The following is a 57,671-nucleotide window of genomic DNA, read 5'->3' on the forward strand; positions in this document are numbered from 1 at the left end:
ATCCCAAGAGCGCAATGATTCGCAGATTGGTCATACACCCGTTCAAGAAAACATGTCGAAGAGTCAGTTACGCCAAGCAGCCAAACAGGAGAAGTACAGCATCTCCCAACTAAATACATTGGACAATTCAGAGCTTGTTGAATTGTTGAAGGAAATCAGTTGGACGCAAATCCCTGAGCTGTTTACTTACAACGACGACACCCAGGAATTTTATGCGGATCGAGATCGGGTTCAAGCCATCATCGATGCATTGGAAGAGAGTGGCAAGAACTTCACTAAGGATGACGAGCAAGGCATACATACATTTGTAGAGGTATTGCGTTCGGGGTATTACTTGGGGTACTACAACGACGGCTTAAAGTATTTGATGGAGCCAAAGTATAAGCAAAAGATTATTCCAGCACTTCAAGCAATTACTTCCAATCAAAATTTTTCCTTAGGTACAAAGACCCAGAACGAAATCATCAGTTCTACGGGAAAATTAATTAGCAACACGACTGTTGATTCTGAGACAATCGGCCTTCTGTCAAAAGTAATGGCGGACTTTAACGACAATCGGGATAAATGGTCAGATGATCGCGAAGCAAGCAAAGCTTTTTACAGCGTCCTTCAAGGTGTTGGCTATGTTCTGATTTGGGGAGTAGATGATTCAGAAAGAGATGCACTGAAAGGCAGCATCGACGCATTTCTCGACCCCATTTTCGACATGGCGGAAAATGGTGACACTTCCACTGATCACGTATGGCTGACAAACAATGCCTTGTATTACACAGGGAAATTAGGTAGCTACTACAGTGATTCAGACAAAGCCAATGACATATTGACGAAAGCGATGAAAACTTATAAAAAGTGGAGCGAGCCTTACTTCACGGCCGCGCAACAAATCGAGGAAGCATATGGCGAGGATGCCAATGGGAAGACAATCGACCTCGAGGAAATGAAAAAAGAAGGGAAAAAGCATTATCTTCCGCAGCAATTTACTTTTGATGACGGAGCGATTGTGTTCAAAACAGGAGATAAACTAACAGAAGAACAGGTTGAGCGCTTGTATTGGGCATCCAAGGAAGTGAAGGCACAATTTCATCGTGTCATCGGCAATGACAAGGAGCTCGAGAGCGGTAATCCGGATGATGTACTGACCATTGTCATCTACAATACGCCTGATGAATATAAAATGAATCGCTTCTTATACGGATACGACACAGATAATCGTGGTATCTACATTGAGGGTACCGGTACTTTCTTCACCTACGATCGGACAAAAGAACAAAGCATCTACAGTCTGGAAGAGCTGTTCCGTCATGAATTCGTCCACTATTTGCAAGGTAGATATGAAGTGCCGGGCATGTGGGGAAAGGGAGAAATTTATGAAAACAGCCGCTTGCCTTGGTATGAAGAAGGCGGAGCTGAGTTTTTCGCAGGTGCTACCCGAACGGAAGGAATCAAGCCTCGCCAATCCGTTGTAGGCAATATCCGAAATTCAGCGCCTTATCTCGATTACACTGCGGCAGATATGATGCGTGCCAAATACGGAACCATGGCATTCTACGACTACTCATTCGCGCTTCAGTACCATATGTTCAAGAATGATTTTGCTCGTCTGGATAAAATCAATGATACGATCCGTTCCAATGATGTATCTGCTTATGATGACTTAATCGAAGAATTCAGCCGTGATCGCGCTCTTGAACGTGGCTATCAAGAAACGTTAGAAGAATTGATCGACCAGTATGAAGAGTTGGATGTTCCTCTCGTTTCAGATGATTACTTACAAAAAGTGGACGTGACGAACAAAGACGAGGTTTATCGTCAAATCGCAAAGGTTGCCTCTCTGACCGATGTAAAAACAGATGAAAAAGACTCTGGAGAATTCCGTAGCTTCACGTTGCGTGGGGTTTATACGGGTGGAGCTTCCCAAGGAGAATTTCAGGATTGGCAAGAAATGAACCGCCTCTCAGATGGATTCCTCAAGGAGTTATCGGGTCTTTCCTGGAATGGCTATGACACGGTTACGAGCTACTTCACCAATTATCGTACGACAAAAGATGGACGCTTTGCCTATGATGTCGTGTTCCACGGGAAGCTGGCTCATGAAGATGGCACCGAGCCAGAGAATCCAACGCCTAACCCTGACGAAACGTCTATTTCATTGGGTAAGCAGATTACAAGTATCGTCAATCTTCAAAAACCGAGCAAGGAGTTCCGTCTCGATGTGAAATCAGCCCAACAGCTTCAAGTAGAGATGGAAACAAAGCATGGGGATGGAGTCGCGTGGCTAGTATTCCACGAGTCTGATAAGCAGAACTACATCGCCTATCCCAATAAGCGCGAAGGCAACAAGCTGATCGGATCATTCGATGCGAAACCAGGGACTTACTATGTGACTGCTTATACGTATGGTACAGGGCAAAAGGACCAACCGTTTACCTTAGTGGTTACGGATGAAGATAGCCCACAAGAGCAACTCTATCAAGAAAGCGAGAGCAATGATTCTATCGAGCAAGCAAATGGTCCATTGCCGATAGGTACGACTGTTTCAGGCGACATGAAAGGAAACGACTGGCAAGATATTTTTGCCTTCCAAGTAGATAAACCAGAAGAAATACGTATTTCTCTGAACCCCGAGCAAGGACAAGGTGTGACTTGGATGCTATTCCACGAAGGAAATCCAGATCAGCCTGTATCGTACCCGCAAGAGGTGGAAGGAAATCTGCAAAGTGCCCATTATCAAGTAAAGCCAGGCCGCTACTACTTGTATGTGTACAAATATCAAAATGAAGATGTTGTGTATACGGTAGAGACCAAGCAGCGCTAATCCGAAGAACAAAAACACCCCCAAACGAGCTACAAGAATCGTTTGGGGGTGTTCGTTTCTGTCCTATTTTTTACAGTTATCGACGCTTTGTAATTCGCCCCGAGCCCCCTACCTTCGTTCGTGGGGGCGATTTACTTTTCGGCGGAGAAAAGCTCGAGCGCTTGGATGAGACAGAATCACTCGACTTCGACGAACTGCTGGAAGAACGAATAATTTTACCTGAACTACCGCTAGACGACGACTCCCCCTGCTTCTTGAAAAGGCTGCCGTCAGAACCTACCGTACCATCCGTGTTCTTCGCATTACCCCGTTTGAAAATACTTCCCGTACCCTCTTTGGTAATCGGCGGCGCTACTTTTTTGTCCTCGGTTGTAGGCACGCGATACGTTCCGGAAGGCTTGTATATATCCTTACTATTGTAGCCACGATAACTGCCCTTTGTACTTTTCTTAAGCCCATCGAACAAATCATCCAGTACGCTGGCTACAATGTATCCCTGCAAAAATGAAGAATCGTAGTTTTGCCGGACGTACTCTTTGCTGTCGACCTCGATCAACGTATCCGTCGGCTTGGCAGCGTCTTGCTGCAAATGGTATACCTCATCCGGATAAATGAGGAACATATGCTGCGGATCTTCTTTGGAGATTTCATCTGGCGTATTCTGCTCCGCCAGCTCCAAGGCCACTTCCGGTACAGTCTTGTCTTCCGCACGATAGATGCGTGACGACTGTCCATTGTCTTTGGTAGAGACAGATTCAAGCGGATATGTCTCGCCAACCGCAGGACTGCCACAACCCGCTAGCGTAAGGAGGAACAAGGCCGGAATCAGCAGGAGCTTGATTGATTTCATCCATGGATTTGGCATGTACTTGTCCCTCCTCTCTATGCTCCGCGCAGTACCTGCACGTCCGCTGGCAGAACACTTTCTCCCTCATAGAGCATGAAACGGCCATCCTGCCACTCGATTCGCAGCAACTGGCGTTGATCCGATTGGAATTGCCAGATGTACTGCTCCCCTGACGTATGAAAAGGAGCTTTCCCCGCAACCTGAACGGAGCCATTATATTGCTCCTCCAAATGGTAGGTGACATCGTCCATCTCGATTGTGGTCGGCACTTCGTCTATTGAATCCAGTCGTCCATCAATCACGCTATACAGCTGATAGACAATCTTTTCCCGTTCCTCGATGTACAGGTAGCGAATGGTCGTTCCATCCTGTAACGTAAGCATCGTAGCTTTGCGACTCGCATTGCTCGCCTTCCCTATTACTTGATAGGTAACGAGCGATACATCGACTACATCCCCCGGTCCCACCGTCAGGATGCTCTTCTCCGGTGCAGGAGGCTCATGCTTGGCAAAAATATTTTGGATTCGCTTCATCAAACTCATGCTGTACTCCCTTCCCTTTCACGTCTTACAAACATGCAGCTATAATCAGTGCACCCACGAGATGGAATGAACCAGCCATCATGGCATATGCCACTTTTCCTTCCTGCGTCCCTTTTTCCAGGTCCAGTCCGGCCACTTGCTTTAACAGCCATTCCACGATTCTCTCCAAAAGGAACAGAATGATAAATGAGAGCACAGAAACGAGTAGTGCTGTCCACAATAAATTGGAGGTAATAATGGATTGCGATAAGATATATCCTTGCGCAAACAGCTTCATGACAAAACGCGTCGTGACCGCGATGTTCCCATTTTTGATTTCCGTGATGTCCTTGTATTTCGTAAACAACGAATCGATCCACATCAAAACAAAAAGTAAAATGCCACCGGCTCCTGTCCAAACCAGCATCCCTAGTATTTCTGTCCACGTCAAAGCGAATCACTCCACTTTCGTCAAGGTGTTTAAGGTCTGAAAAAAAGGGAAACCGCCTGAAGCGGTTTACCCCTCATATTTTTTCATCAGAGCAGCCAGTTCGTCCTCAACGGCCTGATCCTTATTCAGCTTCGCAATTTCATCATCTAAAGAGCTCTGTTTTTTGTAAATCTCGCCGCTGGCTTCTGCTTCTGCTTCCATTTGCAGTGCTTTTTCTTCCATGCGTTTCAAGCCAGACATAGCCGAGTTCGTGTCGAAGCCACCCATCGCCTGGTTGATCGTCTTTTGCGCTTTGGCTGCATTGACACGGGCAACTAATGTTTCGCGCCTGTTTTTCAGCTCGGTAATCTGTTTCTTCATTTCAGTCAGCTTCTCGCGCAATCCGTCAGCTGCCAGCTTATTTTTCTCGTAGCTATCCTTGTATTCGTTCATTTTTTGCTCGGCAGCATTCTTTTCCTCCAGAGCTCGTCGAGCCAGATCAATGTTCTGCGCTTGTGCTGCGATGTGAGCTTGTTCTTCACGCTTTTTCACCAAGGCTTCCTGTTCTTCATACAGCACCTTGAATTTCTTTTCCAAAGCAATTTGGGCGGCAACCGCTTTCTCTGCTTCGTTCAAGTCTTCTTGCATATCACGCAAATACTGGTCTGTCATTTTAATTGGATCTTCTGCTTTCTCAATCAAAGCGTACAAATTGGACATGGTCAAATCACGGAGTCTTTTAAAAATGGACATGGATTTATTCCTCCTTGAGTACGTACCAGGTTGTTCGGCCTATGTTGCCGTCCCCGTTATACATGTATTTACGATAATTACGCAAGTAAGTTTCAACAATTTATTTTTTAATTGTTTTTCGTAGTGCGCGGCGATTTCGTCGTTACTCGAAAGTAAGTTCGCCCGATTCTACACTTTTCAAAATAAGTTTTGCTTGAAATTGTGTCCCATCCTGACGTTCCAGCTTCATTTTACCCGTTTTGCCTTTTTCAATGAGCGCTTTAATCTGTGTATCCGTCAGCATACGTCCATAGTTCTCTTTCCATATGACGAATTTACAGCCCACGTTGTAATTCGAACAACCGTAACCTTTGCGTCCCATGAAAATAGAGCCTCCGCAACTCGGTCGTGGACATTTTGTGATGATACTCGACGCTGTACTAGTGGTCTTTGCTACCGTTCGAGATGAGGATCTGCCTGTACTTCGCCCACTAGCTCGTCCTCTTGTTTTCGATGATCCTTTCTGAGTGGTACTCTCACTCTCAAACAAGGTCTTCTCAGCACGAGATTGTACGCGAACCTTTTCTACGATCATCGTAGCGAATTTCTTCACATTCTCCATGAACTGCTTGTCGGAGGCGGTCCCTCGGGAAATCTCATTCAAACGGCGCTCCCAATGCCCCGTCATTTCAGGAGAGGTTAATAGTTCGATCCCTGCTCCCCTAATCAATTCGATAACGGTACGGCCTTTTAGCGTAAGTTGAACCCTTTTCCCCTGCATTTCAACATATCCGACCTTTTTCAGTCGTTCAATGGTAGCGGCACGAGTTGCCGGGGTTCCCAGACCAGATTCTTTCATCGCATCACGCAGTTCCTCGTCCTCGATTTGCTTGCCTGCGCTTTCCATGGCCTTTAGAAGCGTTCCTTCCGTAAAATGCTTGGGCGGCTGTGTTTCTTTCTCTTTTACCATAGCATCGGAGCATACTACGCTGGCATCAGGTTGAATGACAAAAGGCTCATTAACTTCAATCTCTTCTTTATCCTCTTCTTCTTTGGCCGCACCTTTCCCATTCTTGGGCTTTTCCTTCTGTTGATCGGCATAAATAATCTTCCAACCGAGACTTTTCCGTTCTTTCACCGATGTTTTGAACAATTCTTTTTCCACTTCGGTTATGACCGTATGCATCTTATATTCAGCTGGTGGATAAAACTGTGACAGAAAGCGGCGAACGATCAAATCGTATAACTTTTGCTCATCTGGCGTAAGCCCTGTAGCCTTACGATTTGTCGGCAGGATCGCATGGTGGTCGTCTACTTTTGCTGGATTACATATAAATTTGTTGCCTTTATGAACCAAACTACGGTTTGCACCCTTTACCAAATTGTCATATGCAGTGCCTTGCAAGGACGACAAGGTGTTGTGCATTTCAGGAATATTTTGCTCTGTCACATAGTTGGAATTCGTCCGCGGATATGAGATCACCTTGTGTTTTTCATAGAGTGCCTGCGCTAAATCCAAGGTTTTCTTGGCGGAAAAACCGTACTTGCCATTGGCCTCACGTTGCAGCAATGTCAGGTCATACAACTTGAATGGATACTCCTTGGTATCCTTTACTTCGTAGGATGTGATCCGCCCTTGTTTTCCTTTCACTTTACGAGCCAACATTTCTGCTTTTGATGGATCGGTTAAGCGATCACCTTGCCAAATACCCTTATACGCCCTTTCACCCTGCGAAAAATGCCCTTCCACTTGAAAAAACGTAACCGATGAGAAAGCCTCAATCTGTTTCTGTCGATCATAAATGAGAGCAAGGACAGGTGTCTGTACTCGTCCGACAGAAAGGAGCGCGTTATGTTTGGTCGTAAATGCACGTGAGCCATTCATGCCGATGAGCCAATCTGCTTCACTACGGGCTTTTGCTGCCCTCGTTAAGTTTTCATAGGCTGCGGCATCTTTCATCTCCGCAAATCCTTTCCTGATCGTTTCAGGGGTCAAGTCCGAGATCCAAAGCCTTTTAACGGGTTGACTCAATTTTAGATGTCGCTGAATAAGTGAAAATATGTGTTGACCTTCCCGCCCGGCATCGCATGCATTAATCAGCAGATTGCTTCGTTTGGCCAACTGCCCGATCATTTTTAGCTGATCGAATGTTTTCCGATTGGGCACTAGCTTAAATGGATCGGGAATAATAGGAAGATCATTGATGTTCCACTTTTTATATTTTTGGTCGTACGCCTCCGGTTCCGCTAGTTCAATTAAGTGCCCGATTGCCCACGTAATGATGTATTTTTCACCTTCTAAATAGGTGCGGTTATTTTTCGCTTTAGGATCTATTGCGGCGGCAATATTTCGTCCCATGTCAGGTTTCTCCGCAATAATTAGTGTCTTCAAATGATAATCGCTCCTTCTAAAACGCTCTAAGCAACCTGTCGAGGTGCAGTCTTACGTTCTGGATTCCTCTCTATTTTACTACAAGTTAGCCAAGTATTCTCGTTCTGGCTGCGACAGCCCACTCGATTTTTGCTAACGCCTGGCAATACGCCTCACTCAACTCTCCTGCATTTGTTGTCTCCTGCGTTCGAGTCAGCAAACGCCATACGTCGCTCTTGTTTTGGTACCAATCTAACTCTTTTGGTGGCTCATGGTGGATAGGTCTCCAAACTTGACGCAGCGTTGGGGAAAACAGCCGCTTTGCCCCTGATCGCAGCTGACAGTTCATTAGTTTTACCTGATAAGGCTTGCCAGGAGCTATATCATTCACATCGTGAAAAAGATGGGGCCAATAATCTTTTCGCGAACCTGTGTGTGGCTGTTCCAATGCCCAAGCGTACGCTGCCTCTTGCCTATTCGTATTACCGAACAGCAGACTATACAGCCTTTTCCCCAAGCTGATTCTCTCTGGTAAGGAGGCAAAATGAAACACTCGCTCACCAGCGAGCTGCAAGGAGCTGCCCTGCTCATCAGCCATTTTCCGATGGGGAAGCAAGATCATATTCAGTTGCAAAAGCTCCTGCAGGGCAAACGGAATTGTGCGGACAACTGAATTTTGATAACCCGACTCTTTCATGACCTGTTCTTCCAAGTAGTTTTGTTCATTGATAATCAAGCCAATGGTGAGCAGCTCTTTGTCAGTTGTCTTCCAATAATGATTCCAGATCGCCTGCATGAAAGTAGAGACACCTAGATGAGGTAGTATATAAAAAAGGTTGGTCTGTCGCCTGACACTCTCTTCATACAGTAACAATTGAGGGTACGCATCGTGAAAAATCAGCCAGTTTCCCCGCTCCAAAAACAAAAAATAATCCTGCTGCTCTTTTATTCGAAGCAAGCGAGGCAATAATTCTCCCCGCAAATCGGTCATACTCCATCCCGCATTGCGCGATACGAGATGTGCCAATAGCGCCCAATGAATTTGTGGATGCTTTTGATAAAACGACAAATAGGCGCGCGTTCTGTCTATGTTGTCACGGTTGTGGGCGAGCGTCTCCTGTCTAATCCTCTCTACCGTCTTTTGATCTTGCGCTGGCAATGGTGCTGTCGCCGTACGGACTCTCCCCAAATTCATGGAAAGCGGCAGACGCGATGCATATTGGTACCACGACAAACCCATCGATGCTCTTCCCCCTCTCTTCCTTAGGCGATGTATTTTATCGGGAGGTGAATGAGTTGCGCGAAGTCCAGCAAGAAATTAATCGCATTCAAGCCTTTTTATTACAGCGCCAACAAGCGGATGGCACTTGGCGCTTTTGTTTGGAAAGCTCACCGATGACAGATTCTCACATGATCATCCTATTGCGCACGCTAGGTATTCATGATGAGCGTTTGATGGAGAAGCTCACTGCTCACATTACGTCTCTCCAACACGATAATGGGGCATGGAAGCTGTACCCTGACGAGCATGAAGGCCATCTGTCTACCACCATTGATTCGTATTACGCCCTTCTGCTATCTGGCAAATACACGAAGGACGAACCGAGAATGGCTCTGGCTCGCACGTTTATTTTGGAAAAGGGTGGGCTGACACACGCGAACATGCTGACCAAATTCTCTACAGCCCTGACAGGCCAATACCAGTGGCCCTCGCACTTTCTCGTTCCCGTCGAGATTGCTCTATTTCCCCCGAGCTTCCCTGTCAGCTTTTACGATTTTGTCGGGTACGCACGTGTCCATCTTGCCCCCATGATGATTGTGGCTGATCGCAAATATGTAAAAAAGCCTGACAATGCGCCAGACTTGTCCGATCTATACGCAGATGCACCTATCTCTCGCGGTCTATATCCGCATCGATTCCTAGAAAATTTCCTCAAAGAGGGGCAATCGTTCCTCGCCACTATCCATGATTCCTTGCAGCGTCTCCCCTTTTTACCCGGACAACTACACAAGCTCGCCCTACGGCGCCTAGAACAATACATCCTAGCGCGAATCGAGCCGGACGGTACTCTGTACAATTATTCGACCTCTACCTTTTTCATGATTTTTGCGCTGCTCGCTCGAGGGTTTTCTCCGAAAGACCCACTCATCCAAAAAGCGATGCAGGGGCTTACAGATAGTGTCTACGTTTATGAAAACGGCGCACACTTGCAGCTGGCTACCTCAGCCGTCTGGGACACCGCGCTCTTGACTTCTTCTCTGCAAAAAAGCGGACTTTCTACCACACACCCCGCCATTCAAAAAGCAAACCGTTACCTTCTCCAAAAGCAGCAGCATACGTACGGTGACTGGAAAATTCGCAATCCAAAAGGAAAGCCTGGCGGTTGGGGCTTTTCTGACTACAACACCATGAACCCCGATATTGATGATACGACGGCAGCTCTGCGCTCTCTGCGCCTGCTCTCCCCTACGGATATAACAACAGCAGCCGCTTGGAAGCGCGGTCTCGAATGGCTCTTGTCCATGCAAAACGACGATGGGGGCTGGCCTGCTTTTGAACGAAATACAGACGCTGATTTCATTCGCCACCTGCCGATCGAAGGAGCCGATACCGTCAGTACAGATCCGTCCTCTGCCGATTTGACAGGGAGAACCTTAGAATTCCTCGGAAACGATGCCGGGCGTACACTGACTGACCCCCATGTAGAAAAAGGAGTCCGCTGGCTTCTCAACCATCAAGAAGCAAACGGCTCCTGGTATGGACGTTGGGGAATTGCTTACCTATACGGTACATGGGCTGCAATTACCGGGTTGATGGCGGTTGGCTTTTCCCCTACTGATCCCGCCATCCAAAAAGCGGTTGCGTGGCTGGTTGCCAACCAGAATCCCGACGGCGGCTGGGGTGAATCTTGCCAAAGCGACCAGAAAAAAACGTACGTCCCCCTCGGAGCAAGTACTCCCTCGCAGACGGCATGGGCAACCGATGCACTGATAGCCGTGTCGTCAAAGCCGACAGCAGAGCTACAACGCGGGATTCGCCATTTGCTCACTCACAATCAAGCAAATGACTGGACGACTCGCTACCCGACTGGCGGGGGACGTCCTGGCGGTACTTACTTTGCTTATCACAGCTATCGTTGGATTTGGCCGTTGCTGGCTCTCAGCCACTACCAGACGAAATACGCGAACACGTAAAAAACACTACTACCCTCTTCGCAAACCAAGGTCTAACGGCTGGAGAGGAACCTGGGGTGATAAAATTACGGCGTGTGGAGGCGTATCAAAAATGGAGTAGCAGGAAAGGACATCGGTGTCCCCAATCAGCACAATCGACGACTTAGTTACTCCACCAAAACTGAAATCACCGACGTCTATTTTTTTATTCGTCACCTTCATATTCATGGAACTTTTTCTCCTTTTCCTAAACTCGCGCCTATCCAAATAACGTATGCTGCTCGCACTGGTTCGGTCGCAAAAACAGGTATGAACACCCACTGGCCTACGACATACAATACAGAGAGGATCTCTCCCAAAAGGATGTGCCGAACATGCCAGCATTCGTTGGAGTCATTAATGTAAACAACGTGGGCGGCGTTTTCAATGTCGGAGACGTCCGTAAAATCGCACCTACCACTTACGCCAAAACCTTCGCGGGTGGAGGATCATTCAATTCTGGTACCAATCTGTCCTTTAAAATTCCACGTAGCGTCGTCTACGTCAATGAACAATCCGATAATGATATCCCGCTTTTTGTAGAAGAAACGAACGATTTCAGGGCAAAGGGACGCGATTTCGCATGAATTTTTTTGTGACGCAACATATCGTAATCAATTCGCTCAAAATCGAAGGCATTAGCAACTCTTCGGTGTGCCAAATAGGAAGCGCCGGGATTATTAAGCCCGTATCCAAGCTGTACAACACAGGCGGATTCACAGAGCCAGCTCCACAGGTGGGGCCGCTGCCCACAACCGGTTCGGAAGAATTCGTGCCCCTCATTCCATTGGTTCAGCCTTCGCTCATACGCCCTGGTATTCTTTCACGGCTTGGCTAACTCGTTGTATGCTAGATGAAGAAGGATGGTCGTCATGTACATGGATCCCGAAATGATGAAGTATTTGCAACAGTTACATGACTATATACAATTGCAAAGCAATAAGATCGAGAAATTGAAGCAAATGATTGAACAGCTGCAGCAAGATGTAAATGATCTCAAGGAAAAACAGATTCCTTCCGTCATCAAAAACGAGTACAAATTCGATCTGCTTAAGGTTGAGCGACTGGAAGGGACTCTCAATATCGGCTTAAACCCGAAAGGAAATGATGCAGGAATCGGTGATTTTTCCATCAATCAATCGATGGATGTCCCTAATCCGCACCAAAGCAATGCCCCACTTTTTGACCGTGTCCAGAAAGAAATTTATCAATATTTGGAGACAGATGCCTACCTCGTTCTTGAAAGAATCGAAACAGAGTGCAACTATCCACTGGATAACAATTATCGAGCCTTTATCTTGGATGACATTAAAAAGCAGATCGATCAACGGATTAAGTATTACCTGAGCGAGCTCCCTACCGATGAACTAGAACCAGAACAGCTCGATGTTTTCGTGCAAAATACCGTCCAAAAAGTGAAACGGGATATCGACAAGACCTGCGAAACATTCCTGAAAAATTTGCCTCGTGAGGTGAACGAACCATGATGAGGTATCAAGTGATAAACGAAGCCATTTGTGTAAAGAGGGTCTCCGTCAGTGCCCTCACTTCTGCCGCTTCCTTGTTTATTGGGGACACACAGACAGTAGACCTCAGAGCGATTTATGAAACGCCACCCGAAAAAATGATTGTCGGAGCCACGATCCCGATTGATACTGCTATACCTGCTTCATAAGGAGGTTTGTCACCATGTACCGAAGGACCAGTCATGTCCGTAAGCTGGATGTTCTCTCGGTCGATACCTCATCTGTTCTGCAAATAGGTGATTCCCGGCAGATTGATGCTGTCGCGAACATATTAGCCGTCCAACGTGAACAGGCCATCTTCTATGAAAATGAATTTATGTTCGAGAATTACTCGGCCTTTTCCGTTCCGTTAACTCCCCCTAGTCTCTCTGATCCCATTTGCATTGATACGTTCCACGACTGTCCGTACATTTTCATTCGAAAAGTGGAAGTCCCTTTCTTAGCAGGATCGTCCGTCGTCCATGTTGGTTCGAACGAATCCATTACACTCGAAACGCGAGTCGTAAATATTCGTCACATTTTCCAAGACGAGCAAAAAACTAGAGGGAGGGGGTAGGCTGTGCCTTCTGTCATTGGAGCTGTCAATATCAATAGTAATTCGGGTACCGTTAACTTCGGAGATACGCTCAACATATCACCCAAAACAGCCGCCAAGACATTCTCCGGTTCAGGGGGCGGCAACACAGGTAACGTCGTCAATACACTCAATGGTGTCAACGCAACGAATACACTGGACCCCAATGTCGTCGATCAACCGATGTTTGGGAACATCTAATCCCCGCAGTGTTAATGTCTTCTCATTGACACTGTTTTTATTTTGGCTGAAAAACGAAACAAAAAAAGGAGGCACGAGGCCCCCTTACTACAATATTTCAATATACCCTTCTGTTCCATGCACGCGAATACGTTGCCCGTCTTTTATCAGCGTGGTAGCATTTTCCACGCCGACAACTGCTGGTAAGCCATATTCACGCGCGATAACTGCCCCATGGGTCATCAGTCCACCCACTTCGGTGACAAGACCTTTTATGGATACAAACAACGGTGTCCAGCCAGGATCAGTAAAGGAGGTGACTAATATATCTCCATCTTCTAGATCAGCATCTTCCATGTTTAAGATGACACGCGCTCTCCCCTCTATAACCCCGGAAGAAACAGGAAGACCTACAATCGCATTGGCGGGCAGATTTTCTCGTTTGTACTCACCTGCAATGATTTCACCATCAGACGTGATGACACGTGGAGGAGTCAGTTTTTCAAAAAACTTGTAATCGTCTTTTCGTTTGCTGATGATCTCATCATTCAATTTGTTTGTGCGTACGACCTCGTGAAGCTCTTCAAAAGTGAGATAGTAGATATCTTCTTTTTCATGAATAACGCGAGCTTGTATAAGTTGTTCGGCTTCTTTTAGTAAAGCCTGCTTATAAACGAAGTAGCGATTAATCATGCCGTATTTTGGATATTCCCTAAACCCACTGAAATTCCGGATGAGGTCGATCATTTGTTTGGTTTCTTTTGCTTTTTGTTCACCATCCGGTAATTGCTTCAATCGCGCTAATAGCTCTTGCTCTTTTTCCAAAGCTTCCTGTCGCCCTTGTTCGAATTTCCGCTTGCCAGCATTTGGCTCAAAGTTTTTGATGTTACCTAGAATCATGGGGACAAGCGTCATTGGTTTTTCACTCCAACGCGTTTTCGTTATATCGATTTCTCCGGCACATCTCATTCCGTATTTCGTGAGATAAGCATTGATGGCGTCTTGCGTTTCCTGTCCACCTTCAAACGGAACCAGTTCATCCAAAAAGTTATCCTTTTTTACATGTTGTAAAAAGTCAATGACTTCTGGATAAGGACGAACCACATCTGCAACACCCATTAGCGCTAATCCCATTTCCGAAGTAATATTATTTGGCACAGACTGCGAAAGTGTGTCTGCTACGTTTTTTTCCCCCAACCACTCGTTCATTTTTTCATTGATCCATTTTGAAGCATTCATAGCAGCCGTAATCACACCGATGGTTTGTGGATCAAATAACATCTTCTTTAATTGCTGGATGTCTTCTCGAATAAATTCAAACAAATCTGGTCCTGATTTCTTTTGAATGCTATGCTTTAACTCTTCGATTGATGTTTGACTACGCTTTATCAAATCAGAAACAACGCTCGGATCGTTTTCGAATTGTTCTTGAAAACCCAAAGACGACATACCTTTATTGCTTTTACCCGGACTCTGCTCTTTTTTACTTACTGGTAACGATTGTATAAAATCTCCTCGCTCGATTACGGTCATAAGCGCATCTTTTATAAGCGGATCGGATTGTCCCAGGGTATCTACTATGATTTGTCTGCTGTCAGGTGAAGCTAGCATATTTGTCACATCAACAAACAACCTTCCACCCGCTTTGCGCATAGGTGCAGGAGTCGTTAACAGGAAAAAAGACAGTCCCAATGGTTTCATGGGGTCGGTCATCATTTGTTGATGACCAACAGATACATAGACATGATTTTCTTGATCATTCGCTTCAGGAATGGGATATAAAGTCGTGATTGGACGACTCTGGACGATAGAAAAAGTATGATCAACCAAACACCATTCGATATCTTGTGGGCAACCAAAATAAGCTTCGATCTGTCTTCCGATACGCGCCAGTTGTAAAATTTGTTGTTCCGTAAGTGTTTGGGTCTTTTGCTGATCAGGATCAATCTCCTGTGTCTTCGTTCCGCCTTCTTTTCGTCCATAGATAGCCAATTTTTTGGTCGCTATCCTCTTATCGACGATTTCCCCTTCCTGCACTTTATAACAATCAGCAGATACCAAACCAGAGACCAGTGCTTCTCCAAGCCCATAGCTGGCATCGATGGATAGCAACTTCCGGTTGGATGTAATTGGATCAGCGGTAAATAAAATCCCGGAAGCCTGTGGGAAAACCATTCTTTGAACGATAACGGATAAATAAACGTGACTGTGGTCAAATCCATTTTGCATACGGTAAATTACCGCGCGATCCGTAAATAGGGAAGCCCAACATTTGCTGATATGCTGCAAGATTGCTTCTTTGCCGATGATATTTAAATAGGTGTCCTGTTGACCTGCAAATGAGGCATGTGGTAAATCTTCAGCAGTCGCACTAGAACGCACTGCATAAGCATGTTCCTCTCCGAATTGGGAGAGATAGTGAGTAACGGCTTTCACAACATCGGAAGGAATTTCTACTTCCATAATGATTTGGCGAATCTTCCTGCTGATTTCACCAATTTGATCTCGATCTTGTACTTTTAACATGGTTAGTCGAGCCAACAAAGTATGATACGTTTCGTTTTGTTCGATGGCCTTTTGATACCCTACTGTTGTAATACAAAATCCTTCTGGTACTTGTATTCCTTGAATTTTTGATAATTCCCCTAAATGTAACCCTTTTCCGCCAACGAGCAAAAGCTGTGTTTTTTCCATTTCCTGAAAACCGAGAACCAAAGAACTCATTCAATATCTCTCCTAACCATTAAATTGAGAAAAAGCATTTGACAAGAGTTCACCAGCATGGTACGATTAAAGTGTAAGATGCAATGATTATGTCTACATAGATACAAACAGTCGTGAACTGATTATATCATCGCGTCTGTTTATGTGCAATAAAAAAGAACCCGGAAGAAATGTCCAGGTTCTTTTTTGATTTTCCACGAATGAAACTGTCCTGCACATCCACTTTTTACAAGCTCGCTTTAAATGTTGTTTTTCGTTCGTTCGCAGCTCCATCACGCATCAAATAGATTTCTAACACCCCATCCTGATACTGGGCCCTCATCCCTTTTGAACTAACGAAAACCGGTAGAGCCAGCTTGCGATAAAAGGGGCCGTAGCTTCTTTCCCCTTGTGTACGAAGCCCCTGATGCTCACTTTCTTTGATGATCCCCTTGACCTCCAGCAACCGTTGGTCGGAGAGGGTAATCTCCAGACTATCGCGATCGAAGCCCGGGAGTTCACAGGAAATAATGACCATTTGCTCTGATTGGAAGATATCCGAGACGGGGGAAAAATGCGAATCGTCTACCTGCCCGAAACGCATCGATTTTTCCTTTGTCTTTTTTTTCCCCTTTTTCACGGGTGGTACATTTGGCGCGGCGGCGGTGGCCGTCTTTTGTGCTGCTTGCTTATTGAGCGTCGCGATATTCTCCCAAAAGTTCGTGTCCAGCATCTGTCCCATCTGGCTCAATGCTTTCCATGGATGATCTGGGTCAAAGCCGAGCTTGGACAAACTTTCGGATGCTTTTTGCAACTGCTTCATGGTCTCTTGCAGGTTTTTCATAACTTCCGCACTCCCTTCCCAGCACAGGCAAGACTGTCTATGTACGTTAGAATATGTGCTTTTGCCTGGGGGGTGTGCTCAAGATCAACCAGTTTGCCCGATGTCAGCACTATCTGTCGCCGGTGCAGGCGGGGCCAAAATATCGGGTGGTGGCATATTACTATCCGTCGGCTCAGGATTGCGTTCGCCGCCATTTCCATCTGGTGTTACAGGCTCCTGTGTTGGTTCTGGAGCCGTATTTGGTGGTGTAACTGGTTTTTGTGTTTTGGGCTGCTCTTTTGTACCTGTCGTGGGCTTGGGGTTCGGAGCTGGTGTTCTCTTCTCCGCTTTCATTTCGACCTTGGCTACTTCTGCTACAGCTGCATCACTGAGCTGTTCGCCAGATCCAGCTGCTCCCACTTCTGTTTGCAGGGCAGTTCGAACAGCTTGCATGTTCTCCCTCGGCCATAAGGAATACGGAGAGCTCCAGATCGCCCCATTATCCAAAGTAACCATGTTGCTTGACGAAAAACTGGCAAAATCGAGTGCCAATCCTTTTATTTGGTCTTTCGACAGATCGGTTTTGATATGCTGACCAACGGTATCCAGTACGGCTGTCAAACTCGATAATCCATCCATGGACATGCTCTTTTCTGCTACAGCACGAATCACCTGCTGCTGTCTGCGATTGCGATCGAAGTCGCTCGAGTTGTAAGCGTCTCCACGTCTGTCGATGCGATGACGGACGAAGCCAAGTGCCTGTTCTCCGTTCAATACTTGTTTCCCTTTTTTCAAACTTCGGTATACACCTTGCTTCGGCAATTCGTATACGAGATCGCGATCTACGTCAACCGTAATCCCGCCCAGCTTGTCAATGACCGCTGTAAAGCCCTCAAAGTCAAGCTGCACGTAATGCTCAACCGAGATCCCCAGCATGTGATTCAATGTCTTTTTGAGCATCGTCATGCCATTTTCTGTAACAGGCTTCCCTTTGATTTCCGCATCTTTCCTGATATTTTCCCCTAATGCAAATACTTCATTAACCTTGTGATAGCCTGGATATCCTGGGATTTGAACGCGGGTATCACGTGGCAACGATACCATGCTCAGCTTTTGCGTAACCGGATTGGCGACTGCGACGACCAGAACATCCGTGTTTAACATACCGATGTTTTTGCGCGTGTCCACCCCGACGATGGCGAAGGCGATTGATTTCTTTTGTTCGTACGGCTTTTCCACCACGGGTTGATCCGGTAGCTTGTACGGGTCTACCGTTACAACGTCCAGTGTCTTGTCTAACTGGTTGAGGGCGAAGCCTGCTCCTACAGCCAACAAACAGAGGAATAAGCAACCCACCAAGAGCAGATACATCCGCTTGCTTCGCTGACCACGCTTGATCCGTTTACGCGGCTGTTTTGCAGGAGCTTGAGGCTTGTCATTCTTGGCTTGCACGTTCGGTTCACTCCTTTTTAAAATCACGGGGTCCATAGTGCTTTGGGCTTTTCATTTTTCAATATATTCTGGAAAACTTTCGTCCCATTTTACCACAATTTGCTGTCAAAATGTAGAATTCTGCCGATTCAACTCGATCGGTTTTCCCTGAGAGTTCTTGCACTTGCGAATCGAAACAGGTAGTCTAAAACTGAGGAAAATCGGATAGATGAATAAGGGAATCGGAGGGACTTGAGAGTGGAACACATACAGGTGCTGATCGCAGGTGGCGGCATCGCAGGGTTGTCCGCAGCAATATGGTGCCACCGATTAGGTCTTTCTTGTCTTCTTATCGAAAAAACGGATAGACTCGGCGGCCAATTGCATCACATTTACAACGAGATTACCGACTTTCCGCCCCTTGTATATGACCAGGGAGCTGCCCTTGTAAAGGTACTGATCGCACATCCTTTCATCCAGCAGCCAAACATAAGATTGAACGAAGCCATTCTTTCCATTGATCGGGAAACGAAACAGGTAATTACTTCGAAATCCGTTTATCGTGTCGACTATCTACTCATCGCCACAGGAGTTGGCTGGAACGAAATACCAGTTCTAGCTGATTGTCCGAGAGTCCTGTCGCCTTGGTTTTCTACAACTGCCCAAGCGCACACCATCGCCGGGCAAGATATCGCCGTTATTGGCGGAGGAGATCGTGCATTAGAGAGTGCAGCAAATTTGAGCTTCCATGCCCGACAGGTCTATCTGTTGGTTCGGAGCAATAAGTGGCGTGCTCGGCCGGAGTGGCAAAAGAAAATCACAGGCCTCCCCAACATTCAAGTCCTGTGGGAAACACAAGTTAGCGACTATCAGGACGAAGAGGCACGGACTGTTTTGTCACTCACCTCTAGTCGAGAAGGTAATCCGGAGACGATCGTAGTCGATTGGATTTTGCCACGAATTGGCGTTCATGGAAACACAGCTGGTCTCAAAGGCTTGGACACGTTTGGCGATGAGTATTTGCAAACCGATTCGTATCACCGAGTCAATTCTCCATGGATATACGCTATCGGAGACGTGAGCAACGGAGCCGCTTATGCGAGTTTGTCTCTAGCAGTTGGTCAAGCGATGAAGGCGGTCAAACATCTTTCCTTGCAAATCCAAAACACCAAATCAATGAGCCTGTAGAAGGAGAGCATTGCATGTACGCTTTTAACGACGATTTCGGCTTACCTGTCAAGCTAACCTTTTCCCCAGAAGAATATCGTAACCACCAAGCCGGTCACGTGCTGATCTTTGCTTTTTATCAAGGTAAGCTGTTATTTACGCGCCATCGTAAACGCGGTGTGGAGCTACCAGGGGGAAAAGTAGAAGTGGGTGAAAGCAGCCTGGCAGCGGCAGTTCGTGAGGTCTATGAAGAAACTGGCGCCATTCTGGAAGGGATTGAGCGCATCGGACAGTACACCATCGACGACTCGATGCGAAAAGACATTTATATCGCCAAGGTAGCGCATTATACAAACCAGCCAAGCGGCCGAGACGTGCTTGCCACCATTGTGTTTGCGGATATTCCGCGAGATGTAAAAGGCAATCAGGAGTTTAGTCGCATTCTGCAAGATGATGTGTATCCACTCACACTCGATCGAGCCCTACGTCATCCCTTCGCGGAGTCCTAGCCATCATAAACAGGCTCGTCCCTGTCGCTCCTCGGCATTGTATCCGGTGAGAATGACCGACAGAGACAGCCTGTTTATTGTTTTTCCTTTTCCTTCTTTCCCGACAACACACGCTTGACGAGCTCATTTGGATCAAAGCCATACTTTTCGATAGCTCTCTCTCGTTGTACCTCGTGTACCGTTTCAGGTTCTATTCCCAATACCTCTGATATTTGCCGCCACCCTTTCGTCTCGCTGTCTTTTGTCCCTTGTCCTTGCTGCTCGACCTGCTTGGGCTTCAAGAAAAAGATCGCAAGCACAGCGAAAACGAGCGATAAACCTGCGATTGATAGAAACATGACCGTACGAGAAATCCCGAGCAACCAAGTAAAAATAGGTGGGCCGATCGCAACACCGATAAAACGGACTCCGCTATACAAAGAAGTAATCATGCCCCGCTCTGTTTTTTGCACGGCCCCAACGATCATGGAGTTCAAGCAAGGTAAAATCATCCCCGTCCCCATGCTGCCGATGACCAAAATACCAATTAGGACATAAGCCCCTTTGACAAAGCTAGCCAGAATGTAAGACGTAGCCAGCAAAAACATGCCGATAATCACAAACAGACGCATCAGCTTCAGCTTCTTTTTGATGATGATTCCTGTTACATACGCCGCTATACTCATCACGAGCAAGGGAATCGCCAAAAAGAAGCCTTTGATGACACCATCGATCTTGTATTTTTCTTCCAATAAATCAGACAGGTAAAACAGTACCCCAAACAACGTGAACAAGCAGATGCTACCAATAAAAAATGCAGGGACAAGCCATTTTCCATGCTGTTTAAACACTTGCGCGATCGAATGCATGTACTGCTTGATGGGGAGCGGCTCCCTATCCTGTTTCTTTTCCTTGGTCAGAAATAAAAACATCAGGAGAACGACACCGCAAATAATCGGAAAAGCTAAAAAGACCATGTACCAAGAAATGAGAGCAAGCAAGGAGCCAAAAATCGGACTTAATACTTTTCCCATCCCGTTTGATGTCTCCAAAAGCCCCAATGCCCTACTCTCCGAAGCGCCATCGAACAGATCCCCTACCAATGCCATCGCGATGGGAGCTGTCCCGGCTGCCCCGATCCCCTGCAAGACACGCCCTCCCATGATAGCCATATAGGGTTGATCCAGCCACAGAGCAGCAAGCCCTGCGACCAAACCACCCAGACCGTACAGGGCAAGGGAGAAGATAATGACAATTTTTCTCCCAAATCGATCTGACAAATAGCCGGCAAAAGGGATAACCATACCTGCTGCAATCGAAAAAGCAGTGATTAACAAGCTCGTCTGTAAGGCCGTGAGCTTCATTTCCGTCTTCATTGTAGGTAGTACAGGAATCAGCATCGAGTTGCCCAGCACCATCACTAATGGAACCCCGACAAGCCCAATCAGGTTTTTCGCATTTTGTGCCATACGAAACTCCTTGTCTTACGCATAAGCGCTACCGTCCCAGCGCAACGCGTTAATAATCTCCCAATCAGGCTCGACGCCAATTCCAACGCCAGCTGGTAATGTCACTTCGCCATTTATGGGTCGTAGCGGAAACAATTGTGTAAACGGGTTCTCCATGACATCCCATTCGACAGGCTCAATCGGATGGCTATCCATCTTGGTCCATGCCAGCAAGCAAGCTTGTGCAAATAACGTATACACTCGTGCCAGCGAACCGTCAAAGGAATGTGGAGACACGCGATAGCCAAACTGACGGGCCATTTGTAGATGCGTTCGATAATCGTCAATGCCCTCTGTATGCATCAGGTCAGGCTGAGCAATATCGATGGCGCCACCCTCATACAAGGGCAAAAACTGTGCGCAACGAATCAAGTTTTCTCCACCAGCAAGTGGAATGGATATGGACGAACGAAGCTTAACATACTCGTTTGTACGATCCATGGGCATCGGCTCCTCCAGCCAAAGCCAATTGCCATAACGGGAAAAAAGCCCTTCCCACTTCCTTGCAGTCGCACAATCGTAGCTCTGATTGGCATCTACCGCTACTTGAACTTGTTCAGGAAGCAAATTCATCAGTTTTTCGATGTGCGTCTGATCCTCTTGAACAGAGCGCCCGCCAATCTTTACTTTCACCATCTTGAAGCCATCGTCGACTTGCTGGGCGACTTGCTTCCATGACTGTTGCATCCAGTCTTCTGTTTCACGGTAGGATTGGAGGGAGGCATATACCGGGATGCCTGAATGTATCTGGCCTCCCCATAGTTGACACACAGATAGCCCCGCCGCTTTCGCCAAAATTTCCGTAAGTGCCATACTGACACCTGAAGCCGAACGCTGATGCCACTTTCCTACGACATCGACAATGGCTACTCTGTTATCCACCTGCTTACCCAGCAAGTACGGAATGATGCGCTCACAAAAGCCCTTATGAAGCGTCGGCAGCCAATCGATAATTTCTCCCCAGCCATCTATACCAGCCCGTGTGATAATCCGAATGAGATAACTGCTTCGATAACGCTTATACCCATTCGCATCACCGTAAGCTTGCGATAGACGATGAAGTAGTGGATACGTTTCCACGCGCTCAATTTGTAGGTCCAAGACCGCTACCTGCTCATGAGTAGTCATCCATGCCCTCTCGTTCTGCTTGCTCTCCCTCGTAATCATCATAGGAGAGGAAGTTTCCTTTCCCTTCTCCTTTTCTCATGTACTCCTCATACGTCCCGCTTCTCATAAAATGCACACTGTCCGGTCCGTGATAGCCTTCAATATCGGTATAACCGATTTCCTCTACGGCTTCTACAAAGCCATCCGGCTCATTGCTCTCGATATACATTTCATCATAATCCGTTTTGTCGGGTTCCTGGTACGAGAAAGGCGTGCTGGATGTCCCCCAAGACTCGACAATTTGCCAAGCATCCTCACCGTCAAATCCGTTCTGTCCTTCTTTTTCATCCAAAGATGTACGTCCGAACGGCGGCTGCAAAAACTGTTCCTCAATCGGACGTGAATCGTTGACTGAGGGCGCTGGTGCATGCTCCTTGCACGTTTGTGCCTGAGGCAGTGCGTCGAGTCGCTCCACAGGTATTTGCTCTCCACAGACCGTACACAGTCCGTAGGTGCCTTCCTCCATACGCAGTAGCGCCTGATCAATCTCTTTCAATGTCTCACGATCGAGACTATCTAGGGCCAAATCTTTTTCCCGTTCAAACATCTCACTGCCGATATCTGCCGGATGATTATCGTACATGGCAAACTCCTGCAAAGAGGTTGTCATCGGTTCTCTCATGCCATAATGGTCCTGTACGCGGTCTTCCAGTTCCTTTTTCTGTTCCAGCAGCTTTTCCCGGAAGCTGGTCACCATCTTTTGGTCCACGCTGTACACCACCTTTGTTTGGTTTCCTCAACAGGTAGTATGTCTTGGTCGCGAAGGAAATATGACCAATAAAACGGCCATGACCGTTTTGTTGGTCCGCATGAGTTCATATCCACCTTTATGAAAATATCGAGATGTTTTTCACAGCAAAAAACCTGCCATCCCCAAAGGGAATGACAGGTTGATCAACCGATTTTTATTCTGCTACATGTGCGTAGTGTTGTTCTACGATATCCGCGCAACGTACGCAGAGTGACGCGTGCGACTCGCGAGTACCAACATCAGGTTTCACTACGCGGCAACGCTCGCATTTTCCACCGTCTGCGGCTGAGACCACAGCAGCAATGCCTTCGAGTTGTACTGCTTCTGCTGGAGCAGACCCGCTGTGTACATCCACGTGAGCCACGATGAACAGGTCAGCCAGATCGTCCATTGCTGCCAATGTTTTCGCAACTTCTTCCGTTTGTGGGTACAGAGCTACCTTCGCATCAACGGAATTACCGAACACCTTGTTGCGGCGCGCTTCTTCCATGGCTTTGAGTACCTCGTCTCGGATCGCCAGGAACGCATCCCACTTGCTCTCTGCTTCTGCTGCAAAGCTGAGATGTTGTTCGTCGCCTTCTGGCATATCCGTCAACTGCACACTCTTCTCTTCCACGCCTGGAATGAACGCCCACACCTCATCAGCTGTATGCGGCAACAGTGGAGCAACCAGCTTCACCAGACTGAGCAAGCAATCGTACATCACTGTCTGTGCAGCGCGTCGTTTCAAACTATCTGGCGCTTCTACATACAAGCGATCCTTGCAAATGTCCAGATAGAACGCGGACAAGTCAATGACGCAGAAGTTGTGCACCGCATGGAAAACGGTGTGGAACTGATATTCATCATACGCTTTGCGCGTACGCTTCGCGACTTTTGCTGCTTTCGCCAGAACATAACGATCCAGCTCGCCCAGCTCTTCATATGCTACGCGGTCTGTTGCAGGATTGAATCCATCCAGGTTGCCCAACAGGAAGCGGAACGTATTGCGGATTTTGCGATATACCTCAGCGATCTGATTCAGAATCGCATCGGAAATGCGCACATCTGCCTGATAGTCAACAGAAGCTACCCACAGACGCAAGATATCTGCGCCCATCTTGTCAATAACTTGTTGAGGCACGATGACGTTACCGAGGGATTTGGACATTTTGCGTCCTTCTCCATCCAATGCAAAGCCGTGGCTTAGGACGGATTTGTAAGGAGCTGTGCCATATACGGCAACACCCGTCGAGAGAGAAGAGTTGAACCAGCCACGATACTGGTCAGAGCCTTCCAGATACATGTCAGCTGGCCAAGCAATGCCTCTTTCGCGCAAAACAGCCTGGTGGCTGGAACCGGAGTCGAACCAAACGTCCATAATATCCGTTTCTTTGCGGAATTCCTTGCAATCGCATTTGGTGCAAGAAAGCCCTTCTGGAACCAGCTCATTTGCTTCACGGGAGAACCATACTTTCGATCCTTCTTTGCGGAACAGATCAGCAACATGGGTGATCGTCGTGTCGTTAATGATCGGTTCGTTACACGATTTGCAATAGAAGATTGGAATCGGTACACCCCATACACGCTGACGGGAAATGCACCAATCGCCACGATCGGCGATCATGTTTGCCAAACGAGTTTCTCCCCAATGAGGAATCCATTTTACATTTTTAATCGCTTCGAGCATTTGCTCACGGAATCCGTCGATAGACGCGAACCATTGCTCTGTCGCCCGATAGATAACCGGTTTTTTCGTACGCCAGTCATGTGGGTAGGAGTGCGTGAAGAAATTGAGCTTCAAGAGTGCTCCGGTTTCTTTCAGCTTTTCTGTAATCACTTTGTTGGCATCTTCGTAGAACAGACCTTCAAAGCCTGGAGCCTCATTGGTCATTTTACCTTCGTGATCCACTGGGCAAAGGACGCCCAAATTGTATTTTTGACCAATGTTAAAGTCATCTTCCCCGTGTCCTGGAGCAGTATGAACGCAACCAGTACCTGCATCCAAGGTTACATGCTCACCCAGGATGAGTGGAGACTTGCGATCGTAGAATGGATGCTGAGTTTCTACGCCTTCCAGTTCTTGACCTTTAAAGGTCGCGAGAATCTCTACGCCTTCCCAGCCAATTTCTTTGCTCGCGGCTTCAATCAGACCGTTGGCTACCAGGAATTTGCGGCCATCTACCTTCACTACGTTGTACTCAAGTTCAGGATGCAGGCTGATTGCAAGGTTTGCTGGCAATGTCCACGGAGTCGTTGTCCAGATAACAACGCCTGTTTCTGTGTCCAGCTTGCCTTTTCCATCTGCTACCTGGAAGCTGACGTAAATAGAAGGAGAGCGCTTATCTTTGTATTCGATTTCTGCGTCAGCCAGAGCCGTCTCAGAAGACGGAGACCAGTACACGCAGCGCAGTCCTTTGTAAATATAACCCTTTTTCGCCATTTCACCGAATACGCGAATTTGGTTGGCTTCATACTCAGGCAGGAGTGTCACATAAGGGTTTTCCCAATCTCCGCGAACACCCAGACGCTTGAATTGGTCGCGTTGCTTGTCGATGTAGGACCACGCATACTCTTCACAGCGCTGACGGAAATCGTTCACTTCGATGCTACGACGATCCAACCCTTGTGCATTGATGATCGCTTGTTCAATCGGCAAACCATGTGTATCCCAACCTGGGATGTACGGCGCATAAAATCCTGCCATGGATTTGTAGCGAACGATGAAGTCCTTGAGGATTTTGTTCAGTGCGTGACCGATATGGATATCTCCATTCGCATACGGAGGGCCATCATGCAAGACAAAAGACGGGCGGTCTTTTGTACGATCTAGCACTTGTTGATAAATATTTTGCTCTTCCCATACCGCTTGCATCTGTGGCTCGCGGCTTGGCAAATTTCCGCGCATAGGGAAATCTGTTTTTGGTAGCGCTAAGGTTTTGCTGTAATCCATGGCCTGATTCACTCCTTAAATAAATAAAAGCTTTCACTCATCCCCAAAAAGGGACGAGAGAAAGCTCCCGTGGTACCACCCTGATTGAACAAACCCGTACGACAAAAAAGCCTGCATCGGATTCGTTCCACTTCACTCATTCGTAACGGGAATGACGCGCTCACTTACTCACCTGTTTAACCTTCAAGGTTATCTGGGCTTTCGGATATTGAACTCCCGGGTGATTTTCTGTGAAAGCAACTGGCCGGGTTTTCACCTTTTCCCGACTCTCTAGGCAGTGCTGGCTCACGTACTCTTCCCGTTCATCGTCTATGATTTGTATAAGCCTGTTCAACTACTATAAGTGCTTTATTTCGAAAAAGTTGTCTTTCATTATAATACCATCATTGCTCGAACGTCAATGATTTATTCAACTGTTACAGGCGAATCAACTTGTGGCTGTTCAATGTTATCCCAATCGCCATTCTCCAGCATTTCCAACTGTGCTTCCAAAAGCGTCCGAAAGCGCATACGGTAAACCGAAGCACGTTTTTTTAATTCTTCGATTTCGATTGCGATTTTGCGTGACTTCGCCAATGCTTCATTGACGATTCGGTCTGCATTTTTCTCGGATTCCTTTAAGATGAGCTGCGCTTCCTTGCGGGCATTCGACTTCACGTCTTCCGCTGTCTCCTGCGCGACCAGAATCGACTTGCTCAAATTTTCTTCCAAGCTCTTATAGTAATCTACGCGCTCATTCAGAATGGCTACGCGCTCTTCCTGTTCTTTTTTCTCTTTTATCAAGAGCTCAAAATCTTTGATCACCTGATCGAGAAACTCGTTCACTTCGTCAATGTTATACCCACGAAAGCCTGTGCTGAATTCCTTATTGTGTATATCCAACGGCGTTAATGGCACATGAACCCCCCACTTTTCCCGATAATTCGTCTTCAATCATTTCGACAGGATTAGCTGTGTTTCCTGCCGTATTTTACAATTTTTTGCGCTTTGGTCCATCTTATGTAACCAGTCCGACAATCATGCGAAGTCTTCCGCTGCGTGTTGGACCTGCTACCTCAAGAACTTTGAACCGACCATAACCTGCAAGAGATACCATATCACCCATCTCGAGTTGATAAGATGGGTCTTCGATTACTTTCCAGTTGATTTTTACTTTTCCTGCTCGAATTGGCACCAGTGCTTTTGCGCGAGACATATTGTGTACTTCTCCGATGATCGCGTCAATTCGCGGTGATGGCACGGTGATCGTTTTCTCTACAAACTTGGGTGCTGGTGGTGTAAACGCCTCCCATGCTACCCGCTCAAATTGAACAGATGTCCGATGAATTTGCGTCACCTGCCCACAGACAAAATCAGCGACTTCCTCTGCTACAATCGCGTAGCTGCCAGCTGAATCTGTCAGCATATCTCCGAATTTCTCCCGCTTCATCCCGACGCCCAGCATCGCCCCCATCACATCTCGATGCTCCAGCACATGAAAGCGCTGATCACCTTTGATTGCCAATAAGGTAAGCCGATAATCCTCATGCTCGACTGGGAGGTACTCCGGATGGATGATGATACGTACACGCTCGGCACCCTCGTAGCCTCCATAAGGAGAAACCTTTACATCGCTTACTTGTGAAGATAGACTCTGAAAAATTATCAACTGCCTAGGGTCTACAAAATCAGTAAGGCGCATGGCCTGCTTCCGCTCTACTTGCGTCAGCATTTCCAGCGCCCGTTCAACAAAGGGACGTTCTTCTTTTGAAAAATGGTCAAATATGCTCATCGTTTCACTCGCCTACAGAATTTGTCGCAAAATGGCGTATAGGCCAGATTGGGCAAAGTGCAGTGCCATCAATGCGACAATCGGGGAGATATCGATGAACCCGAGCGGTGGAATAAACCGGCGAAATGGTGCCAAATAAGGCTCAACCAGTCTTTCCAGTAACTGACCGATGCCTGTACCTCTCATTTGAGGAACCCAAGACATCAAAATGTAAGCAATAATCATGTATTGATATACCGTAAAGGCAAAATCTAAAATATCCACGACAACTTTCATTAGCTCACCCTTTTATATTCGTCTTAATTGGCTACTCTTCCAACACACTGGAAATCGTACCCTGAATATCTACATGGTCAGGCGTGCACACGAAGATCGTGTCTCCGACCTTTTGGATATCGCCGTTTAATGCGTAGACCGTCCCGCTCAAAAAGTCGATAATTCTCTTGGCTTGGTCTTTTTCCACGCGATGGAGGTTGACCACAACGGGTCTACGATGACGCAGGTTGTCTGCGATATCCTGTGCGTCACTGTAATGACGGGGTTCACAGAGAATCAAACGGATTCCCTCCTTTTCCCGTGCTTGAAACGGTACCACGTTATTAGCTCGACCCGTCGGCTGGCGCTTGTGCGAGGATTCTTGCTCTTCTCTTTCCTCTTCCACCGTTGTTGTCTCTTCGATGTATTCCTCGTTTTCTAACCCCAGAAACCCCATCAATTTATTCATAACACCCATACTCTTCCTCCTCTCTTACTCCGTGGTTTGGTCTGTTTTCCTTTACTCCGGCTTGACCAATACCGACCCCAACCGAATATATGTAGCTCCTTCTTCAATGGCCACTTCAAAATCACTAGACATGCCCATAGACAGCTCTTCCACCTGTGCGTGCGGGAATGCCATTTCGTTAATCCGTTGCTTCCACTCATAGAGGCCACGGAACACCTGTCTGGCTTCCTCTTGGGTTTCGACAACAGGCGCCATCGTCATTAATCCGACGATACTTATATGTTTCATATTACTGGTTTCGCGCAAAAAAGCCAATACGTCATTGGGACTAAGCCCAAATTTTGTCTCTTCGCCGGATATATTGATCTGCAAAAAGCATTTTACGACATGATCCAACGCTTCACCGCGTCGATTCAGCTCTTGTGCCAAAGAAAGCCGGTCCAGAGAATGGATGTACGGGAATCGTCCTACGACTTCTTTTGCCTTGTTTGTCTGGAGGTGTCCGATAAAATGCCAGATCCCTTTATCGCCGTGTAGCTGGTGCTTGGGCAAGGCATCCTGCACACGATTTTCCCCGATATTCTCTACGCCTACAGCGAGCAAGTCCCCAATGGCATCTGCGTCGACATACTTGGTCACAGCAATAATTTTTACTTCCTCACGTTTGCGGTTCGCCCGATCGCAAGCAGCCTGAATTCTTGCTTCAATGGATTGCAGTCGTTCTTTTAACAGTTCTTGTTCCTTGGTCATAACGAACCCTTCCCTTTCTTCTACAGGTTTTCCTTCCAGCCGATATAGGAAGCCATGCGTCCGGTAGTCCCTTGTATCCCAGCTTCCTTGCGATGAGAGAAAAACAAGTCTGTTCTGCAGCTTGTACACCAATCCGTGGATAAAATATTCCCTGAAGAAATTCCTGCTTCGAGCAATATCTCTGTGTTCAGCTGACGAAGGTCCAGCATATACCGCTCTCCTGTCGAGGAGATTACTGCTTTTTCCCAATCGGCTGCACAAGTGCGTACTTGCGTCATGATTCGCTCATCGACTTCATAGCAACAGCCGCCAATGGATGGGCCAATTGCGACGCGGATACCCTCTGGCTTTGCTTGATAGTGCTTCGTCATTGCCTTCACCATTTCCTCGGCAATACGGCCCACTGTCCCCTTCCAGCCTGCGTGCGCAAGTCCGATTGCTCCCGATTGGGGATCTAGAAAATAGAGAGGAACGCAATCTGCATAAAACGAGGTCAGCATGACTCCTTTTTCAAGGGTAAACAATCCATCCGTTGCAGATATGACGTCCTCCAGACTTTCTTTTCCCGCACCGCCTGCTGTGACCTGGCATACCCGATTCCCGTGCACTTGGTCGGCGCATGTCCACGCTGTAAAAGACATCCCGACTTGTTCTGCTAGCTTGCGTCTATTGGCTACTACGTTCGCAGATTCATCACCCACATGCAACCCCATATTAAAAGACCCGTACGGTTGTTCACTTTCCCCGCCTGAGCGAATAGTAAACCCCGCCACTAAGCCAGGAAATTGTTGCTCCCACTCTGTTACCGATAAGATTGACTTATCCTCTACCCTGACAAATGGTTCTCTCATGTTGTCACCTTCCTCATATGGCTAATCATACCATAGCCGAAAAGAAAAGAAAGGCTATCCGTGCCTTTCTCCCTTTACGCATTAGTATTCTTCTCCACCTGAAGTTTTCACTTCAACTTTAAGTGCTTCTTCCATCCGAACAAGCACCACATCTTTCCCGATCTTCACAATATTGCGCCAGGGTATGACATAATCGTTCCCGGCAGAAAAGAAGCCGAGAAACTTGCCTGGTCCCGGTACGACGATAGCCTCTACACGACCGTGACGCAGATCGATCTCCAAATCTGAAATTTGCCCAAGCCGTTTCCCATCGAGAATATTTACCACTTCTTTGGTCTGGAAGTCAGAGATTTTTACCATTCTTCCTCACCTTCTTTTCTCCGTTACTTTCAGTATATGAGTCCACCGAGGAATATGTCCGCTTCTTTGCCAAAAAGTAAGGCGATTGAAAACTAACTTTTCCGCTCGTACAAAAAACCCGAACGGTACAAGACCGCCGGGTCGCCTATTTGGTTTCTCCTTACGATTGAACGTGCTTTTGCATATGGGCAATTGCCGCTTTTTCTAATCGAGAGACCTGTGCCTGTGAGATACCGATTTCCTCTGCTACTTCCATTTGCGTTTTTCCTTCGTAAAAGCGCATGGATAATATCATTTTTTCTCGGTCACCTAGCCGCTGCATTCCCTCACGAAGCGCAATTTCTTCTACCCACGTGACATCTTTGTTCTTCTCGTCACTAATCTGATCCATGACGTAAATCGGATCGCCGCCATCCTGATAAATCGGTTCAAACAAAGAAACCGGATCTTGGATCGCATCGAGTGCAAACACGACGTCTTCTTTGGCTACGTTCAATTCCTGAGAAATCTCGATAATGGTAGGCTCTCGCGAATGTTTGTTGGTCAGATTATCACGCACCTGCAAGGCCTTGTACGCGATGTCTCGCAAAGAACGGGAAACGCGAATCGGATTGTTGTCCCGTAAATAGCGTCGAATTTCTCCAATGATCATCGGTACGGCATACGTGGAAAACTTCACATTTTGTCCGAGATCAAAGTTGTCGATCGCTTTCATCAATCCGATGCAGCCCACTTGAAACAAGTCATCCACGAATTCTCCGCGATTGTTGAACCGTTGAATTACGCTAAGCACCAGTCGCAAGTTGCCGTTGACCAGCTTCTCGCGGGCAGCCAGCTCCCCACTTTGCAGGCGCTCAAACAATTCCCGCATCTCTTTGTTTGTCAACACCGGAAGCTTGGAGGTATCTACCCCGCATATCTCTACCTTATTGCGCGTCACGTCTTTCCCTCCTCGAAGCAAGAAAAAAGTCCCTAACCCGGTTGTCTTGAAAGGCCGCGTAACTGACGCGTAGCCGACCAAGAAGGTGGCAAAAACCACCATCTGTTTCGGTTTAGGAACAGTATCCCCCCAAGCTGGGAAAATATGCGTTAGACCATCTTGTTGAATTCTTTTCGCAACCGTTTTATAATTCGCTTTTCCAAACGCGAAATATACGACTGTGAGATTCCTAACAAATCCGCTACATCCTTTTGTGTCTTTTCCTCTTCTCCCGCTAAGCCGAAGCGCAGCTCCATGATAATTCTCTCTCGGTCAGACAGCTTATCCAGTGCTTTTTTCAGAAGCTTTCGATCCACTTGGTCCTCGATGTTTTTATAAATCGTGTCATTCTCCGTACCCAAAACATCTGAGAGCAAGAGCTCATTGCCATCCCAATCAATGTTAAGCGGTTCATCAAAAGATACCTCTGAACGAATTTTATTATTGCGGCGAAGATACATGAGGATTTCATTTTCGATACAACGAGAAGCATACGTTGCCAGCTTGATGTTCTTGTCTGGATCAAAGGTGTTCACAGCCTTGATCAAGCCGATAGTGCCAATGCTGACCAAGTCCTCAATATTAATTCCCGTATTCTCAAACTTGCGGGCGATGTATACGACCAGACGAAGATTGCGTTCAATGAGCATACCGCGAACAGCCGGATCACCAGACGGCAGTCGTCCGAGCAGCAGCTCCTCTTCTTCTCTGGTCAACGGTGGAGGCAATGCTTCACTCCCGCCAATATAATAGACTTCTTCGGCGCGTACACCAAGCCAGAGCAAGATTCGGTACCAGGTCAATTGGAGTTGTAGGCGAAGTTTTACATACATGATTAGCCCTCCTGTTTGAGAATAAAGGTTGTTTCTTCGTAATCAATAGACGACTTTTTGAACATCCGCTTCATAGGTTTCCATCATGGCTGGGTGCACGATGGCCTGATACTTGCCGTCAGCAGCCAATGGGATCGGGTTAAGCCCGATTAACACCCGTTCTGTTTCAAAACGAATCCCGTCTTGCACGACCATGACATGGTCTGGTTTGATTGCGAGTAAAAAATCCATACCTCTTGACACGCTGCGATACGGGATCAAGCGTACCCGAGACTGCCATTCCAGCGGCAGATGGTCCCAAGATCCGTCCAGCTTCTCCCACACTCCACCGTTTTCATCGGCTTGTCGGAGAAGCGACGGCGGAAGCAAATGTGCGAACATGCGATTCTCCATAATCATGACGGGTATGCGTGTAATTGGCTCGTGGAGCTGGTTTCCAGTATCCACAAGTCCACGGCAAATGACTTTTTCCCCTGCCACCGTAGCGACGACATCGACAAGAAAGGTTTCGATTCTTCGCGGCTCCTGAATCGCGCGGTAGCTCTTTTTCCCGAGAAAAAAGATCAGGATAAAACCGATCAGAACAATCCCCAAGGTTGGCTTGAAACCTACACCAAACCCATCATTATGCGTGACAACCAGTCCATTTACAATTTCACTCTGCGGTGCCAAAAAATACTGTAGCCCAAACACTCCCCCTCCGAACACAAATGCGACAAAGTAAAAAATGATTAAGTTTTGCGCAAAGGACAACAACCTCCTGTTCCCAAAAGCAATCCACAGCATGATGACAGAAAAGAGCAGTTTGACCCACCATTGATACATCGGAGAAAATACAGGAAAAAAGAAAAAGATCAGATACGCGGAGCCAAACAGGGACGCAAGTATCATTCTCCACCACACCATGCGCTCTTTGCGAAAATAAGCAGTAAACCAGAGTAACAAGGTATCAATAGCCACATTCAGGAGTAGAATGATATCAAGATACACAACCACTTGCTTTCCTCCTCATCTTTTGACCGACTTGGCAGCAAGCATGTGTCCTAGCAAAAATGGTAAATAGTAGGACGACTTCTATCAGTAAAAGCAGTATATATCAATGTGTATGTAAAGTCTGTCAATTCTTGACGGTGTTTTTTTGGTTTTTTTGTCTAACATTTTTTCATCCAATCAACGAAAAAAAGCCTTGTCCCCACTGACGGGAACAAGGCTTTTGACAGTCGTTTATCGCTTTAGTTTTTGTTGCGGCGGCGATTGCGCAGGAATGCTGGAATATCCAGATTATCCAGGTTGCCCATGGAGAAGAAGGACTTGTCTTCCTCTTCTTCCTTCGCACGGCTGTTATTCGTATTGGAAACTGGTGTCGGACGATTGCCAGGCGTGTTGATCGGCTGTTGTTGACGACGAGGAGCTTCCGCCGCGCGTTGACTATGCTCGAAGCCTGTGGCAATTACGGTCACTACCAATTCATTTTTCAAATCCTCGTTAATTACCGCACCGAAAATCATGTTAACATCTGGGTCCGATGCAGAAGATACGATATCAGCTGCTTCGTTTACTTCGTACAAGCTCAGGTTCGTACCACCTGTGATGTTCATGAGAACACCGCGTGCACCATCAATCGCAGTTTCGAGCAGTGGGCTGGAAATAGCGCGACGAGCTGCTTCAGCCGCACGATTTTCGCCGCTACTTACACCGATACCCATGAGAGCAGAACCGCGCTCAGTCATGATCGTCTTCACGTCAGCGAAGTCCAAGTTGATCAGTCCAGGTACCGCAATCAGGTCGGAAATACCTTGAACCCCTTGTCGCAGTACGTTGTCAACTTCGCGGAACGCTTCGAGCATTGGCGTATTTTTGTCAACGATTTCCAAAAGTCGGTCATTAGGAATCACGATCAGTGTGTCTACTTTTTCTTTCAGAGCAGCAATACCGATCTCACCGTGCTGGGAACGTCTGCGACCCTCGAAGGAGAACGGACGGGTTACTACACCAACGGTAAGAGCACCCATTTCCTTAGCGATCTCTGCAACAACAGGTGCTGCACCTGTACCCGTACCACCACCCATACCGGCAGTTACGAATACCATGTCAGCTCCACGCAGAGCGTTTTCAATCAAATCACGGCTTTCTTCCGCTGCTTTTTTACCGATCTCAGGATTTGCACCTGCTCCAAGTCCACGTGTCAGCTTTTCCCCGATTTGCAGCTTGATATCTGCACTAGAGAGCTGAAGTGCTTGCGCGTCGGTGTTCAAGGTGATGAATTCTACACCCTTCACTCCACCTGCGATCATGCGGTTTACTGCGTTGCTACCTCCGCCCCCGCAACCAATGACTTTAATTCGTGCAAAAGATTCCAAGTCCATATCAAATTCCAGCATATTGCTAGTCCTCCCCAATTCAACATAAGAAAAACTCGTGGCTACAGAAGCCTGTCAACTAAACACAATGGAACGAAACGATGCCCGCCTTCGTCATTGTAGTTAACCTCGGTAAAGCGAACTCCCTTAAATAAATTCGCTAAACCAGTTTTTTACTTTTTCCATCAAACCGCCGCCTTCTTTTGGCTTAGACGAGACGGTTTGCTTCTGAGTGCCCTTGAATGAGGGGGTGACGCGAATGCTGCGGCGCTCCATCAACTGCAAGGCATATTGAATCAAACCTACCCCGGTGGTGTAGGCAGGATCTCGCACTCCGATGTAATCAGGAATCGCAATTCGAACAGGTGCGTCCAATTCTTCTTTTGCCAATTCCAACATGCCCGGCATGGCTACGGTACCACCCGTAAGAACATAGCCCCCTGCAATTTCGTCGCGGTAGCCCAATTTGTATACAGCATCCTCGACTAATTGGAATATTTCCGCAGCGCGCGGCTCGATAATATTGGCCAAATCCACTTGCGTAAATTGTTTCTCGACTTCGCTACCAATCCGGTTCACCTTGAACTTCACATCTTCGGATGCTTCGTCAATAAGGGCACAGCCGTTTTTGGTTTTCACACGATCTGCCACATCTGTATGCGTGCGTAGTCCCAGTGAAATATCGCTCGTAATGTGGTCGCCACCGATGCCGATCACGGTGGTCGCTGCCAGTTTCCCTTGCTCGAATACACCGATCGTGGTAGAACCCGCACCGATGTCGACAAGAACGACACCCATATTTTTGTCATCTTTGGATAGAGCAACAGTGCTAGCCGCAAGCGGTTGCAAGAATATTCCAGCTACACGCAGATTGGTTCGTTGAGCACAGCGAACGATGTTATGTACGACCGTTTTCAACCCGGTCACAATAGTCCCTTCCATTTCCAGTCGGACACCAATCATCCCACGAGGATCCTTAATGCTCCCTTGTCCATCAACGATGTACTCCTTTGGGACTACCTCGATGATTTCACGGTCTGGAGGAATAGCCACAACCTTCGCTGCCTGAATTACGCGTTGAATATCTTCTTCTCGTATCTCACGGTCTTCGCTGGATACAGCGACAACCCCTTGGGTTTCATGCAGATCGATATGGTTTCCAGTGATCCCCACATACACTTCTTCGATTGAAACGCCAACCATGCGCTCCGCATGATCAACCGCTTCTCGGATGGCATGCACGGTTTGGTCGATGTCTACAATCACGCCCTTCTTGATGCCTTCTGAGTGTGATTGTCCGACGCCGATGATGTTGATGGAACCATTGTTGATCTCGCCGATCATGACGCGTACTTTGGATGTTCCAATGTCTAGGCTGACTATGAGTTCATTGCTTACCAAACCTGTGACACCTCCCCTGCTACGTCTTTTTTCTTGCTAAAATGAGAACACCTGCATAAATTATTCCACACAGGACAACCATTCCCTTTTTTTCTTATTGATTTTTTGTAAAAAAATGACCATCTTCCCATTTTCCTTCGCGTTAATCTTGCTGATTGATCCATTTGGATAGAACAATTCTCCTAATGACAGCGAGATTGTTGAACAAGCGGACGCCGAAAGCCACGATCGCAGCCAAATATAGATCAATCCCCAAGAACCCTCCGATGAAGGCCAAGCCTGCTGCAAAAAGTGTGTTGAAAAAGAATCCAGACATGAAAATACGAACGTTAAAAGTACGTTCTAAAAACGAACGAATCCCCCCAAAGATCGTATCCAATCCCGCCAGGAGGGCTATTGATAGATAGCTGCTATACTCCTGGGGCACACGCCAATCCAGCAGGAAGCCGACAACAAGACCGACAATCAGTCCGATAAGCGGGAGCCACATGGTTACGAATCTCCTTTTTCTTTCACAGGTTTCATAAATTGAATGACACGTGTTTCGTTATTCGCTGAAATCATCAGCTTGTCCCGTTTTTCTGCCAGCACCTTTTTATTCGCCAGTTGAAAGTTCTCTTCTACGCCCTCCAGCTTCAATGCGGACAACAATACTTCAGGTTCCCCCAATGCTTTTATCTCATACGGAGCCCTAATCGTCCTGGTATCGATTTGGATGACGTCTCCCACATTGCGGATTGCAGTGGTAGCAATCAGTCGATGGCCATTAATGGAGACAGCTTGTGCTCCGTTTGCAAACAGGATATTTACCAACCAGCGCAAATCTTCATCGTCAATCGTATAGTCTCCTACAACAGGCACAGGCATATGTTCATCCATAGCTGGTTGTTCAGACGTATGGGCATCGACAACATCAATAACGATGCCTTCTCCCTCCATCCCTACCATACCAGCCATTCGGCGAGTCCGTGCCAACTCCTCTTTCATAACGGAGATACTTTCATCTTCACTGAGTGAGGTTTCGTATTGGTAGTACAGCTGATTATACTTTGAAATGTCTGCGAGCAGGTTTTTGTGTTTCTCCAGTTCTTTTTGCAACGTGGTCCGAAGTTCCGCGATGCTGCGAGACTCTTTATGAACAGGATGAAGACTGCTTCGTAATTGCACAGTCAACATCACACCTATGATAGCACTAATAATGGCAAGAATAAATGTGATTTTACGGCTTTTTTGTAACATAGGTAAACGCATCCTTTTATTTAGGAGTGTTTCGTTTTCGCGTCACCAACAAAGGCAGGCAGCTCGACCCGCTCTTTTTTGGCTACGCTTATTTGGACAAAATCTTGCAAGGAGTGCAAAACACCACCCGGCAAGTTCAAAGCACTGTCTAGTGTATCGGGATTTCCAATCGCTGTTACGACAAACGGAGCGGCCGACTTGATGCCGTTTACGATAATCGTTGGTCCAATGCAACGGATCTCGGAATTGCTCACCACTCGCTGTCCGTTAATGCTGATGGCCTCTGCTCCTGCTGCACGCAGTTCATTGACGACCAGGCGCACATCCTGCTCATGCACGATGTAGTTCGCGATGTCTGCGCTGTTCGCTGCATTCTGGCTATCCTGCATCGTTATGACAATACCCGGCCCTGCAACAGCGACTACCCCTGCCAGCATCCGCGCTGCATCCAGTTGACTGAGTGTCTCTGCAGCCTCCGATTTACGCTCTGCCATCGCTTCTTCCACTTTTCCCACCTGACGCTGCAAATCGAGCAGTTGATTTTCCAGATGCCGATTTTGCTCCTTCTCAGCCAAAATTCGGTCATTTAATTGCGTTTCCTGTTGGAACAGCTGATCATTCATCCGCTCTTTGCGCGTAAGCTTGTTCGTTTCGAAGGAAGTGGCCACTAGAAAGCCGGTAGATAACGTCACGATGGTTAAATACAAATGAAATTTGCGACGACGACTCATTGTCTACTTTCCCCTTTTTCATTTACTGCTGTGGTTGCTCTTGCCCTTCCTGTATAGGAATAGCCCCTTGAGCACCGTACGGAATAAACCACGGCTGCTCAAACAAAGAGAGCACCCCTTTTGTATTTGACGGCAATTCTTTCACGATCGTCGGGTACCAGTTCATCATCTTGTCGAGCTTGTAGATGACGCTTCTTACTTCATTCCCGTCTCGCATGTACAGCGTGACGCGTTGCTTGTCGTAAACCGTTGGTGTCAGCGTAATATCCGAAATTTCCGCGAGTACATCTGGCGATAATTTCGATAGCGACTTCGCAAGATGGGGAAGGAGCTCAGGTGAAGCCCACGAGCTAATCAATGGCCTGTCCACTACGCGCTTGGCGAAATTAACCTGTTTGAGGACATAGCCATTGTCCAGTAAGGCATAACGGCTTCCGTCCTGCCCACTCCAAAAAGCGACGCGCTTTTGTTCGGTTATATGTAGCGTGATCAACCCAGGGAAAGAGCGGCTCACCGTCACATCTTTAATGGCCTCTAATGGTTTCATGTTAGTTCGTACACTGTTCTCCCATACGTTTAGAAACTGCATGTCTTTTTTTAAGCCAGATTGTGTAATGATTTGCTCCGTCGTATAAATATCATTACCAATCACTCGAATCTCTTGCACCTTACTGTAAGGGGAACGGATAAAAACGATGATGAGAATGGTAAGAAAAAATAGTACCAGTAGAATGACCAGCTTGCGGTTGCCCCTTCTTCTGGGGCGTTGTTGCTTAACTTGCGGAATGCGTTCCTCATATACCGCCATGGCCGTACCCTTCCTCATGTTTTTTAGGCTCATTGCCCAGAGCAAAGTAAATTACTGGATGTCTTTCGAATAAATGTCATTAAACAAAACAGGGAAAGCGGCATAACATTATGCCGCCCACTCTCCCTCGGTTAAATCGATACGCGTGATATATCGGCTCCTAATTGAAGCAACTGCTCTTCCAGCCGATCGTATCCGCGATCGATATGATGGATCTGGTTCACCGTGGTAATACCTTCTGCAGCAAGCCCTGCGAGGACTAAGGCAGCACCTGCTCGAAGATCGGTAGCTTCAACATTCGTAGCGGTCAATTTGTTGACACCCCGAATGATTGCGGAGCCAAGATCTACGTATATAGAGGCGCCCATTCGCGCCAATTCATTCACATGTTTGAATCTTCCTTCAAAAATGGTCTCTTTGATGACACTCGTTCCCCTAGCCTGTGACAGAAACACCATCAGCTGCGCCTGCAAATCGGTTGGAAACCCTGGATATGGCGAGGTGATGATCCGGTCGTAGGCACGTGGACGGGAGGTGCTTTTGATTTCCATTATATCATGGCGGGTCTTGATTTCAACACCGCAGCTACGGGCGACCTCAATCAATGCCATCAATTGCTCAGGCAGTGTATTGGTCAATTCGATATGTCCCTGTGAAATACCGACAGCCAGCAGATAGGTCCCTGTCACAATCCTGTCCGGTATGATCCGGTAACTGACGGAACGCAAGCGAGGTACACCACTGATCTCAATCGTATCGGTGCCTGCCCCTCTGATCCGCGCGCCCATTGCATTCAGGAAATTTTGGAGGTCGATGATTTCCGGTTCTCGTGCTGCATTACAAATTCGGGTCGTGCCTTTTGCCAGCACAGCCGCCATCATGATATTTTCCGTCGCGCCCACACTAGGGAAGGAAAGAAAGATATTGGACCCACGCAATTGTTTGGCCCGAAATGTAATGTAGCCTTCCGATTCTTCGATCTTGGCTCCTAGCGCAGTCAATCCAGCCAAGTGTAAGTCAATCCTGCGCTCTCCAATGTCACATCCACCTGGCCTGGAAATCGTGACCTCACCCAGACGTGCCAGGAGTGGTCCCGCCAAAAAAATCGAAGATCGCATTTGGCTCATTAAATCATCCGGCACCTGCGGGACACAGACAGATGTTGTATCCAGATCGACACATCCGTCCTCATGCTTCGTATTCGCCCCAAGCAGCGTCAAGATTTCGAGCATGACTTTAATGTCTTTTAGATGGGGGACGTCATAGATATAGAATTGCCCTTCCGCGAGCACAGCAGCGGCAAGAATGGGAAGAGCAGCGTTCTTAGCACCTTGGATCCGAAGCGAACCGGACAGAGGTCTTCCGCCTTCGATCGCAAAAGTCTCCAAACTTTCACCTCCGTGTTACCCCTCGCCCACCACCAGGACTTCCGGATGCAGGTCAATCCCATTTTTCTCGAGAATGGTGCTCCGCACGTGATCAATCAAGGTGAGGACGTCGGCAGCCGTTGCACCTCCGCAATTCACGATGAAGTTGGAGTGTTTTTCTGAAACCTGAGCTCCTCCGACCCGATAGCCCTTCAGCCCAGCCGCCTCAATCAGGCGACCTGCGTGGTCATTTGGCGGATTTCGGAACACGCTGCCGGCACACGGCATCTGCAGTGGCTGCGTATTGCGCCGTCGTTCCTTATTGGCAGCGAGCGTGGCCGCAATCTCCTTGCGGTCGCCCTTCCTCAATTGAAAACGGGCTTCTAACACGATCCCTTTTTGCTTTTGCAAAAGAGACGTCCGATAACTAAAGCTCAGTTCCTCGTTACTCAACACTTTACTTTCGCCGTTGTCGAAAAGGATCTCGGCATCAATAAGAATACGTGAAAGATCAGATCCGTGTGCCCCCGCATTCATATAGACGGCGCCGCCTACCGTACCAGGAATCCCTCCTGCAAACTCCATACCTGTTAATCCCATCTTGCCTGTCTCCACCGCCAGGCGGATCATGGAATATCCGGCACCCACACACACCTCTTCGCCCCTGAACTCACAGTGGCTTAAGCCCTCGGCCACTTTAAGCACGGCTCCACGTATCCCTCTGTCCCTCACCAGAAGGTTTGAGCCGCGCCCGATTACACTCCAAGGAATTTCATGACGATGGATGATCTGCAAGGCTTTTTGCAAGGATGCTTTATCCTTTGGTTGGATTAACAAATCAGCAGGACCCCCGATCCGCCACGTTGTATGATTAGCAAGGGGTTCATCGGTCCACACTTTTTCGATTCCTGCTTGCATGAGTTCATCTGCGATCTTTTTCATTTGTGAACCTCCTGATACGTTTGCTAGGTCGGACCTAGTCTTCTCACGTGTTTGCTCCATACTATGCGTTCGCCCAGATCGGCGTGACAATCGCCCATCCGATCATTTTTTTCGTGTAATCGCCTCTAATTGACGGACAATCTCCGTCGCTGCTTGCGGCATCCCCAAGGAAAGAGCACTGTTTTTCATTTCTTCCCATTTCGCTGGATTGGCAAGGATATTTTCCAAGGAAAGTAGCAAGCTCTCTCCGGTAAGCTCCCGCTCTACGATAACATGAGCTGCCCCTGCGCGCTCCAATCCTCTTGCATTTTTCTCTTGATGGTTGTTCGTGACATACGGGGACGGAATCAAGATCGAAGGCACACCTAGTGCCGTTATTTCAGCCAAGGTAGATGCCCCTGCACGACCAACCAATACATGCGTCGCCGCCAAAACATCCGGCATATTATGGACGAAAGGAAGCACAGAAATGTTACTTGGAAGTGTTCCCAGTTCACGAAGCTGTGCCGAAATCGTTTCAAAATGAACGTCGCCTGTCACATATACAAAATGAGTATCGGCATATTTGCCCAACTGCGTAACAACTGAAAGCACCGCCTCATTTATTGCGCGCGCTCCCCTGCTACCGCCAAAGATCAGCACGATTTTTTTGTTGTTGTCCACGCCCAAAAAGCTACGACCCGCCTCTGCATTACCGTGCATAACTTCCGTTGCACGCGGATTTCCGGTCAGTACCGTTTTGGACGGGGGAAAATGGGCAAGCGATTCTTTGAACGAAACGGCCACCCGAGTAGCTGAATGAGAAAGAAACTTGTTGGTCAAGCCTGGTACTACGTTTTGCTCATGGATGAGAGTCGGAATCCCCAATCGCGAAGCTGCATATACGACTGGACCACATACGTAGCCACCCGTCCCAATTACGACATCCGGTTTGAATTCGCGCAGCATTTTCTTCGCATCGCCAACTGCCCGGACGAATTTCCACAAGGTCTTCAGGTTGTCCAACGACAACTTGCGTTTCAACCCGCTAATTTCCACGGATTGGAAAGGTATATTTGATCTCGGAACCAAACCTGCTTCCAAGCCTTTTTTACTACCAATATACAAAAAGGCAGCCTGCGGATTTTGGCGGGAAACTTCCCTCGCCACCGCAAGCGCCGGATAAATATGTCCACCTGTGCCACCGCCTGTTAAGACGACACGCATACGATCACACCCTTTTTTGAGAAGGAGTAGCAATAGACTGATTACTTGCTGATTGCGTACTCCCCGTTGAGGTTTCTATTATCGAGAAAAACGAGAGATGTTCAATAAGACACCTACACCAGTGAGCATCAGTGTCAATGATGAACCACCGTAGCTTAAGAACGGCAACGTGATCCCTGTCACCGGAAACATCCCTGTCACAACACCAATATTGATGACCACCTGGATGGCAATCATGCCAATGATCCCTAGTGCAAGCAAGCTTCCGAACAAATCTGGAGCCGTAATCGCCGTTCGCATTCCCCTCCACAACAAGAGGAGGAAAAGCAGGAGAATGAGCGTGCCTCCGATAAAGCCAAGCTCCTCCGCGACAATCGAGAAAATAAAATCATTGTAAGGCTCAGGTAAGTACAAATGCTTCTGTCTGCTTTGCCCTAGACCAAGACCCAACAAACCGCCGGGACCGATCGCGTAAAGGGATTGGATGATTTGATAGCCGGTATTGAGCGGGTCAGACCACGGATCGAGGAAGGACGTAATCCTTTTGATTCGGTAAGGGGCTGACAAAACTAAGCCGATGAAGCCAACAACTCCGATCATTCCCAGTCCGACAAAATGACTGATCCGCGCACCTGAAGCAAAAATCATGACAACTGCTGTTCCCATCAAAACCGTCCCTGTGCCCAAATCCGGTTGCAGCATGATCAAGCCAAAACACAGAACCGGGATTCCCAAGGCAGGCATAAGACCTTTTCGGAACAACACAATTTGCTTCTGATTATCGGAGAGCCATCTGGCCAGGAATGCAACGACACCTAGCTTCGCAAATTCACCTGGTTGAATTCCAAAGGCTCCAAAACCAAGCCAGCTTTTCGAACCATTTACTTCAATCCCGATGATCAGAACCAAAATCAACAAACCGATGCTCACCAAATACCCTGGCTTGGCCCATTGCTTCCACACCCAGTAGTCGATATTCATCGTAATGTACATGGATGTAATCCCTAACAGAGCGAAGATCAGTTGCCGCTTGGCGAAAAAATACGGATCGGAAAACGGCGGCTTTTGCGCCACGATCGCGCTGGCGCTGTACACCATCACGATGCCAATTCCCAATAAAAAAAGTGTTGCAAAAATAATTACGAAGTCGGGGGCAGAGCGTACCTTGCTCATTGTGCCAGGTCATCCTTTCTCATGCCGTCCCGCTTTTGTCATATTCTTGATGGTACAGTGGGACGTTATGCTAGGCTTGTTTTAAGTCTATGCACGCCGTCCTTAAACATGCTCCCCCTTGTCTCAAACGAAGGAAACATGTCCCAACTCGCACAAGCAGGGCTCAGTAAGACCACATCACCTGATTCGGCCAACTGGGAAGCAGCAAGAACGGCTTTTTCCACAGTATCGACATGGATACGCTCATTAATCCCTGCTTCCTGAGCACGTTCCAATAAAATCGGAGCCGTTTGCCCGAGAGCGATAACTGCTTTTACCCGACCTTGGATCACAGGCAGCAGTTCCCGAAAATCAACACCACGATCCAGCCCGCCGCAAATCCATACGACCGGCTCCTTACATGCTTGCAAGGCACGCGATGCCGCTTCCGGGTTGGTTGCTTTTGAATCATTGAAGTATTTGACACCGCGAATCGAATCCACGAACTCCATCCGGTGCTCTACCCCTGGGAAGGTAGTAAGAACTTGTATAATCGATTGCTTGTCCGCGCCTGCGAGCTTCGCAACAAGAATTGCTGCCAGAGCGTTGTCCAGATGAGGAACGGTAATGTCCGCTATCGCAACGATTGGCTCTGTATTCCCATTCCCATCCGCAAACAGGATCAAACCATCCTTGACAAAAGCTCCCTTTGGCACCTCTTGACTCTTGCTAAAGTAGTAGATGGCTGCTGGGAGGTCTTTGCATTTTTCTACGATCGCTGGTTGGTCATATGGCAAAATAGCTGCGTCATCTGCCGTTTGGTTGGCAAACATTTTTAGTTTGGCTGCCAAATACTCTTCCATGGTGTGATGGTAATCGAGATGTGCAGGATACAGATTGAGCAAAACACCGATATGCGGGCGGAATTCCCTCGTCCCCATCAGTTGGAAGCTACTCAATTCGGCAACGAGCCATTCGTCAGGACCAGCTTCCTCCGCCAGGCCGCACAACACGGTACCAATGTTGCCTCCTACCTTCGCATCCAGACCCGCTTCTTTGAAAATCAGTCCGACGAGCGTAGTGGTCGTAGTCTTGCCATTGGAGCCTGTAATGCCGATAATCGGTGCCTTGGCAATCTGGGAGGCCAGCTCCACCTCCGTCACAACAGGAATGCCTAGTGCCTGCGCCTGCTTGACGGGTGCTGCTTCATACGGAATCCCCGGATTTTTGACCACAAGGGATACACCTTCATGAATTAGATCATCTGGGTGATAGCCGCAAATGACCGGAATCCCCAATGATTCCAGCTCTTCTATCCCCACCGCTTCTTCACGTGGCTTTTTATCATTTACGACGACATGAGCACCAAAGCGGTGTAGCAGTTTTGCCACTGCGACACCGCTCTTTGCCATACCAATAACGACGACATGCTTATCTTGAAAACGCATCATCTGATTGTCACCACCTCAAGGTATACACCCAATCCAGCAAAGAACATACCGACGAGCCAGAACGTGACAACCACGCGCCACTCTGACCAGCCTGTTAATTCAAAATGATGATGCAGGGGACTCATACGGAAAATACGCTTTCCACGTGTCTTAAAGGAGACTACCTGCATAATTACAGAGAGCGTCTCGACAACAAATACCCCACCGATAATAGCCAAGAGCAATTCCGTCTTGGTCATGATTGCAATTCCCGCAAGTGCTCCACCCAGTCCGAGTGAACCGGTATCACCCATGAACACGCGTGCCGGATGTGCATTGAAGACGAGGAAGCCAAGTACCGCACCTACAACAGCCGCACTAAAAATAGCGGTGTCATAATCTTGACCAAACCATGCGATGATCGCATAAGCACCAAAAGCAATTGCTCCCGTCCCTGCCAATAGTCCATCCAATCCATCTGTGATGTTAACGGCATTCGTTGTACCTACCAACAGGAACAACAGGAATGGGAAGTAAAAATAGCCAAGCTCGAGCTTCCACGGTGTACCTGGCAGATGGATGGACGTGTCATGCCCCATCATGAGCAGCAAAATATAAGCGCCGATTGCCAAGACAATCTGACCAGCAAACTTCTGTTTGGCGGTCAACCCGAGGTTGCGTTTTTTCTTGATTTTGATGAAATCATCCAGAAACCCGATTAAACCGTATCCGAGAGTCACCAATAACAGGAAGTAAATTTCCATTTTCGCATTGGCAAACTTCAACACGGTAAATATGAGTGCCAAAAGAATGATGGTGCCTCCCATCGTGGGAGTTCCAGCCTTCTTAAAATGGGATTGCGGTCCTTCCTCACGAATTGCCTGCCCAAATTTCAGGCGGCGAAGGAAGGGAATAAACAATGGGCCAATGAGTACAGCGATGAGAAACGCAGCGACGATCGTGACGATTAGGACGTTGTCAACGAACATGCCCGAGCCCCCTTTCTTTCGATGCAGTGTGTGGCATCTGTTCTATTCTTGGTTGTACCGGGCAATCGCTTCGCGCGCAACTTCACGGTCATCGAAGGGCAACACCTGGTCTTTCATAATTTGATACGTTTCGTGTCCTTTTCCGGCGATCAAGATCACATCGTCCGGCTTTGCAAGCGAAACGGCATGTGCAATTGCTTCGCGTCGGTCTGTCAGTGCTGTATAACGATCAGGTGCCACTTCCGACAAGCCAGCCAGCATGTCATCGAGAATCGCCTGCGGCTCCTCTGAACGCGGATTATCTGATGTTAAGACGGTCAGATCAGCATATTTCGTTGCAATTTGCGCCATGATTGGGCGTTTGGTTCGATCTCTGTCGCCTCCGCAACCAACAATGCAAAATACGTTGCCACGGGCAAATTCCTTGACGGTCATTAATGCATTTTCCAAGCTGTCTGGTGTATGGGAGTAGTCGACGAGTACTGCAAACGGCTGACCAGCATCTACTGCTTCAAATCGCCCATTTACGCCCGCTACCTCTTCCAGGCTCGCTTTGATCTCTTCTAGTGGAATCCCTTCTGCGAGTGTAACCGCGATGGCTGCCAAAGCGTTATACACATTGAACTTTCCCATCAGCTTCAGGTTCAGACGCGCACTACCAGCGAAGCTTTCGACTGTAAAAGAAGTTCCTTTACTGGTGATTTCGATTTGTTTTGCCCTTACATCTGCTGGTTGATCAATGCCGTATGTAATGACTCGCGCCGGTGTAACGGTAGCATATAATTCGGACGCCTCGTCATCCGCATTCAGTACAGCCGTTTTTAAACGGTCTGTGTCATAGCTGTTGCCCAGCTGGGAAAACAACAATGATTTGGCGTAGCGATAGTTTTCCATCGTTTTATGATAGTCGAGGTGATCCTGCGTCAGGTTGGTGAAAACCGCTGTATGAATTTCACAACCGCGGACTCTTCCCAGCTCCAGTGCATGAGAGGAAACCTCGATAATCGCATAGTCTGTGTTTACATCGCACATACGGCGAAAGCTTCTTTGCAAATCTATGGCATCCGGAGTCGTATTCTTGACTTCCTCCGTTACGTCTCCAATTCTCATATGGATCGTTCCGATTAAGCCTGTTTGCTTGCTTTGATCGCACAAAATTTTGTCGATCAGATGCGTAGTGGTCGTCTTGCCATTTGTCCCCGTTACGCCAATGACTTTTACTTCTTTCGTAGGAGATCCGAAAATACGATCAGCCAGCATAGCCATTGCCCGCCGGGTATCCGGTACTTTGACAATAGTCGCTGGCACGTCCAGATCTTGTTCGGATAACACGGCAACGGCACCATCCTTCACCGCCTGGGCCGCGAACGTATGTCCATCCACGGTATATCCAGTCAGACAGACAAACAAGTAGCCGGGCTTTACCTGGCGCGAGTCTGCTGTCAAACCCGTAATCTCCATGCTGTCATCCCCCGAAACCGTTACTGGCAACAAAGGCATGAGCAGATCCCGTAGAAACATGAAACAGGCACCCCATTCTCCAACTAGTATAGACAGAAATTTGAACATTTGTACTTGGCTACGCCGTTCATTTAGGCGCAGTCTTGACGAACAAAGGCAGAGCGAACGTAGACAAGCCTACTCCCCTCCGCCTTCGAAATCTCATTTTAAAGCTATTTGGTCGATTTGTCACCAAGGTATATGCGAATTTTTCCGCCCTCATCAATTTTTACTCCAGGTGCAGGGGACTGCTGGATGACGTACTGTCCTTTACCTGAAACGACTAGCGGCAGAGTATCATACGTTGTCACTACGTCTCTCATGGACTGTCCGACCATGTTTGGCACTTCAATTGGCGCCCTTTCTCCAAGTGCTTTGTTAATTTCCTTGGGGATGCCATCTTTTCGTTTGGGTACATTCAAATGTTGAAGGGAGGATTCCATGATACTTTTTACACTCGGGGCGGCAATCAATCCACCAAACGCCAGTGCTTTCGGATTGTCCACGGCGAAATATACGACAATCTGTGGATCATCCGCCGGCGCAAAGCCGATAAACGACACGATGTATTCCCCATCTACGTAACGGCCATTTTTTACTTTTTGCGCGGTTCCCGTCTTTCCTCCTACCCGATACCCTTCAATATATGCCTTATTACCCGTTCCTTGAGCGACCACACTTTCCAGCGCATGCCGAACTTTGGCTGAGGTCTCCGCAGTAATCACCTGTCGAACTTCCGTCGGCAAGGTCCTTGCTACGACATCGTGTGTCACACTATCCCGCCATTCTTTGGCAACAAACGGCTTCATAAGTTTGCCACCATTGATAGCAGCTGAGACTGCCGCCATTTGTTGAATCGGTGTTACCGATACCCCTTGACCGAAAGAAGTCGTACCCAGCTCTACTGGTCCCACTTTATTCAAGTTGAATAACAGCCCGTTTTCTTCGCCGATCAAATCGATCCCTGTCTTTTGTCCGAAGCCAAATTTTTTGATGTAGTCAAAAAGTCGTTCTTTTTGCAGTCGCTGGCCCATCGTAACAAAGCCAGGGTTACAAGAATTCTCTACCACTTCCAGCATCGTTTCCTGTCCATGCCCCTGCCGCTTCCAGCATCGCAATCGCTTACCTGCCACATTAATGAAACCCGGATCGTAAAATCCCTCGTTCAAATTGATGACACCTTCATTCAAAGCCGCTGCAAGGGTCACGATCTTGAAAGTGGAACCAGGCTCGTATGTTTTCCAGATAGGGAGATTTCTATTGTACACCTCTGAAGGATAGTCCCTGTACGCATCCGGTTGAAAAGTCGGGCGACTTCCCATCCCCAATATTTCTCCTGTCTTTGGATTCATGGCGATCGCCAGCACATCATCAGGCTGATAAGCGACCACCGCCTGATCCAGCTCGCGTTCGATAAACGATTGGATGGTATTGTCGAGTGTTAAATACATGTCCATGCCATTTACGGGTGCTACGTAGTCTTCTGTTCCACCTGGCAGTACACGCCCTTTGGCATCTGACGGAAATGAAATATGCCCCTCGGTCCCCATCAAGAAGGGATCGTAAATTTTTTCAAGTCCTGTCAACCCTTGATTGTCAATGCCTGTGAAACCAAGAATATGGGCTGCCATATTTCCGTTCGGGTAAAAACGCTTCGTATCTCCTGCCAAGTAGATACCTGGCAAATTCAATTCTTGTATTTTTCTCGCCTTTTCAATAGACAGTTTTCTTCCACCTGGAATCTGGTTGTTACTCATTTCTTTTTTTGTAATGGCACGATATACATCTTCTTCTTTTTGCTCCAAAATGACGGCGAGCTGTCTCGCTGTTTCTTTAGGGTCTTTGATTTGCGCCCCTACCGATACCAGTGTAGGGACGGTCATATTCGTCACGAGCTCATTGCCGCTTCTGTCTAGAATGCGACCGCGATTGGGTTGAAATTTAATTTCCCGCTTGAGCAGTTCATCTGACATTTGCGAGAGTTTCGGTCCTTCTATCAATTGAACATACCCCAAACGGGTGACAAGTGCCGAATACAAAACGACTCCTACAATCAAGATGATAAAAATGCGTCGGCGTACAGTAGCATTGGATACCCGCAAAGCGAGTCCCCCCTCAAATAGGTTGTCTCTTCTTAACCTTATTCGCAGGGGGGACTAGTTAGAACTATGGAGTTGTCGGTGTTTGCGTCGTTTGGTCTCCTGGTTTGTCAGGAGGAGGTGCCTGTCCAGATGCCGGCGGCTGTGCCTCTCCACCTTGCCCAGTTTGCTGACCGGAAGATGGCGGAGCCGGATTATTTCCACCTGTTGGATTTGTAGTAGGATTCGACCCTTGATTGTTAGGCGTCGTTGTAGCAGGCACTGTGCCGCCCTCCTGACCTGGAGGTGGTGTAGTCGGTACAGGTGGTTCGGACACAGATTGCAGCGTCACCTGAAGCAGCTCTGTACCCTGGAGCACCGTTCCCGGAGGAATACTTTGCTGAGTGACGAATCCAGTTCCAGTCGATTTCATTTCGAGATTGATCAAAGAGCTGAACTCCATAACGTCACGCAATGATTTTCCTTTGAAATCAGGCATCTTTGTTCCTTTTACCCTGTCAGTTACCAGGATGATCTGTTCACCTGGAACGACCTGATCGTAGGCTTCCGGATACTGTTTGACGATTTTCGTACCTGTTCCGGCTACTGTGACCGTCAAATTGTCCTGCTTCGCCCGCAATTGTGCGGCTGTCGTGGACATCCCTTCAAACTTAGGCAATGTCTTCGGTGTCGCAGGTGAAGATGCAAGTGCTGCCTGCGCTTCTTTTTTCGTCGTCGGCTTTTCAGTCTGTTTATCCTTGACTACCGACAAATCGGGCTGCTGCTGCAAATATTGGAGGCTGCGTTCCATAATGGATGTAAACATTGGAGCGAGCATCATTTTACCCCACAATGCATACCAAGCATCTGTTTGCGGATCATCAATAACGACATAGACCAACAGCTTTGGATTGTCTTTTGGCGCAAAACCAATGAAGGAAACTACATAACGTCCATCCATAATTTTCCCTGTGTTGGGATCATATTTTTGTGCAGTTCCCGTTTTTCCTGCTACTTGGTACCCTTCGATCTGATATTGTAAACCGGTCCCGGGCTTCTCTGAGACAACCTTACCCAAAATGTCGCGTGTCTGTTTCGCAGTCGCTTCACTTACAACCCTCTCCACAGCCTCACGTTGCGTGCGTTTGACGACTGCTCCCGTGTGAGGATCGCGCATTTCTTTTACAATATGAGGTTTTAGAAGCTCTCCTCCATTCGCGATCGCCCCTACAGCGGCAACCTGCTGGATCGCCGTAACCGTCGCGGCTTGTCCATACGTTGTTGCAGCCCAGTCACGTGGTGACCGAGGTTTTTCCAGGTTGATCAGACTTCCTTTTTTCTCGTAGGGAAGCTCAATTCCGGTTACTTCACCCATCCCGAATTTTTTGAAGTATTTCTTCAAACCCTCCAGCTTCAACCGTTCATACCCCAACTTCGCGAACAATACGTTACTGGATCGCTGAACCCCTTCCAAAAAGGTGATGGTTCCCCAACCAGCACCATTGTTGTGGTCGCGGATCGGAATCTGCCCCTTGATGGTATAGGCACCTGATTGATAGGTTTCATTCTGATTAAACATTTTTTCTTCAATCGCTGCCGCAAGAGTAATAATCTTAAACGTAGAGCCCGGCTCAAACATTGTGGTGACAGCATGGTTATTGTAATTATCAATCCCGTTGTAGTACGTATTCGGATTGAACTGTGAGCGGTTGCCCATGGCCAGAACCTCACCGCTTTGTGGGTCGGCCACAATCACCGTCATGCCCTGTGGCTTGTACTGCTGCTCCACCTTGTCAAGCGCTTGTTCTACATAATTCTGGATTTGCCGGTCAATTGTCAGGTAAACATCTAAACCGTCCTTTGCCGGAATGTACTCCCCTTCTCCGTCTGGCAGCTGGTAGCCTGCGCGATCCTTTTGGTAGGCAATATTCCCCTTTTTTCCAGCCAATTCTTCGTTCAATTTCAGCTCAATCCCCATTTTTGGTTCATCATACAAATCAAGATAACCGATCACATGGGAAGCGAAGGCGTTATTCGGATAAACCCGGCGAGTCGTTTCAGTCAAATAGATTCCTGGGAGCTGATTCTTTTTGAGCTTCTCACCGCTTGGCAGTGTCGGATATTGCAAATTCAGAATACGGTTTCTCTGCTCTTCACTGATCTTTAGCCCGTAGCGTCCCAATTCCACTACTTTACTTGATTTGGTCAAATTCTTCACCAATTCTGGAACAGGCGCATTCAAAATAGGAGCCAGCATATTCGCTGTGTAGTAAGGGTCTTTCACCACATCTTCGTCTCTCGCATCAAGTGGCTTCAGCCTTGCATTTACCGTGTATGCCTTACCATCATACGCCAAAATCTCTCCGTTTCGATCATAGATCGCTCCACGCTTCGGCTTCAAAACATGTTCCCGGTCCCACTGCTTTTGTGCAGTTTCCATGATTCTGGCAGCCTCTGCGGTTTGGATCCAATAAATTCGAAAGCTCAACGTCGAAAAGGTCAAGATCAGGCATAAGGCTACCACGAGAATCCGCCAATTTACTTTTCGTTTCCATTCCATCTCCATTCAACTCCGTCGCATCAAAGATCGCCCGCCTCCCAACAAAGGTAGATGGGGGAGACGAACGCAACCTAGCCGAGTCAGGAGCAGACTCGGGCCTAGCTAAGAAAAAATGTTACCGCACGTGAGAGCAGTAACATTTAAGGTTTTTTGGGTTGTGTTTGCGGCAGAGAACTCGCTTGTACTTCTGGTTTTCCAATCGTATGTACAGCTGCTGGAGTGTATACCATCCCCTGCTTCTCTGCTTCTTTTTGCAGGCGATCCCGATTGGTCATTTGCTCAATTTGCAATTTCAACGTTGCACTTTTTTCTGCCGTCACACGGTTTTCATGTTTGGTGCTTTGAATTTCGTAATTCAACTGGGAAATTTGCGAGTAGCGGACACCCACTAGACCCAAGCCGACGACGGTTAACGAGATAAATAAGAGATACAGCAATTTTTCTCCGGTCGGAATCGTTGGCTTGATTCGAACCGTGCGCTTTGTTGTTTTCGTTACAGAGCGGGATTGTTGTTCCAACTCCATAGCTAGATTTCCTCGGTAGTAATAACTCATCGCTTCTCCCTCCCCTTTCTCGTCGATCCCGGTCTATAGCTTCTCCGCTACCCGTAGTTTAGCTGATCGTGCACGTTTGTTTGCTTCCAATTCTTCTTCTGATGGCAAAATCGGCTTCTTTGTAATGACTTTTACAACCGCTTTATTGCCGCATGTGCAAATCGGAAAGGCTGGCGGACACGTGCACCCTTTTGAAAAGTCTTGATAAATTTGCTTGCAAATTCTGTCCTCTAAGGAATGAAACGTGATGACGCTTACGCGACCTTCTGGATTCAAGACAGTAATAGCATCGACGACGGCCTCTTTGAATGCATCCAGCTCATCATTGACTGCGATCCGAATCGCCTGAAATGTGCGCTTCGCCGGATGGGGTCCGGTACGGCGCGCAGCGGCAGGAATTCCTTCCTTAATCAATTCAACCAGCTCGCCTGTTGTTTGGATCGGCTGCTTCTTTCGTTGTTGAACGATTTGCCGGGCAATTCTCCGGGAAAATTTCTCTTCTCCGTACAGCCAAATGATCTTAGCAATCTCTTCTTCATCCCACTCATTGATAATGTCATAGGCAGACAGTGGCGCTTGTTGGTCCATTCTCATATCCAAGGGCGCATCGGCATTGTAACTGAAGCCGCGCTCTCCCTCGTCCAATTGCGGAGAGGATACCCCGAGGTCAAACAACACCCCGTCTACGCCATCCAAACCTAAATCTCTCACAATGTCTTTGATATGGCGAAAGTTGCTCTTTACCAGCGTGACTCTGTCCATATAGGAAGCGAGTCTTTCGCGGGCATTATCCAGTGCCCAGTCGTCCTGATCGATGGCGATAAGGCGACCGCCATCCGTCAGCTTGGAAGCAATCAAGCTGCTATGCCCAGCTCCACCAAGTGTACAGTCTACATAAATGCCTCCAGGACGAATGTTTAGTCCTGCGACAGCCTCATCCATCAAAACGGTTACGTGATGAAACGACAATGTCGTCACTCCTGTTCTTCTCGCTGCTACAAATTAAAATCAACCAGTTTTTCGGCAATTTCTCCAAAAGAGCCTTCTGACTGAGCAAAATAATCTTCCCAGCGTTCCTTGCTCCATACCTCTACACGGTTTGACACCCCAATGATCACACATTCTTTTTGCATGCCTGCATGCTCACGTAAATTGGGTGGTATGTTTACCCTTCCCTGCTTGTCCCACTCGCATTCGGTGGCACCTGAAAAGAAAAATCGTGTAAATGCGCGAGCATCTGCTTTTGTAAATGGGAGAGACTTGAGTCTTTCCTCTAGTTGTTTCCACTCATCTTGCGGATAAGCAAACAAACATTGGTCCAGCCCGCGGGTAATAACAAAGGAAGCGCCTAGCCCTTCACGGAATTTGGCTGGGATCGTCAGGCGGCCTTTTTCGTCGATGCTGTGCTGATATTCCCCCATGAACACGCCCTGGTCCCCCACTTTCCTGTCGGTTGGCTCCACTTTCCCCCACTTTTCCCCACCTGGTACCTATTTGTTATTATAAAAAAAAATCCTGCGTTTGTAAGCAGGATTTTTTCGCATATTTTTTTGCCGGGAAAAGACGGGATTCGAGTGACTATTCGACCCAGCTTTCCAGGTAGGATTTTTGCTCACTTGTCAATTTGTCGATTCCGATGTTCAGAGCTTCCAACTTGTACTGTGCCACCATTTGATCCAATTCGAATGGTACGTTCAGCACTGTTTTGCCAATGTTTTGGTACTGTTCATTGACATAAGCCAAGGATACTGCTTGCAGAGCAAAGGTCATATCCATGATTTCAGCCGGATGTCCGTCGCCAGCAGCCAAGTTCACGAGGCGGCCTTCTGCGAGCAGATACACTTTTCGACCATCAGCCAAGACAAATTCTTCAATATCTTTACGCACAATACGGGAAGAAGTCGACATTGCATTCAGATCGACCTTGTTTACTTCGACATCGAAGTGACCCGCGTTGGACAAGATTGCGCCATCTTTCATCACAGCAAAATGCTCTTTGCTGATGATATCGCGGTTACCTGTCACTGTTACGAAGTAGTCACCATGCTTCGCAGCTTCGAGCATTGGCATTACTTCAAATCCATCCATGTAAGCTTCTACCGCTTTGATTGGGTCGATTTCGGTTACGATTACTTTTGCGCCCAAACCTTTTGCGCGCATCGCTACACCTTTACCGCACCAGCCATAGCCTGCTACAACAACAGTTTTACCCGCAACTACAAGGTTCGTTGTACGGTTGATCCCATCCCATACGGATTGACCAGTACCATAGCGGTTGTCGAACAAGTATTTGCAGAATGCATCGTTTACGGCAACCATTGGGAATTCGAGCTTGCCTTCTTTTTCCAGCGCTTTCAGACGCAGAATACCTGTTGTGGTTTCTTCTGCACCACCACGTACTTGAGACAGCAGATCACGGCGCTCGCTGTGCAAAATGGTGATCAGGTCGCCACCGTCATCAATGATCAAGTCAGGACGAGTTTCCAGTGTTTTGATCAGGTGCTCTTTGTACTCAGCAGGATCTGGATTGTATTTCGCAAACACGCGAATACCGTCTTCCACCAACGCTGCGCAAATGTCATCTTGTGTAGACAGCGGGTTGGAACCGGTAATGGTTACTTCAGCGCCACCAGCTTGAACTACTTTTGCCAGATAAGCTGTTTTCGCTTCCAAGTGCAAGGAGATCGCAACTTTCAGTCCTGCAAACGGCTTCTCTTGTTCAAAGCGCTCGCGAATGCGGTTCAGGACAGGCATGTGTTCTTTTACCCAATCAATCTTCAGATGGCCGTTGTGCGCCAACGCCATATCTTTTACGATGCTTTCAGATACTGTGTTCATGTACGGATGGACCTCCTTTTATCTCATAAAGCAACCTTGTCTATCATATCATACGCAAGTTCAACCATCATCAGTTTTTCCAATTATCTTCCTATTATCGGCACTTTACACTCTGCAGTTTCTACCGTAAGTAACTCCAAAAAGCGTAACAAAGCCTGTGGCATCCATTTCTTTTTATGGTAGACCAACTGTCGGAAAACACGGATATCCGGATGGGAAAACGAGAGTATTACAAGTGTACCATTTTTTACTTCTTCTTGTACGACAATTTTCGGAAGTAACGCAATTCCTAAATCATATGCGACACATTGTTTTATCGCTTCCAGACTGCCAAATTCAAAAGAAGATTCCACGGTGGCTCCTGCTTCACGCAACACCGATTCCATCATCCCTCGGTAACTGCATCCCTTTTCTGTAAAAATCCAGGTTTCCCCGCTAAAATCGTGCGTTTCTACCTTCTCTTTTTTCACAAGCGGGTGTGTAGGCGCAGCCACAACAACTAGTTTTTCCTCACCTAAAACGACATTTGTCAGCTCAGATTGATCGTGGAGCCAGTCGAGCACAAAGGCGAAATCGAACTTCCCTTCCTTTACCCCCTGCCTCAAGTCTTGACAGATGCCCGGTGCAAGCATGATTCGCATACGCGGCTGCTCCAAGCGAAATTTTTGCAAATAGGGTGGTAAATAAAAGGCTGCCAGTGACTCCACTGTTCCGATACTCAACGTTCCCGCCAGATGTGCTTGCTCTGACAGATTCGCTTTTGCTTCATCTAATACAGCTTGCAGCTGTTCGCTGTAGCCGAGAAGCACTTCGCCTGCATGGGTAAGCCTAATTTTTTTGCCCCAACGCTCGAATAGACTGACACCGAACTCCGATTCCAGATTTTGAATTTGGGTCGTTACACTCGACTGCGCGTATCCTAAAATTTCTGCTGCACGAGTAAAACTTTGGCATTTTGCTACTTCACGGAATGTTTGCAAATAACGAGTATCCAGATTTCCCCCTCTTTTCATCGAAAAAATCGATTTGAATTATCTAATATTATAGATAACTCCGATGATTAAGTCTATGCTACACTTCAGTTACCAACGACAAGGTAAGTAAAAAAAGTGAGGGATCTACCTATGGGGAAATCATCGACGCAAGCCCCCAGTCTAGCCAAAACACTGCGACTTCCGCAGATCGTCGCCTTATACATCGGAGCTGTGATCGGTTCCGGCGTACTGCTCATCCCCGGACTCGCAGCGCAGAAGGCTGGTCCTGCTTCCATTTTAGCTTGGCTCGTCATGTCTATTCTCGTCCTGCCCATGGCCATTACGATGGGGCTGTTATCTGCTCGTTATCCGAGCTCAGGTGGAGTCTCTACATTTGTACGGACAGCGTACGGAGATCGATTCGGAAACATGGTAGGCTGGTTCTTTCTCTTGTCTGTCCCGATTGGCGCACCGATTCTAAGTGTTACAGGGGCCAACTACATTGCGATCCTGCTGAACTGGAGTGAGTCGCAAGTTTATGCGGCTGCTGCTCTGCTTCTTCTCGCTGTCCTTATGATGAATGTTATAGGCTTGCATGTAGCTGCACGTGTCCAAACGATTGTTGTCTCGCTGATTATTACGATTTTGATTTTGGCCATTGTCGCAAGCATTCCGCATGCATCAGTCACGCACTTTACCCCTTTTATGCCAAACGGTTGGTTGAGTGTCGTGCAAGCAGCAGGTCTGATGTTCTGGTGCTTCATTGGGTGGGAAGCCGTGACGCATCTCTCAGAGGAATTCGTCGATCCTGCGAAAAACGCGATTCGCGGTGTTTTGTGGAGCGCGGGAATCGTCGCTCTCTTGTATTTTGCCGTGGCCTTTATGACTGTCGCTACGCATAGCTACGGGTTCGGTATCTCCGCTGCCTCACTCAGTGTCATGGTTCAACTCTCCCTGGGTCCGACCGGCGGATGGATCGTAGCCGTAACCGCACTGTTCATTTGTATCGCAACAGCCAACGCTTACATTGGTGCTGCTTCACGTATCGCCTATTCGCTGGCGCAAGAAAAGATCGCTCCTCGCTGGTTTGGCACC

55 protein-coding genes and 1 other annotated feature (2 of these 56 only partly in view) are annotated in these 57,671 nt (G+C 47.6%); of the genes, 11 read left to right on the forward strand and 44 right to left on the reverse strand.

The genetic code is table 11. The features are described 5' to 3' along the window. Positions 1-2,815 carry the 3' portion of a collagenase gene (locus tag HP398_RS06390; protein WP_173622175.1) on the forward strand. The gene continues 107 nt to the left of window position 1, outside the view, so the window shows 2,815 of its 2,922 coding nt (coding positions 108-2,922); its start codon lies off the left edge, out of view; its stop codon occupies positions 2,813-2,815. Positions 2,816-2,891: 76 nt separating this feature from the next. Here the strand turns inward: HP398_RS06390 and HP398_RS06395 are convergent, their stop codons facing one another. The 6 genes from HP398_RS06395 to HP398_RS06420 form a co-directional block, all read right to left on the reverse strand. Beyond that, the gene (locus HP398_RS06395) at positions 2,892-3,680 is read right to left on the reverse strand and encodes a DUF4247 domain-containing protein (protein ID WP_173622176.1); all 789 of its coding nucleotides are present in this window, start codon (positions 3,678-3,680) and stop codon (positions 2,892-2,894) included. Positions 3,681-3,697: 17 nt separating this feature from the next. Further along, complete coding sequence (locus HP398_RS06400; protein WP_017249525.1) at positions 3,698-4,204, reverse strand: DUF4178 domain-containing protein; 507 nt, start codon at positions 4,202-4,204, stop codon at positions 3,698-3,700. A 25-nt stretch (positions 4,205-4,229) separates the two neighbouring features. Beyond that, positions 4,230-4,634 carry a DUF350 domain-containing protein gene (locus HP398_RS06405; protein WP_017249526.1) on the reverse strand — a complete coding sequence of 135 codons (405 nt, stop codon included), beginning with the start codon at positions 4,632-4,634 and terminating at the stop codon, positions 4,230-4,232. Positions 4,635-4,700: 66 nt separating this feature from the next. Beyond that, a complete protein-coding gene (locus tag HP398_RS06410) occupies positions 4,701-5,366 on the reverse strand; it encodes a PspA/IM30 family protein (RefSeq protein ID WP_173622177.1) in 666 nt (221 codons plus the stop codon). 142 nt (positions 5,367-5,508) lie between these two features. Beyond that, positions 5,509-7,737, reverse strand: a complete 2,229-nt coding sequence (locus tag HP398_RS06415; RefSeq protein WP_173622178.1) for a type IA DNA topoisomerase — start codon at positions 7,735-7,737, stop codon at positions 5,509-5,511. A gap of 85 nt (positions 7,738-7,822) precedes the next feature. Continuing rightward, a complete protein-coding gene (locus HP398_RS06420) occupies positions 7,823-8,956 on the reverse strand; it encodes a DUF2515 domain-containing protein (protein ID WP_017249635.1) in 1,134 nt (377 codons plus the stop codon). Here HP398_RS06420 and shc point away from each other — a divergent pair. Next, on the forward strand, positions 8,929-10,911 hold the full coding sequence (gene shc, locus HP398_RS06425) for a squalene--hopene cyclase (RefSeq protein ID WP_173622179.1): 1,983 nt from the start codon (positions 8,929-8,931) through the stop codon (positions 10,909-10,911). The two genes, HP398_RS06420 and shc, sit on opposite strands and share 28 nt — an antisense overlap. Positions 10,912-10,920: 9 nt before the next feature. Here shc and HP398_RS06430 read toward each other — a convergent pair whose 3' ends face one another. Next, positions 10,921-11,118 (reverse strand): hypothetical protein, encoded by a 198-nt coding sequence (locus tag HP398_RS06430; RefSeq protein ID WP_017249530.1) that lies wholly within the window; start codon positions 11,116-11,118, stop codon positions 10,921-10,923. 146 nt (positions 11,119-11,264) lie between these two features. Between HP398_RS06430 and HP398_RS06435 the strand changes: the two genes are divergently transcribed. The 6 genes from HP398_RS06435 to HP398_RS06460 are packed head-to-tail and all read left to right on the forward strand — an operon-like array spanning position 11,265 to position 13,230. Further along, positions 11,265-11,516: a spore germination protein gene (locus HP398_RS06435; RefSeq protein WP_016740748.1), complete on the forward strand. Its 252-nt coding sequence runs from the start codon at positions 11,265-11,267 to the stop codon at positions 11,514-11,516. Then, on the forward strand, positions 11,513-11,767 hold the full coding sequence (locus tag HP398_RS06440) for a spore germination protein GerPB (protein WP_017249531.1): 255 nt from the start codon (positions 11,513-11,515) through the stop codon (positions 11,765-11,767). Before HP398_RS06435 ends, HP398_RS06440 begins: the two co-directional genes overlap by 4 nt. Positions 11,768-11,819: 52 nt before the next feature. Next, positions 11,820-12,416, forward strand: a complete 597-nt coding sequence (gene gerPC, locus HP398_RS06445; protein ID WP_254475905.1) for a spore germination protein GerPC — start codon at positions 11,820-11,822, stop codon at positions 12,414-12,416. Then, entirely contained in the window at positions 12,413-12,604 is a 192-nt protein-coding gene (locus tag HP398_RS06450; RefSeq protein ID WP_017249533.1) for a hypothetical protein, read from the forward strand. Before gerPC ends, HP398_RS06450 begins: the two co-directional genes overlap by 4 nt. Positions 12,605-12,618: 14 nt before the next feature. Beyond that, positions 12,619-13,011, forward strand: a complete 393-nt coding sequence (locus HP398_RS06455; protein WP_017249534.1) for a spore germination protein GerPE — start codon at positions 12,619-12,621, stop codon at positions 13,009-13,011. A 3-nt stretch (positions 13,012-13,014) separates the two neighbouring features. Next, on the forward strand, positions 13,015-13,230 hold the full coding sequence (locus HP398_RS06460) for a spore germination protein (RefSeq protein ID WP_017249535.1): 216 nt from the start codon (positions 13,015-13,017) through the stop codon (positions 13,228-13,230). Positions 13,231-13,317: 87 nt separating this feature from the next. Here HP398_RS06460 and ppsA read toward each other — a convergent pair whose 3' ends face one another. The 3 genes from ppsA to HP398_RS06475 form a co-directional block, all read right to left on the reverse strand. After that, positions 13,318-15,933 carry a phosphoenolpyruvate synthase gene (gene ppsA / locus HP398_RS06465; RefSeq protein ID WP_173622181.1) on the reverse strand — a complete coding sequence of 872 codons (2,616 nt, stop codon included), beginning with the start codon at positions 15,931-15,933 and terminating at the stop codon, positions 13,318-13,320. A gap of 226 nt (positions 15,934-16,159) precedes the next feature. Further along, on the reverse strand, positions 16,160-16,756 hold the full coding sequence (locus tag HP398_RS06470) for an Hsp20/alpha crystallin family protein (protein ID WP_017249537.1): 597 nt from the start codon (positions 16,754-16,756) through the stop codon (positions 16,160-16,162). Between the two features lie 84 nt (positions 16,757-16,840). Further along, positions 16,841-18,187 (reverse strand): LCP family protein, encoded by a 1,347-nt coding sequence (locus HP398_RS06475; RefSeq protein WP_173622182.1) that lies wholly within the window; start codon positions 18,185-18,187, stop codon positions 16,841-16,843. 237 nt (positions 18,188-18,424) lie between these two features. On the opposite strand from HP398_RS06475, the gene HP398_RS06480 reads away from it, so the two are divergent. After that, on the forward strand, positions 18,425-19,354 hold the full coding sequence (locus tag HP398_RS06480; protein ID WP_173622183.1) for an NAD(P)/FAD-dependent oxidoreductase: 930 nt from the start codon (positions 18,425-18,427) through the stop codon (positions 19,352-19,354). Between the two features lie 14 nt (positions 19,355-19,368). Then, complete coding sequence (locus HP398_RS06485) at positions 19,369-19,842, forward strand: NUDIX domain-containing protein (protein WP_173622184.1); 474 nt, start codon at positions 19,369-19,371, stop codon at positions 19,840-19,842. Positions 19,843-19,916: 74 nt separating this feature from the next. On the opposite strand, the gene HP398_RS06490 is transcribed toward HP398_RS06485, so the two are convergent. The 34 genes from HP398_RS06490 to HP398_RS06655 form a co-directional block, all read right to left on the reverse strand. Next, a complete protein-coding gene (locus HP398_RS06490; protein WP_173622185.1) occupies positions 19,917-21,290 on the reverse strand; it encodes an MFS transporter in 1,374 nt (457 codons plus the stop codon). A 15-nt stretch (positions 21,291-21,305) separates the two neighbouring features. Then, positions 21,306-22,457 (reverse strand): mandelate racemase/muconate lactonizing enzyme family protein, encoded by a 1,152-nt coding sequence (locus tag HP398_RS06495; protein ID WP_173622319.1) that lies wholly within the window; start codon positions 22,455-22,457, stop codon positions 21,306-21,308. Beyond that, positions 22,444-23,217, reverse strand: coding sequence for a TraR/DksA C4-type zinc finger protein (locus HP398_RS06500; protein WP_173622186.1), 774 nt, complete (start codon positions 23,215-23,217; stop codon positions 22,444-22,446). The genes HP398_RS06495 and HP398_RS06500 overlap by 14 nt, the downstream gene beginning before the upstream one ends. A gap of 184 nt (positions 23,218-23,401) precedes the next feature. Further along, positions 23,402-26,179 carry an isoleucine--tRNA ligase gene (ileS, locus tag HP398_RS06505; protein ID WP_017249544.1) on the reverse strand — a complete coding sequence of 926 codons (2,778 nt, stop codon included), beginning with the start codon at positions 26,177-26,179 and terminating at the stop codon, positions 23,402-23,404. Between the two features lie 46 nt (positions 26,180-26,225). Then, positions 26,226-26,494: a binding site (T-box leader), on the reverse strand. A gap of 90 nt (positions 26,495-26,584) precedes the next feature. Beyond that, positions 26,585-27,076 (reverse strand): DivIVA domain-containing protein, encoded by a 492-nt coding sequence (locus HP398_RS06510; protein WP_017249545.1) that lies wholly within the window; start codon positions 27,074-27,076, stop codon positions 26,585-26,587. Positions 27,077-27,176: 100 nt separating this feature from the next. Further along, the gene (locus tag HP398_RS06515) at positions 27,177-27,950 is read right to left on the reverse strand and encodes a YlmH family RNA-binding protein (protein WP_173622187.1); all 774 of its coding nucleotides are present in this window, start codon (positions 27,948-27,950) and stop codon (positions 27,177-27,179) included. A 12-nt stretch (positions 27,951-27,962) separates the two neighbouring features. After that, positions 27,963-28,226 (reverse strand): YggT family protein, encoded by a 264-nt coding sequence (locus tag HP398_RS06520; RefSeq protein ID WP_017249547.1) that lies wholly within the window; start codon positions 28,224-28,226, stop codon positions 27,963-27,965. Positions 28,227-28,257: 31 nt separating this feature from the next. Continuing rightward, positions 28,258-28,683 carry a cell division protein SepF gene (locus HP398_RS06525; protein ID WP_017249548.1) on the reverse strand — a complete coding sequence of 142 codons (426 nt, stop codon included), beginning with the start codon at positions 28,681-28,683 and terminating at the stop codon, positions 28,258-28,260. A gap of 42 nt (positions 28,684-28,725) precedes the next feature. Then, entirely contained in the window at positions 28,726-29,424 is a 699-nt protein-coding gene (locus tag HP398_RS06530; RefSeq protein ID WP_017249549.1) for a YggS family pyridoxal phosphate-dependent enzyme, read from the reverse strand. A 20-nt stretch (positions 29,425-29,444) separates the two neighbouring features. After that, positions 29,445-30,275, reverse strand: coding sequence for a peptidoglycan editing factor PgeF (pgeF, locus tag HP398_RS06535; protein ID WP_173622188.1), 831 nt, complete (start codon positions 30,273-30,275; stop codon positions 29,445-29,447). An 81-nt stretch (positions 30,276-30,356) separates the two neighbouring features. Beyond that, positions 30,357-30,635 carry a YlmC/YmxH family sporulation protein gene (locus tag HP398_RS06540; RefSeq protein ID WP_017249551.1) on the reverse strand — a complete coding sequence of 93 codons (279 nt, stop codon included), beginning with the start codon at positions 30,633-30,635 and terminating at the stop codon, positions 30,357-30,359. Between the two features lie 160 nt (positions 30,636-30,795). Beyond that, complete coding sequence (gene sigG / locus HP398_RS06545) at positions 30,796-31,575, reverse strand: RNA polymerase sporulation sigma factor SigG (protein WP_007717728.1); 780 nt, start codon at positions 31,573-31,575, stop codon at positions 30,796-30,798. 149 nt (positions 31,576-31,724) lie between these two features. Then, positions 31,725-32,447 (reverse strand): RNA polymerase sporulation sigma factor SigE, encoded by a 723-nt coding sequence (sigE, locus tag HP398_RS06550; protein ID WP_007717727.1) that lies wholly within the window; start codon positions 32,445-32,447, stop codon positions 31,725-31,727. A gap of 42 nt (positions 32,448-32,489) precedes the next feature. Beyond that, the gene (gene spoIIGA, locus HP398_RS06555) at positions 32,490-33,443 is read right to left on the reverse strand and encodes a sigma-E processing peptidase SpoIIGA (protein ID WP_173622189.1); all 954 of its coding nucleotides are present in this window, start codon (positions 33,441-33,443) and stop codon (positions 32,490-32,492) included. 236 nt (positions 33,444-33,679) lie between these two features. Beyond that, the gene (gene ftsZ, locus HP398_RS06560; RefSeq protein WP_015892088.1) at positions 33,680-34,828 is read right to left on the reverse strand and encodes a cell division protein FtsZ; all 1,149 of its coding nucleotides are present in this window, start codon (positions 34,826-34,828) and stop codon (positions 33,680-33,682) included. A gap of 126 nt (positions 34,829-34,954) precedes the next feature. Then, entirely contained in the window at positions 34,955-36,208 is a 1,254-nt protein-coding gene (gene ftsA, locus HP398_RS06565; RefSeq protein WP_015892089.1) for a cell division protein FtsA, read from the reverse strand. 142 nt (positions 36,209-36,350) lie between these two features. Further along, a complete protein-coding gene (locus HP398_RS06570) occupies positions 36,351-36,698 on the reverse strand; it encodes a small basic family protein (protein WP_017249553.1) in 348 nt (115 codons plus the stop codon). A 2-nt stretch (positions 36,699-36,700) separates the two neighbouring features. Then, positions 36,701-37,447: a DUF881 domain-containing protein gene (locus HP398_RS06575; protein ID WP_017249554.1), complete on the reverse strand. Its 747-nt coding sequence runs from the start codon at positions 37,445-37,447 to the stop codon at positions 36,701-36,703. Between the two features lie 20 nt (positions 37,448-37,467). After that, complete coding sequence (locus HP398_RS06580) at positions 37,468-38,178, reverse strand: DUF881 domain-containing protein (protein WP_017249555.1); 711 nt, start codon at positions 38,176-38,178, stop codon at positions 37,468-37,470. A 22-nt stretch (positions 38,179-38,200) separates the two neighbouring features. After that, positions 38,201-38,986 (reverse strand): cell division protein FtsQ/DivIB, encoded by a 786-nt coding sequence (locus tag HP398_RS06585; protein ID WP_069849618.1) that lies wholly within the window; start codon positions 38,984-38,986, stop codon positions 38,201-38,203. A gap of 131 nt (positions 38,987-39,117) precedes the next feature. Next, positions 39,118-40,374, reverse strand: a complete 1,257-nt coding sequence (gene murA, locus HP398_RS06590) for a UDP-N-acetylglucosamine 1-carboxyvinyltransferase (protein ID WP_017249557.1) — start codon at positions 40,372-40,374, stop codon at positions 39,118-39,120. Between the two features lie 15 nt (positions 40,375-40,389). Then, the gene (murB, locus tag HP398_RS06595; protein WP_017249558.1) at positions 40,390-41,295 is read right to left on the reverse strand and encodes a UDP-N-acetylmuramate dehydrogenase; all 906 of its coding nucleotides are present in this window, start codon (positions 41,293-41,295) and stop codon (positions 40,390-40,392) included. A 102-nt stretch (positions 41,296-41,397) separates the two neighbouring features. Then, entirely contained in the window at positions 41,398-42,501 is a 1,104-nt protein-coding gene (murG, locus tag HP398_RS06600; RefSeq protein WP_173622190.1) for an undecaprenyldiphospho-muramoylpentapeptide beta-N-acetylglucosaminyltransferase, read from the reverse strand. A gap of 78 nt (positions 42,502-42,579) precedes the next feature. Beyond that, positions 42,580-43,674 carry a stage V sporulation protein E gene (gene spoVE / locus HP398_RS06605; RefSeq protein ID WP_017249560.1) on the reverse strand — a complete coding sequence of 365 codons (1,095 nt, stop codon included), beginning with the start codon at positions 43,672-43,674 and terminating at the stop codon, positions 42,580-42,582. Between the two features lie 65 nt (positions 43,675-43,739). Continuing rightward, positions 43,740-45,104 carry a UDP-N-acetylmuramoyl-L-alanine--D-glutamate ligase gene (murD, locus tag HP398_RS06610; RefSeq protein WP_173622191.1) on the reverse strand — a complete coding sequence of 455 codons (1,365 nt, stop codon included), beginning with the start codon at positions 45,102-45,104 and terminating at the stop codon, positions 43,740-43,742. Further along, a complete protein-coding gene (gene mraY, locus HP398_RS06615; protein ID WP_015892099.1) occupies positions 45,101-46,072 on the reverse strand; it encodes a phospho-N-acetylmuramoyl-pentapeptide-transferase in 972 nt (323 codons plus the stop codon). The genes murD and mraY overlap by 4 nt, the downstream gene beginning before the upstream one ends. Positions 46,073-46,114: 42 nt before the next feature. Then, on the reverse strand, positions 46,115-47,593 hold the full coding sequence (locus HP398_RS06620) for a UDP-N-acetylmuramoyl-L-alanyl-D-glutamate--2,6-diaminopimelate ligase (RefSeq protein WP_017249562.1): 1,479 nt from the start codon (positions 47,591-47,593) through the stop codon (positions 46,115-46,117). Between the two features lie 152 nt (positions 47,594-47,745). Beyond that, positions 47,746-49,674: a stage V sporulation protein D gene (locus HP398_RS06625; RefSeq protein WP_017249563.1), complete on the reverse strand. Its 1,929-nt coding sequence runs from the start codon at positions 49,672-49,674 to the stop codon at positions 47,746-47,748. Between the two features lie 64 nt (positions 49,675-49,738). Then, entirely contained in the window at positions 49,739-52,210 is a 2,472-nt protein-coding gene (locus HP398_RS06630) for a penicillin-binding protein (RefSeq protein ID WP_026043163.1), read from the reverse strand. A 140-nt stretch (positions 52,211-52,350) separates the two neighbouring features. Next, positions 52,351-52,764: a cell division protein FtsL gene (gene ftsL2, locus HP398_RS06635; protein ID WP_173622192.1), complete on the reverse strand. Its 414-nt coding sequence runs from the start codon at positions 52,762-52,764 to the stop codon at positions 52,351-52,353. 33 nt (positions 52,765-52,797) lie between these two features. After that, positions 52,798-53,742: a 16S rRNA (cytosine(1402)-N(4))-methyltransferase RsmH gene (gene rsmH, locus HP398_RS06640; protein ID WP_173622193.1), complete on the reverse strand. Its 945-nt coding sequence runs from the start codon at positions 53,740-53,742 to the stop codon at positions 52,798-52,800. 17 nt (positions 53,743-53,759) lie between these two features. Next, entirely contained in the window at positions 53,760-54,191 is a 432-nt protein-coding gene (mraZ, locus tag HP398_RS06645) for a division/cell wall cluster transcriptional repressor MraZ (RefSeq protein WP_017249567.1), read from the reverse strand. Positions 54,192-54,342: 151 nt separating this feature from the next. After that, positions 54,343-55,602, reverse strand: coding sequence for an adenosylhomocysteinase (locus tag HP398_RS06650; RefSeq protein WP_173622194.1), 1,260 nt, complete (start codon positions 55,600-55,602; stop codon positions 54,343-54,345). 83 nt (positions 55,603-55,685) lie between these two features. Further along, the gene (locus tag HP398_RS06655; protein WP_026043164.1) at positions 55,686-56,615 is read right to left on the reverse strand and encodes a LysR family transcriptional regulator; all 930 of its coding nucleotides are present in this window, start codon (positions 56,613-56,615) and stop codon (positions 55,686-55,688) included. Between the two features lie 111 nt (positions 56,616-56,726). Here HP398_RS06655 and HP398_RS06660 point away from each other — a divergent pair, with 111 nt between their 5' ends. After that, a protein-coding gene (locus tag HP398_RS06660; RefSeq protein ID WP_173622195.1) for an APC family permease crosses the window boundary here: on the forward strand, positions 56,727-57,671 show its 5' portion. 318 nt of this gene lie beyond the right edge of the window; 945 of the gene's 1,263 nt are visible here — the first part of the coding sequence; its start codon is at positions 56,727-56,729; its stop codon lies beyond the right edge, outside the window.

Origin of the sequence: Brevibacillus sp. HB1.4B, assembly GCF_013284285.1 — a bacterium.
GTDB lineage: Bacteria > Bacillota > Bacilli > Brevibacillales > Brevibacillaceae > Brevibacillus > Brevibacillus porteri.

Coding starts and splice junctions, on each gene's coding strand:
- HP398_RS06620 (WP_017249562.1), bottom strand. CDS start 47,593: ATGTTTCTACGGGATCTGCTCATGCCTTTGTTGCCAGTAACGGTTTCG.
- ppsA (WP_173622181.1), bottom strand. CDS start 15,933: ATGAGTTCTTTGGTTCTCGGTTTTCAGGAAATGGAAAAAACACAGCTT.
- HP398_RS06520 (WP_017249547.1), bottom strand. CDS start 28,226: ATGAAAGTTGTCGTGGATATTTTAGATTTTGCCTTTACGGTATATCAA.
- HP398_RS06430 (WP_017249530.1), bottom strand. CDS start 11,118: ATGAATATGAAGGTGACGAATAAAAAAATAGACGTCGGTGATTTCAGT.
- HP398_RS06490 (WP_173622185.1), bottom strand. CDS start 21,290: ATGGCACAAAATGCGAAAAACCTGATTGGGCTTGTCGGGGTTCCATTA.
- HP398_RS06455 (WP_017249534.1), top strand. CDS start 12,619: ATGTACCGAAGGACCAGTCATGTCCGTAAGCTGGATGTTCTCTCGGTC.
- HP398_RS06630 (WP_026043163.1), bottom strand. CDS start 52,210: ATGGAATGGAAACGAAAAGTAAATTGGCGGATTCTCGTGGTAGCCTTA.
- HP398_RS06540 (WP_017249551.1), bottom strand. CDS start 30,635: ATGGTAAAAATCTCTGACTTCCAGACCAAAGAAGTGGTAAATATTCTC.
- HP398_RS06395 (WP_173622176.1), bottom strand. CDS start 3,680: ATGCCAAATCCATGGATGAAATCAATCAAGCTCCTGCTGATTCCGGCC.
- HP398_RS06485 (WP_173622184.1), top strand. CDS start 19,369: ATGTACGCTTTTAACGACGATTTCGGCTTACCTGTCAAGCTAACCTTT.
- HP398_RS06400 (WP_017249525.1), bottom strand. CDS start 4,204: ATGAGTTTGATGAAGCGAATCCAAAATATTTTTGCCAAGCATGAGCCT.
- HP398_RS06420 (WP_017249635.1), bottom strand. CDS start 8,956: ATGGGTTTGTCGTGGTACCAATATGCATCGCGTCTGCCGCTTTCCATG.
- HP398_RS06650 (WP_173622194.1), bottom strand. CDS start 55,602: ATGAACACAGTATCTGAAAGCATCGTAAAAGATATGGCGTTGGCGCAC.
- murB (WP_017249558.1), bottom strand. CDS start 41,295: ATGAAAAAGATCGCAGATGAACTCATGCAAGCAGGAATCGAAAAAGTG.
- murG (WP_173622190.1), bottom strand. CDS start 42,501: ATGCGTGTCGTCTTAACAGGCGGTGGCACAGGTGGACATATTTATCCG.
- HP398_RS06570 (WP_017249553.1), bottom strand. CDS start 36,698: ATGTGGCTCCCGCTTATCGGACTGATTGTCGGTCTTGTTGTCGGCTTC.
- HP398_RS06410 (WP_173622177.1), bottom strand. CDS start 5,366: ATGTCCATTTTTAAAAGACTCCGTGATTTGACCATGTCCAATTTGTAC.
- HP398_RS06470 (WP_017249537.1), bottom strand. CDS start 16,756: ATGAAAAACCTGCAAGAGACCATGAAGCAGTTGCAAAAAGCATCCGAA.
- spoVE (WP_017249560.1), bottom strand. CDS start 43,674: ATGAGCAAGGTACGCTCTGCCCCCGACTTCGTAATTATTTTTGCAACA.
- HP398_RS06580 (WP_017249555.1), bottom strand. CDS start 38,178: ATGAGTCGTCGTCGCAAATTTCATTTGTATTTAACCATCGTGACGTTA.
- HP398_RS06450 (WP_017249533.1), top strand. CDS start 12,413: ATGATGAGGTATCAAGTGATAAACGAAGCCATTTGTGTAAAGAGGGTC.
- HP398_RS06435 (WP_016740748.1), top strand. CDS start 11,265: ATGCCAGCATTCGTTGGAGTCATTAATGTAAACAACGTGGGCGGCGTT.
- ileS (WP_017249544.1), bottom strand. CDS start 26,179: ATGGATTACAGCAAAACCTTAGCGCTACCAAAAACAGATTTCCCTATG.
- sigE (WP_007717727.1), bottom strand. CDS start 32,447: ATGTATGTAAAACTTCGCCTACAACTCCAATTGACCTGGTACCGAATC.
- HP398_RS06585 (WP_069849618.1), bottom strand. CDS start 38,986: ATGGCGGTATATGAGGAACGCATTCCGCAAGTTAAGCAACAACGCCCC.
- gerPC (WP_254475905.1), top strand. CDS start 11,820: ATGATGAAGTATTTGCAACAGTTACATGACTATATACAATTGCAAAGC.
- HP398_RS06495 (WP_173622319.1), bottom strand. CDS start 22,457: ATGACTACTCATGAGCAGGTAGCGGTCTTGGACCTACAAATTGAGCGC.
- ftsZ (WP_015892088.1), bottom strand. CDS start 34,828: ATGCTGGAATTTGATATGGACTTGGAATCTTTTGCACGAATTAAAGTC.
- HP398_RS06655 (WP_026043164.1), bottom strand. CDS start 56,615: ATGAAAAGAGGGGGAAATCTGGATACTCGTTATTTGCAAACATTCCGT.
- ftsL2 (WP_173622192.1), bottom strand. CDS start 52,764: ATGAGTTATTACTACCGAGGAAATCTAGCTATGGAGTTGGAACAACAA.
- HP398_RS06515 (WP_173622187.1), bottom strand. CDS start 27,950: ATGAGCATATTTGACCATTTTTCAAAAGAAGAACGTCCCTTTGTTGAA.
- murD (WP_173622191.1), bottom strand. CDS start 45,104: ATGATGCGTTTTCAAGATAAGCATGTCGTCGTTATTGGTATGGCAAAG.
- pgeF (WP_173622188.1), bottom strand. CDS start 30,275: ATGAGAGAACCATTTGTCAGGGTAGAGGATAAGTCAATCTTATCGGTA.
- HP398_RS06440 (WP_017249531.1), top strand. CDS start 11,513: ATGAATTTTTTTGTGACGCAACATATCGTAATCAATTCGCTCAAAATC.
- HP398_RS06575 (WP_017249554.1), bottom strand. CDS start 37,447: ATGTTACAAAAAAGCCGTAAAATCACATTTATTCTTGCCATTATTAGT.
- mraY (WP_015892099.1), bottom strand. CDS start 46,072: ATGTTCGTTGACAACGTCCTAATCGTCACGATCGTCGCTGCGTTTCTC.
- shc (WP_173622179.1), top strand. CDS start 8,929: ATGCATATTGGTACCACGACAAACCCATCGATGCTCTTCCCCCTCTCT.
- HP398_RS06525 (WP_017249548.1), bottom strand. CDS start 28,683: ATGGGTGTTATGAATAAATTGATGGGGTTTCTGGGGTTAGAAAACGAG.
- HP398_RS06530 (WP_017249549.1), bottom strand. CDS start 29,424: ATGACCAAGGAACAAGAACTGTTAAAAGAACGACTGCAATCCATTGAA.